Source organism: uncultured Microbulbifer sp., from assembly GCF_947489355.1.
Lineage (GTDB): Bacteria > Pseudomonadota > Gammaproteobacteria > Pseudomonadales > Cellvibrionaceae > Microbulbifer.
The window spans coordinates 1-47,646 of sequence record NZ_CANLDD010000034.1; the positions used below are offsets into that span (position 1 = coordinate 1).

Annotated in this window: 36 protein-coding genes, 2 tRNA genes and 1 pseudogene; 11 read left to right on the forward strand and 28 right to left on the reverse strand. The window is 53.1% G+C overall.

What is annotated here, in order from left to right:
- Positions 1-993 precede the first annotated feature (993 nt).
- On the forward strand, positions 994-1,821 hold the full coding sequence (locus tag Q1A48_RS13550; RefSeq protein WP_299945781.1) for a DUF5694 domain-containing protein: 828 nt from the start codon (positions 994-996) through the stop codon (positions 1,819-1,821).
- Positions 1,822-2,146: 325 nt separating this feature from the next.
- On the opposite strand, the gene Q1A48_RS13555 is transcribed toward Q1A48_RS13550, so the two are convergent.
- The 13 genes from Q1A48_RS13555 to Q1A48_RS13615 all read right to left on the reverse strand — a co-directional run bounded on the left by Q1A48_RS13555 (position 2,147) and on the right by Q1A48_RS13615 (position 19,487).
- Positions 2,147-3,781, reverse strand: coding sequence for an AMP-binding protein (locus Q1A48_RS13555; RefSeq protein WP_299945782.1), 1,635 nt, complete (start codon positions 3,779-3,781; stop codon positions 2,147-2,149).
- Positions 3,782-3,914: 133 nt separating this feature from the next.
- Positions 3,915-4,256 (reverse strand): SCP2 sterol-binding domain-containing protein, encoded by a 342-nt coding sequence (locus Q1A48_RS13560; protein ID WP_299945783.1) that lies wholly within the window; start codon positions 4,254-4,256, stop codon positions 3,915-3,917.
- Between the two features lie 84 nt (positions 4,257-4,340).
- The gene (locus tag Q1A48_RS13565; protein ID WP_299945784.1) at positions 4,341-6,134 is read right to left on the reverse strand and encodes an acyl-CoA dehydrogenase C-terminal domain-containing protein; all 1,794 of its coding nucleotides are present in this window, start codon (positions 6,132-6,134) and stop codon (positions 4,341-4,343) included.
- Positions 6,135-6,311: 177 nt separating this feature from the next.
- Positions 6,312-7,382: an AraC family transcriptional regulator gene (locus tag Q1A48_RS13570; protein WP_299945785.1), complete on the reverse strand. Its 1,071-nt coding sequence runs from the start codon at positions 7,380-7,382 to the stop codon at positions 6,312-6,314.
- 4 nt (positions 7,383-7,386) lie between these two features.
- Positions 7,387-7,587, reverse strand: a complete 201-nt coding sequence (locus tag Q1A48_RS13575) for a hypothetical protein (protein ID WP_299945786.1) — start codon at positions 7,585-7,587, stop codon at positions 7,387-7,389.
- 296 nt (positions 7,588-7,883) lie between these two features.
- Positions 7,884-9,272 carry a class II fumarate hydratase gene (locus Q1A48_RS13580; RefSeq protein ID WP_299945787.1) on the reverse strand — a complete coding sequence of 463 codons (1,389 nt, stop codon included), beginning with the start codon at positions 9,270-9,272 and terminating at the stop codon, positions 7,884-7,886.
- 60 nt (positions 9,273-9,332) lie between these two features.
- Positions 9,333-9,779, reverse strand: coding sequence for a DUF4399 domain-containing protein (locus tag Q1A48_RS13585; protein WP_299945790.1), 447 nt, complete (start codon positions 9,777-9,779; stop codon positions 9,333-9,335).
- Positions 9,780-9,979: 200 nt separating this feature from the next.
- Positions 9,980-10,414 (reverse strand): hypothetical protein, encoded by a 435-nt coding sequence (locus Q1A48_RS13590; RefSeq protein WP_299945792.1) that lies wholly within the window; start codon positions 10,412-10,414, stop codon positions 9,980-9,982.
- Between the two features lie 176 nt (positions 10,415-10,590).
- Positions 10,591-12,642, reverse strand: coding sequence for an NAD-dependent DNA ligase LigA (gene ligA, locus Q1A48_RS13595; protein ID WP_299945794.1), 2,052 nt, complete (start codon positions 12,640-12,642; stop codon positions 10,591-10,593).
- 158 nt (positions 12,643-12,800) lie between these two features.
- Positions 12,801-13,847 (reverse strand): cell division protein ZipA, encoded by a 1,047-nt coding sequence (gene zipA, locus Q1A48_RS13600; protein WP_299945797.1) that lies wholly within the window; start codon positions 13,845-13,847, stop codon positions 12,801-12,803.
- Between the two features lie 24 nt (positions 13,848-13,871).
- Positions 13,872-17,375: a chromosome segregation protein SMC gene (smc, locus tag Q1A48_RS13605; protein WP_299945799.1), complete on the reverse strand. Its 3,504-nt coding sequence runs from the start codon at positions 17,373-17,375 to the stop codon at positions 13,872-13,874.
- Positions 17,376-17,736: 361 nt separating this feature from the next.
- A complete protein-coding gene (gene ccmI, locus Q1A48_RS13610; RefSeq protein WP_299945802.1) occupies positions 17,737-18,963 on the reverse strand; it encodes a c-type cytochrome biogenesis protein CcmI in 1,227 nt (408 codons plus the stop codon).
- Positions 18,960-19,487, reverse strand: coding sequence for a cytochrome c-type biogenesis protein (locus Q1A48_RS13615; protein WP_299945805.1), 528 nt, complete (start codon positions 19,485-19,487; stop codon positions 18,960-18,962). Before Q1A48_RS13615 ends, ccmI begins: the two co-directional genes overlap by 4 nt.
- 170 nt (positions 19,488-19,657) lie before the next feature.
- On the opposite strand from Q1A48_RS13615, the gene Q1A48_RS13620 reads away from it, so the two are divergent.
- Together Q1A48_RS13620 and Q1A48_RS13625 are read left to right on the forward strand one after the other, a co-directional pair.
- Positions 19,658-19,733, forward strand: a tRNA-Val gene (locus Q1A48_RS13620).
- Between the two features lie 49 nt (positions 19,734-19,782).
- Positions 19,783-19,859, forward strand: a tRNA-Asp gene (locus tag Q1A48_RS13625).
- A 356-nt stretch (positions 19,860-20,215) separates the two neighbouring features.
- Here Q1A48_RS13625 and Q1A48_RS13630 read toward each other — a convergent pair.
- Together Q1A48_RS13630 and Q1A48_RS13635 are read right to left on the reverse strand one after the other, a co-directional pair.
- Positions 20,216-21,784, reverse strand: coding sequence for an AbgT family transporter (locus Q1A48_RS13630; RefSeq protein ID WP_299945807.1), 1,569 nt, complete (start codon positions 21,782-21,784; stop codon positions 20,216-20,218).
- Between the two features lie 93 nt (positions 21,785-21,877).
- Positions 21,878-22,885, reverse strand: coding sequence for a tryptophan--tRNA ligase (locus Q1A48_RS13635; RefSeq protein WP_299945810.1), 1,008 nt, complete (start codon positions 22,883-22,885; stop codon positions 21,878-21,880).
- A 674-nt stretch (positions 22,886-23,559) separates the two neighbouring features.
- On the opposite strand from Q1A48_RS13635, the gene Q1A48_RS13640 reads away from it, so the two are divergent.
- Positions 23,560-23,724 carry a hypothetical protein gene (locus Q1A48_RS13640; RefSeq protein WP_299945813.1) on the forward strand — a complete coding sequence of 55 codons (165 nt, stop codon included), beginning with the start codon at positions 23,560-23,562 and terminating at the stop codon, positions 23,722-23,724.
- Here the strand turns inward: Q1A48_RS13640 and Q1A48_RS13645 are convergent.
- Both Q1A48_RS13645 and Q1A48_RS13650 read right to left on the reverse strand, forming a co-directional pair.
- Positions 23,714-25,762: a ricin-type beta-trefoil lectin domain protein gene (locus tag Q1A48_RS13645; protein WP_299945816.1), complete on the reverse strand. Its 2,049-nt coding sequence runs from the start codon at positions 25,760-25,762 to the stop codon at positions 23,714-23,716. The genes Q1A48_RS13640 and Q1A48_RS13645 overlap by 11 nt on opposite strands.
- An 867-nt stretch (positions 25,763-26,629) precedes the next feature.
- Positions 26,630-26,920, reverse strand: a complete 291-nt coding sequence (locus tag Q1A48_RS13650; protein ID WP_366523417.1) for a metalloregulator ArsR/SmtB family transcription factor — start codon at positions 26,918-26,920, stop codon at positions 26,630-26,632.
- 106 nt (positions 26,921-27,026) lie between these two features.
- On the opposite strand from Q1A48_RS13650, the gene Q1A48_RS13655 reads away from it, so the two are divergent.
- Positions 27,027-27,941 carry a permease gene (locus tag Q1A48_RS13655; RefSeq protein WP_299945819.1) on the forward strand — a complete coding sequence of 305 codons (915 nt, stop codon included), beginning with the start codon at positions 27,027-27,029 and terminating at the stop codon, positions 27,939-27,941.
- A 328-nt stretch (positions 27,942-28,269) separates the two neighbouring features.
- On the opposite strand, the gene htpG is transcribed toward Q1A48_RS13655, so the two are convergent.
- The 3 genes from htpG to Q1A48_RS13670 form a co-directional block, all read right to left on the reverse strand.
- Positions 28,270-30,183: a molecular chaperone HtpG gene (gene htpG / locus Q1A48_RS13660; protein WP_299945821.1), complete on the reverse strand. Its 1,914-nt coding sequence runs from the start codon at positions 30,181-30,183 to the stop codon at positions 28,270-28,272.
- Between the two features lie 99 nt (positions 30,184-30,282).
- Positions 30,283-31,485, reverse strand: coding sequence for a serine hydrolase domain-containing protein (locus Q1A48_RS13665; protein ID WP_299945823.1), 1,203 nt, complete (start codon positions 31,483-31,485; stop codon positions 30,283-30,285).
- A 239-nt stretch (positions 31,486-31,724) separates the two neighbouring features.
- On the reverse strand, positions 31,725-32,327 hold the full coding sequence (locus tag Q1A48_RS13670) for a peroxiredoxin C (protein WP_299945826.1): 603 nt from the start codon (positions 32,325-32,327) through the stop codon (positions 31,725-31,727).
- Between the two features lie 326 nt (positions 32,328-32,653).
- Between Q1A48_RS13670 and Q1A48_RS13675 the strand changes: the two genes are divergently transcribed.
- Together Q1A48_RS13675 and bfr are read left to right on the forward strand one after the other, a co-directional pair.
- Positions 32,654-32,866: a bacterioferritin-associated ferredoxin gene (locus tag Q1A48_RS13675; RefSeq protein WP_299945863.1), complete on the forward strand. Its 213-nt coding sequence runs from the start codon at positions 32,654-32,656 to the stop codon at positions 32,864-32,866.
- A 952-nt stretch (positions 32,867-33,818) separates the two neighbouring features.
- Entirely contained in the window at positions 33,819-34,298 is a 480-nt protein-coding gene (bfr, locus tag Q1A48_RS13680) for a bacterioferritin (protein ID WP_299945829.1), read from the forward strand.
- 116 nt (positions 34,299-34,414) lie between these two features.
- Here bfr and grxD read toward each other — a convergent pair whose 3' ends face one another.
- Positions 34,415-34,747 carry a Grx4 family monothiol glutaredoxin gene (gene grxD, locus Q1A48_RS13685; protein ID WP_299945832.1) on the reverse strand — a complete coding sequence of 111 codons (333 nt, stop codon included), beginning with the start codon at positions 34,745-34,747 and terminating at the stop codon, positions 34,415-34,417.
- Between the two features lie 319 nt (positions 34,748-35,066).
- On the opposite strand from grxD, the gene Q1A48_RS13690 reads away from it, so the two are divergent.
- The 4 genes from Q1A48_RS13690 (at position 35,067) to Q1A48_RS13705 (ending at position 42,642) form a co-directional block, all read left to right on the forward strand.
- Positions 35,067-36,242 carry an aspartate aminotransferase family protein gene (locus tag Q1A48_RS13690; RefSeq protein WP_299945835.1) on the forward strand — a complete coding sequence of 392 codons (1,176 nt, stop codon included), beginning with the start codon at positions 35,067-35,069 and terminating at the stop codon, positions 36,240-36,242.
- A 33-nt stretch (positions 36,243-36,275) separates the two neighbouring features.
- Positions 36,276-37,190: an ornithine carbamoyltransferase gene (gene argF, locus Q1A48_RS13695; protein ID WP_299945837.1), complete on the forward strand. Its 915-nt coding sequence runs from the start codon at positions 36,276-36,278 to the stop codon at positions 37,188-37,190.
- Positions 37,191-37,985: 795 nt separating this feature from the next.
- Positions 37,986-40,922, forward strand: coding sequence for a ribonucleoside-diphosphate reductase subunit alpha (locus Q1A48_RS13700; protein WP_299945839.1), 2,937 nt, complete (start codon positions 37,986-37,988; stop codon positions 40,920-40,922).
- Between the two features lie 454 nt (positions 40,923-41,376).
- Positions 41,377-42,642 carry a ribonucleotide-diphosphate reductase subunit beta gene (locus tag Q1A48_RS13705; protein WP_299945841.1) on the forward strand — a complete coding sequence of 422 codons (1,266 nt, stop codon included), beginning with the start codon at positions 41,377-41,379 and terminating at the stop codon, positions 42,640-42,642.
- A gap of 248 nt (positions 42,643-42,890) precedes the next feature.
- Here Q1A48_RS13705 and Q1A48_RS13710 read toward each other — a convergent pair.
- From Q1A48_RS13710 to Q1A48_RS13740, 7 genes and pseudogenes are all read right to left on the reverse strand, one after another.
- Positions 42,891-43,103: pseudogene (locus Q1A48_RS13710) on the reverse strand (IS256 family transposase); the annotation flags it as partial.
- A gap of 172 nt (positions 43,104-43,275) precedes the next feature.
- Positions 43,276-43,899: a hypothetical protein gene (locus Q1A48_RS13715; protein ID WP_299945843.1), complete on the reverse strand. Its 624-nt coding sequence runs from the start codon at positions 43,897-43,899 to the stop codon at positions 43,276-43,278.
- On the reverse strand, positions 43,892-44,407 hold the full coding sequence (locus tag Q1A48_RS13720) for a sigma-70 family RNA polymerase sigma factor (protein WP_299945846.1): 516 nt from the start codon (positions 44,405-44,407) through the stop codon (positions 43,892-43,894). The genes Q1A48_RS13715 and Q1A48_RS13720 overlap by 8 nt, the downstream gene beginning before the upstream one ends.
- Positions 44,380-45,147, reverse strand: coding sequence for a putative DNA-binding domain-containing protein (locus tag Q1A48_RS13725; protein ID WP_299945848.1), 768 nt, complete (start codon positions 45,145-45,147; stop codon positions 44,380-44,382). Before Q1A48_RS13725 ends, Q1A48_RS13720 begins: the two co-directional genes overlap by 28 nt.
- The gene (locus tag Q1A48_RS13730) at positions 45,144-45,989 is read right to left on the reverse strand and encodes a DUF692 domain-containing protein (protein WP_299945851.1); all 846 of its coding nucleotides are present in this window, start codon (positions 45,987-45,989) and stop codon (positions 45,144-45,146) included. The genes Q1A48_RS13725 and Q1A48_RS13730 overlap by 4 nt, the downstream gene beginning before the upstream one ends.
- 9 nt (positions 45,990-45,998) lie before the next feature.
- The gene (locus Q1A48_RS13735) at positions 45,999-46,283 is read right to left on the reverse strand and encodes a DUF2282 domain-containing protein (RefSeq protein ID WP_299945854.1); all 285 of its coding nucleotides are present in this window, start codon (positions 46,281-46,283) and stop codon (positions 45,999-46,001) included.
- 604 nt (positions 46,284-46,887) lie between these two features.
- Positions 46,888-47,646 (reverse strand): IS481 family transposase (locus Q1A48_RS13740; RefSeq protein WP_299945857.1); only part of this gene is annotated, 759 nt, incomplete at its 5' end.

Consider the following 47,646-nt stretch of genomic DNA (forward strand, 5'->3'; position numbering starts at 1 on the left):
GTTTCGTCACCTTCATCAAAACCGGTAAACCCCCTCTTTTCAAGGAGATGTGTCAGATTTGGTCTGAACTAATACAATTAATTTCAGGCAACCCAAAGGAAGAAAGTGATTTCACAAAGCATGAGCTCTCTCCTTACCGCCCTTGCTGATTTTCTGAAGCGCTCTAAGGACCACCTCGCACTCCAACCAGCTTTTTTCTCCTCTTTTCACTGAACTACCCCAAAACACCATCAACCAAAATACCGATTTCACAAAGTCCGGGCAGGCTTTCGCTGCGAAAAAAAAACACATCGGAGCCAATATTCTAGACGTTTTGATACCAGCCATAGCGGGTATTAACAAGCTGTGCTGATTAATGCCGGTTACCCATTTCCAGCACACTGTGCCAATGTCAATTCTACCGTTAAACACACGACCGGGAAGCTTGTTGAAGTCTCCGTAGCCCTGGACCACTGCCTCAGGCTTAAACGGATCTCACAGGTGGCATGCTGTCTCGATTTGGCATAAAAAACAGAAAGGCGCGCATAAAAACCGATTCCTGCACTTGGATGACCCTAATCCTGTACCCACCCCAGAAACTGAGGCCAATGATAACTTTGACTAGCTGTCAATTTCTGGGTGAATATCCCCTCAGGAAACCGTTGCCCCCGTTGCCCCCCTTGCCCTGCTATCGCTGTCCAATCGGCAGGGGACTGCCAATGAGGATTTCAGTGTTCTACCAGTTGCCAAGCCGGGTGTTTTCTCGCTGATCATTGTGCATTGAACCTCTCAAATCCAGAAGATCTATGTCGGTGTTATCTGAAAATGTTTTACTGAATGTGATGACCTCTGGAGCAGATATGAATATCTAGCGATTGAGCGCGAGGCACAGGCATACATTTGCCATAACAATTTTCTCAGAAGCACTGCATCCAAACCTTTCAGGGATACGTCCTATTCAGCAGTGGCAGTTGCCCTTATAATTCACAACAGATGAAAAGTACGAGACCAACAATGAAAATAGTTACCAGAATCCTTATTGGTGCCCTCATGCTACCGGCCAGCATTACCGGCTGGAGTGCTGAAGGACAAGCATTAGAGGTAGAGGAGGCACCTGCAGCCCAGGTTATGTTGTTCGGGGTATTCCACTTTGCAAACCCCAGCCGGGATGTCGTGAAAAGCGAAATAATTGATGTATTGACACCGCAAAATCAGCAATATCTTGAACAGCTGACCGGAAAACTTGCAAAACAATCTCCCACGCATGTCATGCTCGAATGTGATCCCACACTTCAGGAGGAGTATGACCGGCTATTTCATTCCTATATCAATGGGGAACACAAACTTGATGTTAACGAAAACCAGCAACTGGGTTTTCGCATCGCAGCCCAGGCAGGGTTGACGGGTGTCATTTGCTATGACGAGCAAAAGGTGCACTGGAATGGCGCAAAATTGATAGAATATATGAAAAAATCCAATCCAGATAGAAAAAAGCTATTTGATGAGCACATTCAGCAGTTCAGTGAACTCACCGCCCATCAACACCAAACTTTTTCTCTGGAACGCCTGCTGAGAAAGAGCAATGATCCGTCAGAAGATCGCGAGAATATGAATCTCTACCTTATGGTCAATGACATTGGGGCCGGCGGAGAGTTTGTCGGAGCTGAGGCATCTACTAGCTGGTGGCATCGCAATTTCCGTATGTACGCCAATATACAGGCAGTAGCTCAACCGGGCTCCAGGGTTATTGCTATCGCAGGTAGCGGCCATACGGCTATTTTGAAAACCCTCCTTGCCACTGATCTGGCCCGTGAATCCTGGGATGTCAACGCGCACCTCTAGGAATCTCTTTTACAGTCTCTGTAGAATCAGCACCAAAAGCGTGATGCGGGTGCAGGGCAAACTGGTTGCCCGCATCAATAGCTTTTATTTGTGCGCTGCTTCAGAAGGCTGGCTTGATTCGTATCAGACCCGAGTTTTTTCACCAATCTGAGTCATTAGCGATCAGTCAATTACCGCCAGATTTCGACTTCCGTTGAGCACAATCGGCGTGGATGAGGCTAAAATCATCCCCGGAAGCTAATTTTATTGGACCAATATATTCAGCGTTGATGGGGCATTGATGAGTTTCCGTCCTATTTTAGATGCACTGGAAATGGGCAGCCCATCAGGCACTGACCGTTTCGCGTTTTTTTAATTCCTCTTCGCGCAACTCGCGGCGTAAAATCTTGCCGACATTGGTTTTCGGCAGATCCTCGCGGAACTCCACTTGCTTTGGCACTTTATAAGCGGTCAGATTTTCCCGGCAAAAATCCGTAACTTCTCTCTCGGTCAAGGGCTGACCGGCCTTGACCACAAACAGTTTGACCCGCTCGCCGCTCTTTTCGTCGGGAATACCGATTGCTGCAGCTTCGGCCACCATTGGATGTGCACTGACCACATCCTCAATCTCATTGGGATATACATTGAAACCGGATACAATAATCATATCCTTTTTACGATCCACAATTTTGATGTAACCATCATCCTGAATAACCGCCATATCCCCGGTATTCAACCAGCCCTCGCTGTCGAGCACATCGGCGGTGGCCTCAGGGCGCTGCCAATACCCCTTCATAACCTGGGGACCACGCACGCAGAGCTCGCCGGGCGAATTGTTGGGCAAGTCATTGTCATCCCCATCAACAACTTTAACTTCGGTACCCGGTACCGGAATACCCACGGTGCCAAGCTGAACGCCACCGATCGGGTTGAAGGAGACAACCGGGGAGGTTTCAGTCATACCGTAGCCTTCCATTACATTACAGCCGGTCATTTCTTCCCAGCGCTTGGCGGTATCGCGGGTCAGGGCCATACCACCGGAAGCAGTGGAACGCAGCTTGCTGAAATCCAACTCTGAGAACGCCTTGTTGCGCATCAGGCCATTGAACAGGGTGTTCAAACCCACAAACCCGGTAAATCGCTGACCTTTCAGGGCTTTCACAAAAGCTGGAATATCCCGCGGGTTTGGAATCAACAACGAGTGGTTGCCCGAGGCGAAGAGGCACATACAGTGAATGGTGAAAGCGTAAATATGATAAAGCGGCAGCGGCGCGATATAGTATTCCTCCCCCTCTTTCATACCATCGCCAAAAGCTTCGCGCACCTGTTCCATATTCGCAACCAGGTTGCGATTGGTCAGCATTGCACCCTTGGCAACACCGGTGGTCCCCCCGGTATACTGCAGCACGGCAATATCTTCCGGCGCTCTTTCCACATCCCGCTGGGATTGCCTGGCGCCGAGGGCCATGGCGTCACGGAAACGTACCTGCTGAGCAAAGAAAAAATCCGGCACCATTTTTTTGATGTACTTGGCCACACTGTTGATCAAAGTGCGCATGAACGGGCTATGCAGGTCCGCAATTTCGCTGACAATCACTTTTTCCACACTGGTTTCCGCAACCACCCCAGAGGCGGTATCGGCAATATTGGCAAGAACGATTAACGCCTTGGCACCAGAGTCATTCAATTGGTGTTTCAGCTCGCGCTGGGTATACAGCGGATTGGTGTTAACCACCACAAGACCCGCACGCAAGGCACCGAAGACAACCACAGGGTACTGCAGTACATTGGGCAGTTGAACGGCGATACGATCACCGGGCTTTAAATGCGTGTGATGTTGCAAATAGGAAGCAAATCTGGCGCTCAGGATATCAATGTCGCCAATTGTCAGAGTTCGCCCCAGACAGGAGAAAGCCGGTCGGTCACCAAATTTGGCGCATGCGCCCTTGAATACATCGAGTATGCTGCGATCAATGTCCAACTCTCTTCTCCCATTCCAGGTTGTTGTTGTCGCCGACCAAACTCTCAGAGTTCATAGGTAAAACCAACCAAGGAGCCAGCGACAATTTATTTATTGATTATCGTATCCTGCAAAATAGTGCAAAGCGGGGTATCTATGCCTTCCCTAACAAGCCTCCACTCTGTGCAGGGAATAATCCTGCCAGTGCAGCTGCCAGCTCCCGATCCCCAGAGTATTGGACATCTCCCAGCAAAAAGGCATGCCGCGCATTTAAATGACCGTCCAGTATGGCCCTCAGGGTATGATTGGTCATTTCCAATATCAGTGCCGGTGCCTCTGCCTGTCCAAACTCGGATACCACTTCAAACTTGTCCGGCGTACCCGCTATGTATACATAGAAGTCACAGGCATCCGGCAGCCGGAACTGTACCCGAGCAAGTGGGTGCAAACAAGCTAAGTGCTGCAGGTGCTCCTGCACTGAATCCGACAGGTGCATTGGAGTCTCCCTGATATTAGCCACTTTAGCATTGGTAAAAAAAACCGCCGGTGAATCATAGGCGGTTTTTTTGTTGGGGGGGTATTAGAACGCAAAATGTGCTGCGTCCAACTCCATCAGGGAAGCCGCACCATTCTGCATGGCGGTGGCATGGCTGGCTGTGCGCGGCAGAATGCGTTCGAAGTAGAAACGTGCCGTCGCCACTTTAGCGCGATAGAAATCGGCACCTTCGGCACCTTCGGCCAGTTTCAGATTGGCCACCCGGGCGGCGCGCGCCCACAGGTACGCCAGTACGGTGTACCCGGAGTACATCAGGTAATCCACAGAGGCCGCACCGACCTCATCGGCATTTTCCATCGCTTTACTCCCCACCTGCAAAGTGAGGTCGCCCCACTGCTTGTTCAGCGCCTGCAATTGGATGACAAAAGGCGCAAGGGCTTCGTTGTCAATTTCCGCCTGGCAGAACTTGTGTATCTTCTTGGTAAACCCGCGCAGCAGCTCGCCCTGGCTCAGCAGCACCTTGCGGCCCAGCAGGTCGAGTGCCTGGATACCGGTAGTGCCTTCATAGATAGTGGCGATGCGCGCATCCCGCACGTTTTGTTCCATACACCACTCAGTGATATAGCCGTGACCGCCAAAGCACTGCAAGCCCAGGTTTGCTGACTCAAAGCCCACTTCAGTAATAAACGCTTTGGCGATGGGGGTTAGCAAGGCCAGCAGATCTTCTGCCTCTTTTTTCGCTTCCTCGCTTCCCCTGTGGGTGATATCCACCAACTGGGCACAGTGAACGACCAACATGCGACTGCCTTCGGCGAAGGCCTTCTGGGTCAGTAACATGCGCCGGACATCCGGGTGCACGATAATCGGGTCAGCCGGTCCCTGTGGGTTTTTTGTGCCGGACAGGGAGCGCATCTGCAGACGCTCCCTGGCATAGGCAAGAGATTTCTGAAAACCGATTTCAGCATGTGCCAGACCTTGCAGGGCAGTCCCCAGGCGCGCGGTGTTCATAAAGGTGAACATGTAGTTCAGGCCCTTGTTTGGTTCGCCGATCAAAAAGCCCTTGGCCCCATCGAAATTCAAAACCGCAGTGGCATTGCCATGAATACCCATTTTGTGCTCGAGGGAACCGCAAACTACGCGGTTGCGCTCACCGGCGGAGCCATCTGTATTAGGCAGGAATTTGGGTACGATAAACAGCGAAATACCCTTGGTACCCGCTGGCGCATCCGGCAGACGCGCCAATACGATATGCACGATATTCTCGGTCATATCATGCTCACCGGCGGAAATAAAGATTTTGGTACCAGTGATTGCGTAGGTGCCGTCGTGATTCGGCTCAGCTTTGGTGCGCAAAATACCCAGATCGGTGCCACAGTGTGGTTCGGTCAGGCACATGGTGCCGGTCCAGCTACCTTCGACCAGCTTGGTCAGATAGGTGTTTTTCTGCGCTGCGGTACCATGCGCTTCCAGGGTATTCATGGCACCGTGGGAAAGGCCGGGGTACATGCCCCAGGACCAGTTGGCGATACCCACCATTTCGCTCAACACAGTTCCGAGCGATGGCGGCAGACCCTGGCCACCGTACTCCGGATTATGCGGCAGTGCGGGCCAACCCGCCTCCACAAATTGCCGGTAGGCTTCTTTAAAACCTGCGGGAGTGGTGACTTCACCATCATTCCAGGTACAGCCCTGTTGGTCGCCGATCTGATTCAGTGGCACCAGTACGTTTTCACAGAACTTCGCGCCCTCCTCCAGGATGGCATCTACAACATCAGGAGTAACCTCCCCATATCCAAGTGATGCATAATGCGCATCTGAGCCCAGCATCTCGCGCATAACAAAACGCAAATCGCGCAGTGGCATTTTGACATCGGTCATCCTGATACCCTCAATTCAATGATTTTCTGGGCCGAGCGAAAACTGGCCGGTCATGTTTGTGACTAATTTATGCTATTGGTTCATCATAGTAGTAAGCCGACAGCGCCCTCTATGGCGAAATCCGTCCAAAGCGGTGACAAATCAAGGCGGGAATTGGAAAAAGTGTGACCAGTGCAATCACATGTGCAGACCGGCAGCGGCGCGACCACCCCGACGATATTCTCCTGGTGTAATGCCTGTCCACTTCTTAAAAGCGCGAAAGAAGGTGCTGGACTCGTCAAATCCGAGCATTTCGGCAATCTGGCTATTGGAGAGATCCGGGCAGCTCAGATAGTGGAAGGCGGCCTCCATACGGCACTCGTCCTTCAGCTTCTGGTAGGAGGTGCCCTCCTGTTGCAGGCGACGGCGCAAGGTGGTTACCGACATATTAAGCCGCTCTGCCACAGCCTCTGCCGCAGGCATAGATTCGCTCACATCCCGGTTCAGGATGGTCTTCACCTTGGTCTTGATGCTGTTGGCACTACCGTCACTGATCACCAGATGATACGGGGCCGTGCGGATAAAATCCTCCACCGTCTGAGGGCTCTGCACCACCGGGTATTCAAGATAACGGTCATCGTACTCAAGGGCATTGAACGGCTGGTCGAAAAGCAGTTCGTCCGCCTCACTCTGGGCCAGGCTGCGAAACGCTTCGGGGCAGGGAAAGGAAAAGTGCAAACGCGCCAAGGGGATCTCTCGCCCGGCCAACCAGCAGTAGAAACGGTGCCAAACAGCCAGGGTGGTGCGAACCACGCTGGGGCTGGTGGATGCGAGCAACTGCTCGAACTCACCCGCTCCCAGTGAGCTGATACCGCATATCTCAACACGCTCGCGCCCGAAATCACCAGATTCCAATACCGGTTTCACCTTAAAGCCGCGGCAAATTTCCATAAATTCGGCACAGAGCGTGATCGCCTGGCGTAGGGTGACACAGTTCACCACAGCCAGGCACAGCAAGCGAAAAGAGCCGGAGCGTACCCGCCCCCCGCTGAGCATGCCAAACCACTCGTTCTGCACCAGCCACATGACACGCTGGTACAAGCGCCCGTATTTGATTGCCGAGAAGGCTGCGACACCATGTAACTCCGACTCGTCAATGCCAACTAAAGCCAGCAGTTCACCGCGGTCACAGCCATGGCGTATCGCTTCTTCTAGCAAACGCTCCAGATAGGCGATGGGTATACGGAGTTCCTCTTTTGTTGATGCCATCTGTTTACTTTCGCCTGCGCAACCAGCTGAGCAAGGCCCCGAAGCCCATCGCAACTAAAATAATGACAAAGAGTACTATCAGTATAAAGACCAGATAGTAAACAACATGCTTTACGGGCAGATCCCAGCTAAAAATCGCTGCGGCGACAAATGCGACACAGGCGAGAACGCTGGTGATAAAAGAGCGGCGACTTTTATTGGCCATGGTGATTTGGAAACATTGATTTTAAAAAAGGAGAGATTACCACTTTCTGTGGCACTACCATTGTATTGTCGGTGTCAGGTACCGGCGCGGCGTCGAATCGTGAAGGATTGGCAGGTTTCTGTCAACGCCGCAGGAGGAGCGAATGCCCAGAAGAATGCTGGAACCCGAGGATCAGGACACCCTGAAACGCCTGTTCCACTGGCTGATGTGCCTGACGGCGATTATCTCCCTAGTGATGTTGGGCATCGCTTATTTCGCTTGAATCGCAAGGGGATACTCCCGTGCGCGGGGCCAAGCTATTCCCCCACCAATCCACCTTTGGCCAGGTGGTCGGGATCCAACAGGTCCTGTAGGGTCTCCCGGTTGAGCGTGGTCATCTCCAGGGCAACATCCAACACCGGTCTGCCGCTACCGTAAGCCGCCTTGGCAATCTCGGCGGCTTTCGAGTAGCCGATTACTGGGTTCAGCGCCGTTACCAAAATCGGGTTGCGCCCTACTGTGTCCTCGATATGTACCCGGTTCACGGTAAAGCTTGCGATGGCGCGATCCGCCAGCAGCAGGACGGCATTGGCCAGGAGGTTGATGCTTTCGAGCAGGGTGCTGGCCACTAACGGCAGCATTACATTCAATTGAAAATTACCGCTCTGCCCAGCCACAGTGATGGTGCTGTCGTTACCCATCACTCGCGCCGCCACCATGGCTGCGGATTCGGCAACTACCGGATTCACCTTGCCCGGCATTATGCTGCTGCCAGGCTGCAAAGCCATCAATTCAATTTCTGCAATACCCGCCAGTGGACCACTGTTCATCCAGCGCAAATCGTTGGCGATTTTCATCATGGCCACCGCCAGTACCTTGAGCTGTCCAGACAGTTCCACCGCCGTATCCTGGCACGAGATTGCGGCAAAAAGGTTGTCCGCCGGACGGAACTGCTGGGAGGTGTACGCACTCAGTTTTTGCGCAAACAGTTCGGAGAAATCCGGTGGAGCATTGAGCCCGGTACCGATCGCCGTGCCGCCCTGGGCCAGTTGCGCAAGGCGCGGCATGGTAGCGCGTATGCGCTCGCGGCAGGCTTCTATCTGCGCCGCCCAGGCATCCACTTCCTGGGCCATGGTCATAGGCACCGCATCCATCAGGTGGGTGCGACCGGTTTTTACCACACTCTGCACCTCGACAGCCTTGTCGCGCAGGCGGGTATGCAAATGTCGCAGAGCGGGCAATAACTTATCCCGCACGGCGAGCAGTGACGACACGTGGATCGCCGTGGGAATGACGTCATTACTGCTCTGGCTCATATTGACGTGATCGTTGGGACTGATGGGCAGGCCGTTGCCGTCTCCGGCGAGGTGCGCGATCACTTCGTTGACATTCATATTCGAGCTGGTCCCGGAGCCAGTCTGGTAAATATCAACCGGAAAGTGGGCGAGATATCCGGGGTCGCCGAGACGGTTGCAGGCGTCGATAATGGCCGCCGCCTGGGCCTGGTTCAGCAGACCCAGGTCTCTGTTGGCCTCTGCCGCCGACTTCTTGATCAACACCAGGGCATGAATAAACTCGGCCGGCAGGCGATTGCCACTGACGGGAAAATTTTCTACCGCACGCTGGGTCTGGGCCCCGTATAATGCCTCCCTCGGTACCTGCACCTCACCGAGGCTGTCTCTTTCGGTTCGAAATTTTCCGCCCATTTCCCTCTCACAGGGTGCGTCATACGCACCGGTCAAGAATTGCTATTTGTACCGCAGAGACTATTCCACTTCGACCGTTATCTTCTTGGACATTAGCGGGTTTTGGTGGGGAATATGCAGATAGTTGCCCAGTACCAGTTGCAGCGTATGTTTGCCAGGGGGCAAGGTGATTTCGGTTTCGGTCTGGCCACCTCCGTAGTGGATAATATTTTTGTTCGCCGGCAGCGGCTTGCTCAAATCCGGCAGGTTATCCACATCAATCAGCAGATGGTGGTGCCCGGTGTTTTCAAGATTCACGCCCGCAGGTGCCACACCCATACCGGACAAACCAAACCGCACGGTAAAGGTCTGGGAAACCTTCTCACCATCCTTGGGTGAAATGATATAGAGCCTGGCGCCCTCCGGCGCCTTGCTGGCCATATCGATTTTGGTGCCATGTTCTTCTGCGTACAATAGTGCAGACAGCATCAAGACACTGACAAAGAGTAGGGAATTCGCTTTGGTCATGTTCAATCCTTCCTGGTAGGTTGCGAGCTGACGCCATTTTTTAATTTCACCTGGCAAGCCATGATCGCCGTAGCGACATGGGCACTGTAGCAGAACAGCGCTTCTCTGAAAGGGGTTCCCCGGGAATATAGCTGCCGCACAGGCTAAGGCAATTGAATCCGCAGCGCCCATCCTCCAATCACCCCGGCGCAGCGGTCACCTCAGATACTGACCCGCCCTTCCTGGGTCCATTCACAGCGCACCTGCATATCTCCGCTGCCGGGCTCATGGTAGAGGTCGGCGGACTCCCAACTGAAGGAGTGCACACCGGAAAGCTCGGTTTCCAGGTGCACAGTGGCCGATACCCAATACATACTGTTGAGCAGCTCTTCGAATTTCTGGATCCACAGGTTCCACTCGTATTCCACTGCGCGGTAAGAAGCGCCAAAATGAATGACATCGGTCTGGTATTGAGACTGTTTCACTTTGATGGTGGGAATCGCAAACATATCGCGGCAGAGAAAGGGCCATTCATCCGCGCCGGGCAAAGCGAGGACTGCCTCTCGATTGACTCGCCGGCGGTCACTGCCACCGGTAAGGCTGTTACTGTCCTTGATACAACCGTAGACTATGGATTCCTGATCGCCCCGAAGCATTCGTTCCATTCCTTACCGCAGTGCCACCGGACACCAAGTATCCTGGGCAATATAGGTTGAGAAACCCAACTTTAACGGCGCAGCGGCCAGAAAGCCATAACGCCAGCAACGAACACTGTCGCTACATAGATATTCGCTGTAATACAAAGCTGCTTCAGCCTGTCAGCGGAATTCCGTTAAAGATCAAACCCGCGCTGGCGCAACATTTCCAGCAACCCCTCTTCATTCATCACCGGAATATCCAGATCACGCGCCCTGTTCAATTTCGATCCAGCGCCGGGGCCCGCCACTACGCTATCGGTTTTGGCGGAGACGCTACCGGCCACCTTCGCACCAAGCTGTTGTAAATAATCCTTGGCTTCACTGCGCGACAGAGTCTGCAGCTTGCCGGTCAGCACCCAGGTCTGGCCGGATAAAGGCTGTTCTTCCCCTCCACGCTCCTCGGCCAGCCAACGCACACCGGCCTGGCGCATAGCCTCTATTTCCTCCAGTGCGTGGGGCTGTTGAAAAAATTCCGCAACGAAGTGGGCAACGACCGGACCCACATCCTCCACTTCCTGTAAGGCCTCCTCGTCCGCACGCATCAATGCTTCCAGATCACCAAAGTGCCGAGCCAGGTTGCGCGCTGTCGCCTCTCCCACCTCGCGGATGCCGAGTGCGTAAAGGAATTTCGCGAGGGCGGTCTCTTTGCTGTGCTCCAGCGCATTGAGGAGATTCTGTGCGGACTTTTGCCCCATGCGCTCAAGACCCGCCACCTGTTCGAGACTCAGGTGATACAGACCGGAAACCGAGTGCAGTAGCCCTTCATCCACCAATTGCTCCACCAGTTTGTCACCCAGACCATCGATATCCATCGCTTTGCGCGAGGCGAAATGCTTAATCGCCTGCTTGCGCTGGGCACTGCAGATCAGACCGCCACTGCAACGGGCCACCGCCTCTCCCGGTGCCGACTCCACTGGCGAGCCGCACACCGGGCAGTGGGTGGGAAATGTAATGGTGTGGGTACTTTTCGGTCGCTTGCTCTCCACCACCGAGACCACTTGGGGGATCACATCGCCGGCGCGGCGAATCACCACAGTGTCACCGATCCTTACCCCAAGGCGCTGGATTTCATCGCGGTTGTGCAAGGTTGCATTGGACACCGTCACGCCGCCAACAAACACCGGCCTGAGCCTGGCCACCGGGGTTACTGCACCGGTGCGGCCCACCTGGAACTCCACATCCAAAAGCTCTGTCATTTCTTCTTCGGCTGGGAATTTGTAGGCCACGGCCCAGCGCGGCGCCCGCGCGACAAAACCCAGGCGCTTTTGCAGGGGAATGCTGTTGACTTTAAAAACAATACCATCGATATCGTAGGGCAGCGAATCGCGCTTTTCGCCGAGCGCTTTGTAATAGTCGATACAGGCCTGGATACCACTGACCACACGCATTTCCCGGTTGAGACGAAAACCCCACTGCCCGAGCAGCTGCAGGGTTTCCATGTGCGCTCCCGGAAGGGGCGCACCTTCCACGAGGCCGGTGCCGTAGGCACAGAGCTCCAGGGGTCTCTGCGCAGTGATACGGGAATCCAACTGGCGCAAACTACCGGCGGCCGCGTTGCGGGGATTGACGAACAATTTTTCACCGGTAGTCTCGGCCTTGCGGTTCAGCTCGGCAAACCCCGCTTTCGGCATATAAATTTCACCGCGCACCTCCAGCACGCCGGGGTATTCCGCTATGGTTTTATGCCGCCGCAGACGCAGGGGCACCGAGCCCACAGTGCGTACATTCTGGGTAATATCTTCACCGATAGTGCCATCGCCACGGGTAGCCGCACGCTTGAGTACCCCATCGCGATACAGTAGGCTGATCGCAATACCATCCAGTTTAGGCTCGCATGCATATTCCATTGGCCCTGTGCTGTTCAAGCGTTCACTCACGCGACGGTCGAACTCCAGTAGCTCTTCATCGTTAAAGGCATTCTCCAGCGACAGCATCTGCACCTCGTGGTGCACCTGGGCAAAAGAGGCCAACGGCTCGGCACCGACGCGCTGAGTGGGCGAGTCGGGGGTTCGCAGTTCGGAGTATTCCCGTTCGATATCCTGCAATTCACGCAAACGGCGGTCATACTCCACATCCGGCAGTTCCGGATCATCCAGCACATAGTACTGATAGTTGGCTCGCTGGAGAATTTCTCGCAGTGCCTGAACCCGCGCGCGCGTTGCGTGGGGAATAGTTTGATTACTCATCAATTCTGTCGAGTGAAAAGAGTTTATTATTGAGAAAACTGGATTCTACGCGTCACAGTGGCCCCGGCCCGTGACCGAAATCCTGACAGGGTTGGATCGGGCATGGCCTGGCACCGCTGTTACCTAACAAAAATGGCGTAGATCCCGCATCCGCACAATCAGCTTTGTGCCATCGCCAGAGCCCGGCAACGCTGGTATTCCACCACACGCTGGCGATAGTGCCCGGCAGTTTGGGCGGTAAAAACACTGCGGTTTTCATCCTTGAGTTCACCGCCGAGCAACTCGGCAATTTTGTAAGCGGTGAACAGCAACTGGTCAAACGCCTTAATCGCCTCCCCCTCAACCGGCAGCGCCAGGAAAAGGCTGACGCCGGGCGTGGTAAATTCTTCCATCTGTGTAAGGTCAAAGACCCCTGGCACCACAATATTGGCAAGGCTGAAAATCACCGAGCCATCGGCACCACCATCCTCATGATAATGGAATATATTCATCTCGCCGAAACGCATTCCCGAGGCCAACATCACGCGCAACAGATCATTGCCTTCGAAACAATCCCCCTCTGACGCCATCACATTAATCACCAGCACTTCATCGCGCACCGGGGATTTTTCCTGGGGCTGTCCTGCGTCGCGGGAAAGCGTCTGGGAATATTGCTCGCAAAGCACCTCCTGGTGGGGATTGTCCTGTGGGGGTCGGCCCGACGGATTCGATTCTGCACTGAGTACCCCCAGGCTCTCGAGTTCGTTCAGCTCAGGCTCAAAGCGCTGCCCGTCCACTATGGATTCCATCAATGTGGGCACCCGCTCCTCAAAATCCAGCATGCCCTGCTCCTCAATATTCCGCGGTGGTGTGCTGCCCGCCAGGGGCCTGCGCGAGGAGATAAAACTTTCCTGTACCTGACGGTTTACATGCAACGCATCCCCCAGTGCCCGGCGCTGGACCACGCGGACCTGTCCGGGCAACTCACTGGTTGCCTGCCTCGGTTTCACTTTGTCATGGGCGCCCACTGAAGGGTCTCTGCCCTCCGCGTTCGGCTGGGCCCTGGACACAGGGTCGGCATCACCGTCCACCTCAGATTGCATTGCCCTGGACAACTTTCGGGAAACCTTCACAGCGGCACGCTGCCGCACAATCGCGCGGCGCACACCATCCAGTACTGCCACAAGCACCACTACAATCAGGATTGTAACCAGCCAGTTGTTCATTTAAGTGCCTCTCCTTTCTGCGCCTTATGCGGAAGCCAGCTCGGCTGCCTCTTCCACATCCACCGATACAAGGCGCGACACTCCCGGTTCATGCATAGTCACACCCAGCAGCTGATTCGCCATCTCCATAGCGATCTTGTTGTGGGTAATATAGATGAACTGAACGTGCTCTGACATTTCTTTAACCATTCGTGCGTATCGACTTACATTAGCGTCATCGAGTGGAGCATCCACCTCATCCAGCATACAGAAAGGTGCGGGATTCAAACGAAAGATGGAAAAGACCATTGCGATTGCCGTCAGTGCCTTTTCTCCACCGGAGAGGAGGTGAATCGTGCTGTTGCGCTTACCCGGCGGGCGCGCCATGATCGCAATTCCGGTATCCAACAAATCATCCCCGGTTAGTTCCAGATAGGCATTGCCGCCGCCAAACACCTTGGGGAAAAGTTCCTGCAGGCCCGCATTGACCTGATCAAAGGTTTCCTTAAAGCGGGTTCTCGTCTCTTTGTCGATTTTCCTGATTGCATTTTCCAGGGTCTCCAGCGCTTCTGTCAGGTCTCCATACTGGCGATCCAGATAGTGCTTGCGCTCCGATTCCTGTTTATATTCATCAATGGCTGCCAGGTTAATGGGTCCCAGGCGCGAGATGCGCGCAACCACCAGTTCCAAATCTTCCTGTACCTGGGCGATGGTCAAATCCCCGGGCAGTTGTTCGATCAGCTGATCCACATCGTGATCGTTCTCGCGCAGCTGCTCTGCCAGCCCACTGCGCTGCACCTCCAGGGCCTGGGCGGAGAGGCGCGCCTGTTCCAGCTGGGCACGCACCCCCTGCAGGGCCGCTTCCACCTTGTGGCGCTCCTGTTCCTGCTCACGCAGGCCGGTCTCCACTGCCTCGAGCTCCGCGCGCGCCTCGGCCAACTCGGTTTCCGCCGTGAGGCGCGCACCCAATTTCTCTTCCAGCTTTCCCTGAACGTCCTGGGACGGATCGTGAGTCTCGGCCATCTGTTCCTGCAATTGGGCGCGGCGGCTGCGCAGCCGTGCCAACTGCGCATTCATGACCTGCAGAGTGCGCTCCAGGGACACCACTTGTGTGCGCACAGACTGCTCGCGCATGGCCAACTCGTGGGCGCGGTCCTTGCCTTCGCGCGCACGTTGGCGAGCAGTATCCAAAGCTCCGCGCAATGCTTCACGGTGTTCCATGAGTTTTTCACGACGATCTGTATCGTCACTCATGGCCTCGACCGCTTCTTGCAGCAACAGGCGCGCCTCGGATAGGGACTCCGCTTCCGCGTTCTGCTGCTCGCGCACCTCGATCATTTCCTGCTCAATGCGACTGCGGCGTTCACTCACCTGCTCGGCACGGGCGCGACGGGCGGACAGTTGGCTGCGCAGTTCTGCTTCGCGACGGCCGAATTGTTCGGAATCGCTGCGCGCCTGCTCAATCTGCCGATCGAGATCAGCGACTTGCTCACGCAGGGATTCGCGATGCTCGTTGAGTGTGCCTATCTGTTCCTCGCACTGTGCAAGTTCCTGAGCCAACACCTCCAGTTCCTGCTTGCGTGCCAGCACGCCGGACTCAGCATCGCTGGCGCGGCGCACACGCAGCCAGTTGGGGCCCAGCCAGAGGCCATCGCGGGTCACAATGGACTCCTGGATCTGCAGACCCGAGCGCAGTGTCAATGCCTCGGTCAAATTGTCGGCAGTATAGATACCCGCAAGCAGACCTGCCAGAGGGGCCGGGCCCCGGACCACATCCGAAAGGGGTGGCAAGTGACCCCGAACCGGGGCAGCCAGGGCACTGTGATCAATAAATACCGCCTGGCCATTTTGCAACTGCGCAAGCCCTTCGGTGAGGCTTTCCAACCGCTCGACACACACCGCCTGCAGCTGTTCCCCCAACACCGTTTCAACCGCAGTTTCCCAGCCTGTGTCTGCCTGTATTTGTTCGGCCAGGCGCGGTCTGTCAGCCAGGGCCTGCCGCTGAAGCCAACGCTGTACCGCTTTTCCCTGCCCGAGCGCCGCCTGTTGCAGGGCCTCTAAAGAAGCCTGACGGCCCCGACCGGTTTGCAATTGCAACTGCAACCGGTCCAACTCTGTGGCCAGCTCGCCCTCGCGAGCGCGTAATTCCTGCAGACACTCGCGCCGCTCCACTATTTGTTCGCGGCGCTCTTCAACCTGTATTTCCAACTCGGCCAACTGCTCACCCAACTGCAGGATTTCCTCCCCATCACCGGGAACCTGAAGACCGGACTGCTCGGTGGCCAGTTTGTTGATTCGCGCCAGCAATCTCTGCCCGGAAGTCTCCAGGTGCTGGATGCGCGACTGCTGCACTTCGGCTTTCTGGCGCGAACCCGAGGCGGTCTGGTTGAACTGGTCCCACTCGCTCTGCCAGTTGCGCATGTGCTCCTCTGTCTCAAGCAGCGCACTGGCGGACTCCTCCTCCGTGGCCAGCGCTATCTCCAGGTCCGGCACTATCACCGTCAGCTCCTCTTCGAACTGCGCAGCCTTCTCCCGATCCACCGCCAGAGTGGTCTCCGCCTCAAGGTATTCCTGCCCGGTTTGTGCCAAATCAGACTGCAGGCGCGTGGAGCGCTCGCGGGCGTGGGCGAGACTCTGCTCCAGGCGTGCAATATCCGCACCCACTGCATAGAAGCGCTCCTGAACCTCATTGAAGCTGTCGGACAGTTCATGATAGCCCACGCGCTTTTGCTCGATCGCTGTGTCGCAATGGACCTGCCGGGTCACCAGCGCCTCAACTGTGAGCTCCAACTCGCCGATCTGCTGCTGCTTGTCAGTGGCCTGTTCGTTTAAGGCACAATATTTCAACGCCTGCAAATTCGCCTTGTGACTGCGCTCTTCGCCTTTAAAGCGACTATATTTCTCCGCCGCGGCAGACTGGCGCTCAAGGCGCGACAGCTGGCGGCCCAGTTCGTCGCGGATATCCGCGAGGCGTTCCAGGTTTTCCGAGGTGCGTCGCATGCGGTTTTCGGTATCTCGACGGCGCTCCTTGTATTTGGAGATACCGGCGGCCTCTTCGATATAAATCCTCAATTCCTCGGGCTTGGCATCGATCAGTTTCGAAATCATGCCCTGCTCAATAATGGCGTAGCTGCGCGGGCCGAGGCCGGTTCCCAGAAACAAATCGGTCACGTCTCTGCGGCGGCATTTTTCACCGTTGAGGAAGTAGTTGTTCTGCGCTTCGCGGGTGACTTTGCGCTTGACAGAAACTTCGGAAAAGGCAGCGTAGGCACCGGGAAGTTTGCCTTGGGAATTATCGAAAACCAGCTCGATAGAGGCCTGGCCAACCGGTTTACGCCCGCTGGAGCCATTGAAAATAACATCGGTCATGGAGTCGCCGCGCAGGTTCTTCGCGGACGATTCACCCATGACCCAGCGCACCGCATCAATGATATTGGATTTGCCACAGCCGTTGGGACCAACCACCGCGCTGAGGTTTGTAGGAAAAAAAACAGTGGTGGGGTCAACAAAGGACTTGAAGCCCGCGAGCTTGATGCACTTCAGACGCATGTAATCTTTAACTCGGTATCTCTTATCTTTGCCGGCCAAATCCTCAAACCACCGATTGTACATGGCGCTGTCGGGGCTTTCAGCGCTATTTTTTAACAGTGGCTATTCAGAAGGATTTTCGACCGATCCAGCCAGCGCTCAAGTCAAGGTGTTGCAACTGGGACTCATCAATAGTATTCCCGGCAGGTTTGCAATCAATCAGCCGCCGCCAAAAGCACAACTCGGAAACACAGGTGCGCCCGCGCCCTATAGAGTGCAACCCTGTTCTCAGTTCGCGATTGAAAATAGAAAAACCGTAACGGCTTTAGCCAGTACCATTTAATTACCCGCGAAAGCACAACAACCGCCAGACCACACCACCCTAGAGTTCCCGATCAATCGTGATGGACTGAGCCTTTCCCCAGTTTTCCCTGGAGAGAGATTCAATGGTGCCCTGCCAGTCTCCCGCTACGGGGCGCGCATCGCCGTGCAGGGCCAGGCGCGCCACCAGTTGCACAGAATCCACCGAAGCAATGGAGCGCCCCGGCATCATCGCGCGAGACTCATCCAGCACCACTTCCACCGGCAACTGGCCCGCGCTCAAGCGTACTATTGCCAAGGGCAGTGGGCTATCGGTGCTACGGGCATAAATATAGACCGGCGTAGCGGAGTCTGCAGCGATCTCTCCGCTCAAACTGACCTGTACCCGAATCGCAGCTCCGCCAAGTGCCTCCGAACTGGCGGGCTCTAGCGCCGTTTTGGAATTATCGGCAAGGGCCTGTTCCGCCCGCGCAACCCCGGCAGCCAAGGCCTCTGCTGCAGCCGAGCCGTGCTCGAGCTGCTGTAAGGCACTCTGCCAGTGATCGCGCGCCTGGCGGTAGTCCTTGTCCTCATAAGCGGCTATTCCCGCCAAACCCAAGGCAGTGCCATCGGTGGGCTGACTTTCCAAAACCTGTTTGACCAGCAGGCGAATCTCTTCGGTGATTTTGGAGCCCCCGGCAAAAAACAGCGCCTGTGCCAGCTCGGCTTTTACCGATGCCGCCTGGGGCTCACGCTCAACCACAAAGCGATAAGCCGACACCGCACCGGCGATATCCCCGGCGACCAGTAACCGCTGCGCCAAAACATAACGACTGCGCAGGTCCTCGGGATGCTTCTGCACCCAATCTTTTAACTGACGGGTAATGCGCGCCACAGTAGCCGCATCCACCCCACCCTGGTGGCTGGCCACAACCTCCCGGTAGAAGGCCACCTCGCCGGGGCGCTCGGACCAGATATAAGCCCCAGCTGCCATTAACGGCACCAGCAGCGCCAGGCCAATCAACAAGCCGGCACCGCGCCGGCTGGGCCCAGCGGCTGGTGCCCCACTCCGCGCGGCCAGCAGCTCCCGGGCCATTTCGGCTTCGAGTTGGGCGACCTGTTTCTCGCCCATGGCCTCCCTGTCCAGGGCATCATGTAGCTCGCTGGTACGCGCCCGGTACAGCTCAATTATCGCAGTACGCTTGCTGTCATCCGAGCCCCCAGCACGAGCAGTCCGCATGGCCGGCAACAAAAAGACAAGGGCCAGCAATAACAGCAGAATGGTCAGCCCAAACCAGATATCAATCATTTGCTCTTTTTCCCGCTGCCGGTCCAATCGCCCGGATCATTACCCAGCAGCTTTTTCAATCGGCGCCGCTCATCGTCACTCAATTCACCGCTATCGTCACCCTGGTCTGCGCCGGTACCACTGCGGGCACGTAACACAATCACAATCAGCGCCAGCAAACCTATCAGCGCAAATATGCCAGGGGCCAGCCACAGCGCCAGGGTGTTGCGTTGAACCGGAGGGCGGTAGAGAATAAAATCCCCATAGCGCGCCACCATATAGTCAACTATTTCTTTATCGGAGAAGCCTTCCTCCAAAAGCCGGCGTATTTCCCGGCGCAGATCGACGGAAATCGATGCATCCGAATCAGCCAGGTTCTGGTTCTGGCACTTTGGACAACGCATTTCCTCAATCAACACCCGATATCGCGCCTCCAGATCAGGGGAGGACAACTTTTCAGCCTCCACCACCGCCTGCACTGCCACGGACAGGCACAGCACACCCAGTGCCAACACAATTCGGCCCAGCCAGCGCTCCTGTCTCACAGTTTCTCCCACATCCAATCCGCCGGAAATTCCTCGATTATAACAGCGTCACCAAGCCGCGGACACGCCCGCAACTCCCCACCCGTAAGCCTTAACGCACAGAAAGGCAAAAAATAAAAAAGGCGTTGACGCCGCAAAGAATATCATTAAGATACGCAGCTCCTGACACGGGGTGGTTAGCTCAGTTGGGAGAGCGACGGCCTTACAAGCCGTAGGTCACAGGTTCGACCCCTGTACCACCCACCACTTCCCCAGCGCTTGCAAGGCAGTGCTTTGACAGGGAAGAAAAGAATGCGGACCGGTAGTTCAGTTGGTTAGAATGCCGGCCTGTCACGCCGGAGGTCGCGGGTTCGAGTCCCGTCCGGTCCGCCATATATAAAAAAGTCCCGCCCGAAAGAGTGGGACTTTTTTATTTATGCAAACAGCAGATTACGGCTCTTTTATTGGATGCTCTGCCATTTACCACACAACCAGGGCTATGTGTCCAACAGGGGGGCCCACAGACCCCGGCAGGCACAGCCCGTCAATCGATGCGCCGCACCTGGTGATCAATGCCAAGGGTTTTAGCCTGCCCACCTCGGCCGGCTCCGGATACCCCCCCGCACCAGCCAAACCCTCCTCTACTCCCCAGCCATGCCTTCCCCCTCTTTGTAAACCACGCAAAGGGCCTGAATTGCCGGGATCATACTGCCGCGATTGGCTGTAACCGCGGCTCTGCATCTCAGAGATTATGGGTAGCTATAACTGGCCTGCAAACCCAGAGGCATACCCAGGTTCCAGTAAATCACCAAAAACAGGGACCAGCACAATAGGAATACCACGGAATAAGGCAGCATAATGGATACCAGGGTACCAATCCCCGTGCCCTTCACATAGCGTTGACAGTAGACAACCACCAGAGGAAAGTAAGGCATCAACGGTGTGATGATATTTGTGGACGAATCGCCCACCCGATAGGCCGCCTGGGTCAGGTCCGGAGAGAAGCCAACCTGCATCAACATAGGCACAAAAATTGGCGAGAGCAGCGCCCACTTGGCGGAAGCGGAGCCCACAAACAGGTTGATAAACGCCACCAGCACAATGATTCCTATCAGCGTTACCGGGCCTGGCAGGTTCATGGCCGCAAGCAGGCTGCCACCCTCTACCGACAGCAGGGTGCCGAGGCCAGAGCGGGCGAACTCGGCGATAAAGAGCGCGCAGAAGAAAGCCATTACGACATAGTAAGCCATGGAGCCCATGGTTTTGGACATTGCATCGATCACATCCTTGCTCTGGCGAAAGGTACCGGCCACATAACCAAATACAACACCGGGGATGATAAACAGGAGGAAAATCAGCGGCACGATAGATTGCATCACCGGCGCACTGAAGGAAGCCAGCTGTCCCTGGCCATCGCGCAGTGCCGAAGTTTCCGGCAGCATCCAGGCCACAAGCCCAACCATACCTGCCAGCATTACCGTCACCGCCAAATACATGGCCTTTTTCTCGCGGGCACCCAGCGATTGCATCACGGGCATCTCCGCTTTATCACCATCAATCGCAACACCCTTTAAGCGAGGCTCAATGACCTTATCGGTGAGCCACCAACCCAGCAAGGTCACCACCAGGCAGGACGCCGAGGTGAAAAACCAGTTGTTCAACGGGTTAACCTGCATATCCGGGTCGACAATCTGCGCCGCAGTTTGGGTAAAACCCTGCAGCAGAGGATCAATGGCAGAGGGGACAAAGTTTGCCGAAAAGCCCCCGGAAACCCCGGCAAAGGCCGCGGCGATACCTGCCAGGGGATGTCGACCGGCCGCATAGAAGATCACGCCACCCAAAGGAATAACCAGCACATAACCGGCATCCACAGCTGTGTGGCTGACAATGGCCACCAGTATCAACATCGGTGTCAGCAACATCTGCGGGGTCACAGCCAGAAGCTTCTTCAGTACCGCATTGATAAAGCCACTCTGTTCTGCCACGCCAACCCCAAGCATGGCCACAAGGACGACACCCAATGGTGCAAAACTGGTAAAGGTGGTCACCATGCCGGAGAGAAAGCGCGCCACCTCACTACTGGAAAGCAGATTGATTACCTGAATGGCCTCACCGGTAGCAGGGTGCAGTGTGTCAAAACGCACATCGGATAGCGCCCAGGACAGCACCCAGACTACCACCATCAAAATCAGAAAAAGCACTGCCGGATCGGGCAGCTTGTTGCCCACCACCTCAATGCCGTTAAGTGCTCGGTTGATCCAGCCATTCTTGCCGGTGGCATCGGCACCTGCAGAAGGGTTTGCCTGAATATTTTCCATAATAAAGCCCTGTACTTTCGTTATTTTTTATTACTTTATAAAACTCATGGGGAAACCTCCAAAGCCATGCCCCCACTGCATTTTAAACCCTGACTACCCAATCTTGCGGATGCCGACAGCGTGGCGCAACTTTTCGATAAAGGGTGCCGAATAAGCCCGCGCTTTGACTGCGCCTTTCTCCAGTACCTCTTCGATTAACGCCGGGTTGGCAAGCAGGGCTTTGTAACGTTCGCGAGCCTCACTGATCTGACCATCAATCAGCGCAAACAGCTGCTGCTTGGCCTCACCCCAGGCAATACCCTCTTCAAAGTCCTTGCGCATTTTCTCTGTTTGCTCCTCTGTGGCAAAGGCTTGCCAAATCTGGAAGACCGTAGAGGTATCCGGGTCTTTGGGCTCACCCGGCTCCAACAGATTGGTTTTGATTTTGTTAATGTGCTTTTTCAGCTGTTTTTCCGCCAGAAACAGGGGGATGGTATTGCCGTAGCTCTTGCTCATCTTGCGCCCATCCAACCCCTGCAACACAGCCACATGATCGTCCACTACCGCTTGCGGCAAAGCGAAGTGTTCTCCATAGTGATGATTGAATCGCTGGGCGATATCTCGGGCCATTTCGATATGTTGTACCTGGTCCTTACCCACAGGCACCCTGTTGGCATTGAACATCAGAATATCTGCCGCCATCAGGATCGGGTAGCTGTAAAGCCCCATGGTGACACCAAAATCAGAATCCTCGCCGTCGGCACGATTAGCATCTACCGCTGCCTTATAGGCGTGTGCGCGATTCATCAACCCCTTGCCGGTCATACAGGTCAACAACCAAGTCAACTCGGGAATTTCATGAATATCGGACTGGCGGTAGAAGACCACATTGTCGGTATTGAGGCCGAGGGCCAGCCAGGTTGCGGCGATTTCCAGGGTAGACTGATGCACCTGCTCGGGGTCCTGGCACTTGATCAGCGCGTGGTAATCTGCCAGAAAGTAAAAAGACTGGTTATTCTCATCCTGACTGGCTGCAATTGCCGGCCGGATTGCACCCACATAATTACCCAGATGAGGGGTGCCGGTGGTAGTAATACCGGTTAATACGCGCTGCTTGGTCATAAATCCTTCGTATTCCATACTAAATTCAGGCAATAAAGGGCGAATAATACCCTGTTAATGGCTGCGATTGTATCAACCGAAGGCATCAACCTATGACCCACCCCGTTACAGCTACTCAGGAATGCCAGGCATTGCCATTCCTTCCCCTCACCTGGGGTCCAAGCCACTCTGGCAACCCATCTAAATCCAGCCGGGAAAAAGCCTGCATCCCTGCGCAGGGCATAGCCGCTACTGCACCCACCATTTTTGATGCTGACTCTATTGAATGGCAGAACTTCCGCTCGCAACCGGACAACCTGGTCAAATCTAGGATCATGACAAGATCCTGCAAGTCTTACGTGCCAAATCCTGAGCCTTGACGCACCATCCAACCTCTCAGCATTTTCAAACCCTGGTTTTCTTTGGCAGCGACTACCGGGTGAGTGTCAAACCACCATCAACAGGCGTGGTGATTTTTTCTGCTGGACTCACGTGGCAAGAAGGCCCACCGAAAAGGGCATCCTATTCAAAAGACTGAGCCCCAGCCCTACAGGTTAAGTGAGAACATTTAACTATTAACCCGATCGGTCGCATTGAACAAAAGCGCCCTGTAGCAGCACATGATTCTGCCACCAAGATAGCTTGTGGGTAATTACATAGTGGAACACTTGAAGGAGGGGGTTAGGAATGCAGCTATGACACAGAGTGACCACTCACCAGATGCAAAAGATGAGATACAGGCACTGAAAGCTCTTTTTTCAAATCAGAAAGGTGTTGAAAGTACCGGCCTGACAGAGCACTGTATTACCGTGAAAGCTGTCAGACCGGGTCGGATTTCCGGACTACAAATTACCACATAATAAATTCTGTCTCAGAGAGGGAATAAGCATCGATTACCAGCGGCCAGTACACCGAATTGTTCAAGCGCAGATCGTTATCGATATACCACCTTTGTGCATCCGAACCATTACATACACGCCATTCAACCTGATGCGCCTGGCTACTGTTTACATCCAGGCATTTACCGTCATTGTAGATGCTTCCATCAATATTGATTTGCAAAAACTGGTTTCCAGCCTCCTGGTCGTTATAAGGTTTACAATCACCATCCAGCAGCTGGCCACCCTCATCATCAAGGCAGTCAAGAACACTGCTGTCAGCAAGCATTAAGCGACCTTGCACCTCTGGATAAAGCCATTGCTGATTGCGGTTCGATGCATTACAGCCCCAAAGCCAGACATCATTTCCATTTGACGTGCTGCCTTGGCTGAGGTCGAAACACTTGTTGGTATAGGGATTTTTTAGCTGATTTTTGGCAATCAGCCACTGCTGGTGACTATTATTGCTATTGTCACTGCAATCCCAAAGCTGAATCCTGTTGCCGTTTTCACTGCCACCGCCGGAATTATCCAGGCACTTGCCCAGCGAACGGACAGTGCCATCAGTTGAAAAGGTCCAACGCTGTTCCGGCACCTGCGCAGGAAGATCCATGCATTCCCAAATAGTGATCTGGGTGCCGTTATCGGTTTGAGCGCCGCTGACTTCAACACACTTGTTATAGTCCTTTACAGGCACCAGATTGCCTTCTCTGGCGGGGATTACCCAGGAATAATCTGCCTTGAAGGCCAGCCTATCGCAATCAAACAGATCAATATTTTCTCCATTTGCATTGGCACCGCCGGTGTGCCTGTTGACGTCCAGGCACAGTCCTCCATGTGAATTTTCAATAAAACCATTCCGATGATCCACAGCCCACCGCTGGCTTGTGCTTCCCGGAACACATACCTGCAATTGCACGTTAAACTGATCATTTGCATCAATGCCCATGCACAACCCCATAGCGCGGATGGTTCCATCCGGTGAGAATGACCAGCGCTGTCCCGGCCGGTTCTCACAGTCCCACAACTGAAGATTGGCCCCGTTGGTTGACTGCCCGCCAGTAACCTCTATACATTTGGTTTTATCCCTTAAACGGAGCGCCAAATGGCCTTCTCCAGCAGCGCCGCCCAACTGGAATCCTACGGCTGCATGATCTGAGTAAATCGGCAGGTTCCTCCCGCCAAAACCCGCAATGAAATCACTGGAAACGGCAAAATCAAGCTCCCCGGGTCTTTCATCGTTGGTTGGAAAGACATGTGTTGGCTGAAAGCTCCTGTAGAGATGACTCCCGTTTGGTAAGGTCGGTGTCAGGTTCGGCAGTGTGTTGCCGTTAGCATCCGGGTATTCATGATTTTCCAGATCCCGGTTAAAGTCCCCCAACGCCAACCAGGAAGTACCGGCATGGGTCAGCGCGATCTCCTCCAGTATGGTATCTGCATTATTAAGCCTGGTACGGCCATATGAACCGGCGTGGATGGTGTAGACAGTGGTAGGGGTGCTGCCTTGAGCGCCTGAATTGATGGTAATTCCGAAACTTTCACGACTTGTTCCCTCGGTTGCCGCATGAATATAAACATCACTGGCCCGATACCGTGAAACAATGGCAATATTGGTACGCCGGCCATCGGAAGGGGTGTCATGATCCCCGAAGACAGGCAGGTGATAAATATAGTAGGTCTGTCTGTTTACGGTCCAGCTGTACTCTGAGACTATCGCTCCGGGCGCTTCGGGATCTTCCCAACTATTGAGGGGCGCACCGGCCGAGGCTGGCACCGCCCCGACCTCTTGTAGTGCCACCAAATCCCGCGAAGCCCCCAGATATTCTCTCTCACCGGTTAAAATACCTTTAACGTCCACCTCCCAGGTGCTGTCGGCATCACTGTTTGCACCTTGCATATTAAAGGTGGCAAAACTGAAGTCGCCGATATGTGCCTGGGTACTGCTTGAAAATAAAAAAAATAGTAGAACTGCAAATGCGCTTTTTATAATCAAAGGTAGTCGTCCATTTATTGCAGTCATATGACAAATCCCTGTATCTTTTTTAAAATAATTCGAACGAAATCAAGCGAATTGCCCTTTATTTCTTCCTTGATCCGAGTGATCGTTATAACATTCCTCTAACAGCAGTTACAACCACCAATGGTTATTTCTCGGGCAGATTAAATCAGCATTTATCAACCCTACAGTTCAGCCAACTTCCATGCGCTTATTTGGTGTCGACCTTGAAATACCGATTCAAATTTCAAATAATATCGCAAACATTTTGACTATCGATCTTTTCTGTAAACAGACTGCTTCAAGTCATATGCGCTTACCCACCATCTCCACAGATTCTATCTTTCAAGCGCAAGAGTAATGCACCGGGTAACCTTCAACTGCCCAGATCCCGGCGAAAAACAATTTGTGAATTAAAGAGAGGATACTTAAGGACACAGATAAAGAGACGAGCACAGATTGATATCGAAATCGCTCTTAATACTGCGACATCTTGAAAGCAGCCTTTCTACCTATTCAAGCATAGAATACCTATTAAGCAAACCCAGGAGATATACTAGTAAAGTAGGAGGAAAGAATACCCTTCTCCCAGAACCCTATGAGGCATGGATGCCGATTACGAGCGTACAGGGATGTATTCACAGCACATCCTGGGAGAGGGCATTTTTTTCCTACCGATCCGATAGTATGTGCCCGGAAGATACGCTTTGACACTCAGGGCCAGGATTGTGCGGTATGTTTTACCGGGCGCAACCACAGGGATGCCAGATAGCGCGAAGTGGCATTTTAAAAAGTCGTGAACGACTCATGGCTGGGAGGAATTATTGAAACGTAAGCTGCATGGCTTCAAGCCATTGATCGGACATGGTGACCACCTTGGAAAATATAACTTCACTTTTGATCCGAACAGCACTCTTCCTGCAAGAAGTCTACCACTGCCTGAAGGTGCCCATAGTCAGGCTGGCAATATAGCGTTCGCCCCTCTCGATCTTGTGACAGTAAGTTCGCTGAAACAAGGCTTGATAGGTGGTGTGACAAGGTTGAATTAGGAATGCCCAATTCTTCCTGAAGGACACCAACCGCCAGACCCCGGTGCCCCGACTTCACCAAGCGTTTAAAAATCGCCAGGCGGGTTGGATGCCCCAGTTCTTTCAGCGCCTTTGCAGCAACCTCTAAGTCCACGGCGATACCCTCTGCAATTCAGATATTTCCATATTACCAGAAATAGTTTGACATAAGACAATTATATTTCTATATTTCTAGAAATATAGCTTTTTAAGGAAACGAAATGACTGTCAGCGCTGAAATGTTCATTGAGTCAGCCAGCCTGTTTGTGCTTCTAACGGCTGAACTTACCGGTCTATTTCTGGTAATCAGTTACGCCGTTGGCTACCTGCAAACCAAGTTACCACCGGAAAGAATCCAGAGGATACTGAGCGACAAGCATGGTCATGGCTATGTTGCTGCCGGTTTCCTCGGGGCAATCACACCCTTCTGTTCCTGTTCAACCATACCCTTTCTAAAGGGCTTGCTGAGGGCAAAGGCTGGATTCGGAACCATGATGGTTTTCTTGTTCGCAAGCCCTTTGCTGAACCCCATTATCATCGGGCTCTTTATAGTGACCTTCGGGCCACAAGTTACCCTATTTTATTTTGTTGTCGCCATGAGTGTGTCGGTACTTGGCGGCATTATCCTTGAAAAATTGGGATTCGAAAAATATGTGAAACCGCAATCCTATCAGGAACCGAAGCCAAGCGAATGTAGTATCGGCTGTGGAGAAAAAACGGAACCGGTTGCTACCTGGAAAAAAGTATGGATTTCCACCTGGTCTGACTTTAGAAGGGTTCTGCCCTTCCTCCTTGGCGGCATTGCCATTGGCTCTTTGATCTACGGTTTTATGCCGACAGAATTCGTGGCACATGTAGCCAGTGAGAACAACCCTTTTGCCATTCCGGTAGCCGCGATTATCGGGATACCTCTTTACATCCGAGCAGAGGCCGTTATCCCATTAAGTGCGGCACTGACGGCAAAAGGCATGGGCCTGGGTGCAGTGATGGCGTTAATCATCGGCAGCGCAGGGGCAAGTTTGACCGAGGTGATATTATTGAAATCAATTTTCAGGAATCAGATGATTGTAGCTTTCTTGGTGGTCATCCTGGGCATGGCTACTGGTGCAGGGTTTCTTTACCATTTCCTTTTTTAAAATTACCGACACTGCCACCTGCGGTTTTCACACAGCCACAGACTGAGCGGTGCGATCACCTCAGTCGGGCACACAGTCTCCAGCGCTTATGAACCACAGAGCTCAAAGGTTTACACTGCACCCGATACCAATACAGGTTATACAAGCCTCGGACATGCCGGCAAGGGATTGGCTCCTCTACTGCGCATGGAGGCCATACCTAGCTGGGGCAATCGGGTAAATAGGCTGGTGGAGTAGAGGCCGAGGGCAAAAAACGCGGCAGAACCCCAACGGGTTTCGCCGCGCCCTTCTTCCATCCGATACATTGAATCGATATCGGAAGAAGGTTTTAAGCGTGCATTTCCAGCAACAGCGTATTCAGGCGCCGCACATAATCCGCTGGGTCTGCCAGCTGATTACCCGCCGCCAGGTTGGCCTGGTCCATCAGTATACTGGTGAGATCCGCAAAGCGGTCTTCGTCCTGCTCCTGATCCAGGCGCTGCACCAGTGGGTGAGACGGGTTCAGCTCGAAAACAGGCTTCGCCTCTGGCAACGCCTGTCCGGCCTGCTCCAGAATGCGGCGCATTTGCGGCCCCATATCCTGCTCAGTAACCACCAGGCACGCCGGGGAATCCACCAAACGGGTGGTGGCGCGCACAGATTCAACACGGCCGTCCAGAACCGCCTGAACCCGTTCAACCAGGGCACCGGACTCCTGCTCGACCTTCTCGCGCTCAGCCTTATCCTCTTCGCTTTCAGCCTCACCCAGATCCAGGGCGCCCTTGGCCACATCCTGAAACTGCTTGCCGTCGAACTCATTCATGTGACCCACAAACCACTCATCCACCTGATCGGTGAGCAGCAGCACCTCAATGCCTTTCTTGCGGAACACCTCCAGATAGGGGCTGGATTTGGCAGTGGCGAAGTTATCTGCGCACACATAGTAAATAGCCTTTTGGCCTTCCTTCATGCGGCCAACGTACTCTTCCAGGGACTGGTCCTGCTTCTCCGTATCGGTATGGGTGGTGGCGAAACGCAGCAGCCTGGCAATTTTTTCCTTGTTGGAGAAGTCCTCGGCCGGGCCTTCTTTCAACACATTGCCGAACAGGTCCCAGAATTTCTGGTACTGATCCGCATCCTTTTTCGCCAGCTTGTCCAGCATATCCAGGACGCGCTTGGTGAGGGCACTCTTGATCGCATCGGTGTTGCGGTCCTTCTGCAGAATTTCGCGGGATACATTCAGGGGCAGATCATTGGAGTCCAGCACGCCCTTCACAAAGCGCAGGTACAATGGCAAAAACTGCTCGGCGTCATCCATGATAAAGGTACGCTGAACGTAAAGCTTCAGGCCGCGAGCGGCATCGCGCTGGTAGAGGTCAAAGGGTGTACGCGCTGGGATATACATCAGGCTGGTATAATCCAGCTTGCCCTCTACCCGATTGTGACTCCAGGTCATGGGGTCGTCGAAATCGCTGGAGATATGTTTGTAGAACTCCTTATACTCCTCGGATTTCAACTCGGATCTGGGACGGGTCCAGAGTGCCTGGGCGGCATTGACTGCTTCAAACTCAGGCGCTTTTTCTTCCTGCTCTTCACCTTCCGCCACCGGTGCCTGCTCTTTCAGCATTTCCACAGGAATCGCAATATGATCGGAGTACTTCTTGATAATAGAGCGCAGGCGCCAACCGTCGGCAAACTCCTTAGCATCCTCTTTCAGGTGCAACACCACGCGGGTACCCCGCTGGGGCAACTCGACAGTTTCCACCGAGTATTCCGCCTCACCATGGCATTCCCAATGCACTCCCTGATCCACGCTGTGGCCTGCGCGACGGGTAAAGACGTCCAGCTTGTCGGCAACAATAAACGCAGAGTAGAAACCCACACCAAATTTTCCGATCAGGTGCGCGTCCTTTTTCTGGTCGCCGGTCAGCTGCTGCATAAATGCAGAGGTACCGGAGCGGGCGATGGTACCGAGGTTTTCGATAACCTCATCGCGACTCATACCAATACCATTATCGGTAATCGTCAGAGTCCCTTCTTCCTTGTCAAACTCAACGCGGATACGCAGGTCAGTATCATCACCTAGCAGCCCGGACTTGGACAGCGCTTCAAAGCGCAGCTTGTCTGCGGCATCGGAAGCATTGGAAACCAATTCGCGCAGGAAAATCTCCTTGTTGGAGTACAGCGAGTGGATCATCAGGTGCAGTAGTTGCTTGGCTTCCGTTTGGAATCCATGGCTCTCTTTTTGGGCCTCAACGGTCATTTATCAGGTCTCCCCAGTCACGGCTATTGGAACAGGTAACAGATATTGGGACCCACAGGCGGGTTTCAAGGGGAGGAAACCAAAGCAGTACTCGGGTAACTACCGGTCTCCACCGCTCTTGGCGGTGACCAGACTGCCTTTGCCGGTAATGTCGATCACGAAATTTGCGGTTAAGTCAGAAATCACGCGGGATTCCGCGTTCATTAAAATTGCGATGCCAATCTTCTCCTTTTCGGAGTAAGCCACCGCTGCGCGAAAGCCCGCCACCCAGCCACCATGGTAGATGATGCGGTCATCACCAATCGTGTAGAGGCGCCAACCCAGGCCATAGCCGGCATGGGATAGGTAATCCCGCCAGATACGGTGACGCATATGGCGCTGAGTGGGCACGCGCTCGGTAGTCATATCTTCAATCACTTCGGGAGACAACACTTTGGGGTAGTAGCCCATCTGTGCCTTCAACCACTGGGCCATATCGGAGATACTCGCATTTACCCCGGCGGCGGGCGCAGCAAAATAATACTCTTTTTCCACTTTCACCGGTCGCCAGCCCTTGCCGGTCTGCACATGGGGCGCGGCGCGGTTGCCAGAGGCCATAAAGCTCTCCCAGCCCACCGAGGCATTTTGCATATTCAGGGGAATAAAAATACGCTGCTTGAGTTGCCTGGCAAAAGAGACTCCCGTAGCCTCGTAGATAACATCCTCTATCAGGCTGAACAGCACATTCTGGTAGCCATAACATTTTCCGGGTGTGCAGCGGGGATCGATATTGGCAAACTTTGGCAGTATCTTGCTGAGCGGCTTGTTGCTCTCAAGATAATCGTCGTAGGCATTCGGGGTCAGACCCGAGGAGTGGCTCAACAGGTGCTCTACCTGCAGCTTGCGCGATAAAGCCGGGGTTTTGAAACTCAGGTCAGGAATATAATTGACCACCTTGTCGCTCCATTTGAAGCGCTTTTCATGCTCCAGCATGGTGGCCATGCTCGCGGCGAATGTTTTCGATACTGAAGCCAGGCGAAATACCGTATCCCGGTTCACCTTGCCGGCCTTGCCCCTGACCCGTACGCCGTAGGTGCCCATAGCAACCACCCGATTGCCATCAACAATCACGTAGGCGCCACCGGGGATGGACTTGCCCACCATCAACTGGTGAAAGTAGCGGTCAAACGCCTTGGCCCTGGCATCAATATCAACCGCACCTGCAGGCAGCACAAGTCCGCTCACAAGCAACATGAAAAGAAGGATCCACGCTTTCCCGATGCGCAGTTGGTAGACGATATCTGACAGAATTGCAGGTCTCATACGTAAATCGAGCCGCCAAAGCAATCCAATACTTGCAGATAAGATTAGCAGTCTGTGGGCAAAAACTCTATTTAGGCGCCACACAAGACTGACTGCAGGATTCTAGTCGCGAATAGCCATCTCCCACAGGAACTCCTGCCCCGCAACTGCCAGACGGTATATTGGCGCATATTGAAACAAAAAACCGCCTTTCGGCGGTTTTTTAGACTTGGAGATTCCCCTCCAGCAAACAGCCGAATTTATAATTCCTCGGCGTGCTCACTCAGGTAAGCCGCTACACCCTGCGGTGAAGCATTCATCCCCTTATCGCCCTCCTGCCAGCCTGCCGGGCAAACTTCTCCGTGTTCCTGGTGGAATGCCAGGGCATCAACCATACGCAACATTTCGTCAACATTGCGTCCCAGCGGCAGGTCATTGACAACCTGATGGCGAACCACACCTTCCTCATCGATCAGGAAGGAACCGCGGAAAGCAACACCAGCGTCAGCCTCCACATCGTAAGCTTGGCAGATTTCGTGTTTAACATCAGCAACCAACGTGTATCTCACCGCGCCAATGCCACCTTCGCTCACGGGGGTGTTACGCCATGTATTGTGTGAAAACTGGGAATCGATGGAAACGCCGATGACCTCTACACCGCGCTTTTCGAACTCGGCAAAGCGGTGATCAAAAGCAATCAGTTCAGAGGGACATACAAAGGTAAAATCCAGTGGATAGAAAAAAACTACTGCCTTCTTCCCCTCAATAGTTTCTTTCAGGTTGAAGGCATCGACGATCTCGCCGTTACCCAATACCGCCGCCGCCGTGAAGTCCGGGGCTGGCTTGCCTACCAAAACTGCCATAAAAAACCTCCTCAATCCAATGATGATTTGTTGATGATGTATATGATGCTCAATTTATATGCAACGGCTATAAATGAATGAAGATGTGATAGTGGGGGGCTATAATACACACCCTCTGATTCCAGGCCCATAAATTTTTTAAATGAGGTTGATAGCGAAACTGCATCACCTGATCCGATCCAACAACGGGCACCTGGCCCGGCGGTTGACTGACTGAAAAGGGAAACCCAAAGGGATAATACTGGGCTATTTCGAAATATTATTGACACTCATTCTCAACTGCAATACAATTTGCACAATTGAAATTGACCGAAGCTAACGCAACGATGTACGTGTGTATCTGCAAAGGCATAACTGACCGCCAAATCAAAGAAGCTGTCTATGGCGGCTCCACCTCAGTCAAGGCACTGAGGTATCACCTCGGCGTATCCTCACAATGTGGCCGGTGTGCTGAGCTGACCAAGGAAATCATTGAAGAAACCATGAGCGCAGGCATCATCACCTCTGCCAACACCGGTCTGTTTTATTCCGCCGGCTAATCCCGGCTTTCCCGTCACCTGCTCTACAACCACAGCCCACCGTGGCTTTACACACTAAGTGAAGACTGCCACTCAAAGTACAATTTTACCGACTTAAGCAGTTCTTCGCCTGGCGCTTTCCAGGCACCCCCCCCTAATTCCAGAACGCTCTCTGCTCAGCCTTGGCACGGCAAGCCTGGATCATTTACCGCCCCAAGCGCCCTGTAAAAGCAAGGATACACCTACCGCTTTGGATAACCGATGATGCCCAGTGCCATATTCCCTCGACCTTTTTGCGCCAAGTTTCAATAACCATTATGCGCTTTAAATGTAAAAAGCGGCTGAAGAATCACGTAATCCCCATTGCAGATCACAGTGGAGGGAGAGCATATCCTCTTTCAAGAACTTTTGAGAGGTCGCTGTATGCCGACTAAGGCCTCACAAGGAGATATTCTCAGCATGTTTCAGAGAAGACGGTTTTTCCATTCCTGACAACTGGAGAATAAAAATCGTTCTCAATCATACTTTCGATTTAATCCGATAATTTTCGAGAATATTCATTGCTTCACCCCTACTCAGGCAGACGGAAACGCAATCATTTTCGTTGGGGTTTTTGGCCGAATTTGCGTTAAAACCCTTACTTTTTCTGTTTTCTGCGGTAAATAACTTTTTCTTGACTTGATGTATTTCGCAACGCACACTCGCCCCGAATTACCGTTGTCGCTCTACACTAATTTATGAAAATCGGCCAACCAAAAACTTTAACGACCAGCAACCCTCACTGACTATGATTAACCCAGTATCCAATTGACTTGGCGGGTTATCCCAGAGCAGAAAATCGCGATCACCGACTGGCGCGAGCTCTGGGGGTAGCGGCAGTATTACACGGGAATACCGATATTTTGAGAGCGACTATCACATAGGCATTCTCTGCCACCCTAATCGGGCTAACAAGGCTACAGGAGCAATAGCGATGAAAGGCGATCCCAAGGTGATCGAATATTTAAACACTGTGCTGGGCAATGAACTGGTCGCAATCAACCAGTATTTTCTGCACGCCCGCATGTACGACAACTGGGGATTAAAGGCACTGAGCAAGCAGGAATATCACGAATCCATCGATGAAATGAAACATGCCGATTGGCTAATCGAACGGATTCTTTTCCTGGAAGGCATTCCGAACCTACAGCATCTGGGTAAATTGTTGATTGGTGAAAACACCGAGGAAATGCTCAAATGCGATCTGAAGATAGAATCTAAAGCGATTCCCGATCTGCGCGAAGCTATCGCCTACTGCGAGTCTGTACGCGACTACGTCAGCCGCGAGCTTCTGGAAAAAATTCTGGAGTCCGAAGAGGAGCACGTGGATTGGCTGGAAACCCAACTGGAACTGATTGACAAGGTGGGCATCCAGAATTACCTGCAATCCCAAATGGAAAAAGCATCCGACTGATCTTTTGCAATGCCACTATGCTACCCGTCATCACCAATACCGCGGCCAAAGCCGCGGTTAGTTTACGCTTTACCGGACAAGATCTGCCTGCGGATTAATTTCCAGCAGAAGCGACTTTACTGATCACCTTCACTCTCGGCAGCCGCCTCATCAATCAGGTTTTTCAATTCGCCATTCTCGTACATTTCCATAATGATATCGCAGCCACCAATTAATTCCCCTTTTATCCACAACTGTGGGAAAGTTGGCCAGTTGGCGTACTTCGGCAATTCAGCGCGAATCTCCGGATTGGACAAAATGTCCACATAAGCAAAGCGCTTACCACAGGCCATCATTGCCTGGGAGGCCCGCATGGAAAAACCGCACTGTGGGGCATTGGGGTTGCCTTTCATGTAAAGCAGAATGGCGTTGTCAGCAATCTGCTGTTGGATGTTCTCCAATGTATCCATAAGTATGAAAAACCTCATGTGGTGGAAGCAAAACAATCATTCAGTGCTTACCGCACCGGCACCCAGCCATAGCGCACTGGCTGAGCATTGTACCCTAGTGCGGGGTAAAAGAAGTACCTGCCCCTATGCATATCAAGTCCCAGCCCACCGAATACCTTATCAGGCTGTTAAGGTATAAAAAGTCGAATGAATAGCATACGCGCAACCTAGCTTGTGCTAGCATGACCTGCTCAGAATATTTCTCGGAATTAAAGCCATAATCCCGAACTTTCTGCGGAAACCTGAATAGACTTATTCACAACCAAAAGGAGGCACCACAGTGGCTACCCCCACGCTGATGGACACTTATGGCGAGAGAACCCTGACTCTGACCCGGGGAGAGGGTAACTATGTGTGGGACCAACAGGGCCGAAGATACCTGGATGCCATTTCCGGCATCGGTGTGTGCGGTCTCGGTCACTGCCATCCCAAGATCACCGAGGCCCTGCAGGATCAATCCAAAATCCTCCTACACGTTTCCAACCTGTACAACATTCCGGCACAGCAACAGCTAGCCGACCGACTGGCGTTCGTGTCTGGTATGGACAATGTGTTTTTTTCCAACTCCGGAGCCGAAGCCAATGAGGCCGCAATCAAGCTGGCCCGCAAGCTCGGCAGTGAGAGGGGCCTGGCATCACCACAGATTGTGGTGATGGAAGGTGCCTTCCATGGCCGCACCCTCGCCACCCTTACGGCGACAGGCAATGAAAAAGTGCAGCGGGGCTTTGCCCCCCTGCCCGAGGGCTTTTTGCGGGTGCCATTTAACAATGTCGCGGCCATTGAGCAGCTTGCAGCAGAGTGCAACAGCATCGTCGCCATATTTGTCGAACCCGTACAGGGCGAAGGCGGTATCCGCGTACCCGATGCGGACTACCTGCCGAAACTGCGCACCCTTTGCAACAGGCAAAACTGGCTGCTGATACTGGATGAAATACAAACCGGCAATGGTCGCAGCGGTAGAATGTTTGCCTACCAGCATACAGGGATAGTGCCGGACGTACTCACTACCGCCAAGGGACTGGGTAACGGTGTCCCTATCGGCGCCTGTCTGGCTCGGGGCAAGGCGGCCCAGCTGTTTACCGCCGGTAGCCACGGCTCAACCTTTGGCGGCAACCCCCTCGCCTGCCGCGCCGGCCTCGCTGTTCTGGAGACACTGGAGAGTGAATGGCTGATCGAGCGCGCAGAAAAACTGGGCGAACACTTAATACAAGCACTGCGGCTGCGGCTCACTGAGTGCCCAGCCGTTATGGAAATCCGCGGCCTGGGCCTGATGATCGGCATAGAAATAAACCGCCCCTGTGGCGAACTGGTGGGAAGAGCCCGTGCGCAAGGGTTGCTGATTAATGTAACAGCCGGCAATGTGCTCCGCCTTTTGCCGCCACTCACACTGACAGATAGCGAGTGTCATCAATTGGTCGACACAGTCAGCACCCTGATTCAACAATTTGCACAGTAAACCGTCCAGGGAACCACTGAAGGAGAGCAACGAATGCCGATCAGACACTTTCTCACCTTGATGGATTTATCCGCAGAGGAACTCAAACAGATTATTGAGCGCGCAATCGAACTGAAAAAGCTGCGCAACCAGGGCATCATGACCGAACTTTTCCGCGGCAAGGTGCTGGGAATGATTTTCGAAAAATCCTCCACCCGCACCCGTGTTTCCTTCGAAGCCGGCATGGCGCAAATGGGTGGTAGCGCCCTCTTTCTGTCACCGCGCGACACACAGCTGGGACGTGGTGAGCCGGTTGAGGATAGCGCGCGGGTGATCTCGCGAATGGTGGATATGGTCATGATCCGCACCTTCGACCATCAAATACTGAAACGCTTCGCCACTTACTCGCGGGTTCCGGTGATCAATGCCCTGTCCGACAGCTACCATCCCTGCCAGCTGCTCGCCGACATCCAGACCTACGTGGAACACCGCGGCAGCCCTGACGGCAAAGTGGTGGCCTGGGTCGGCGATGGCAACAACATGTGCCACTCCTATATCAATGCTGCACGTCTGTGCGGTTTCGAACTGCGCATTGCCTGCCCACAGGGTTACGAGCCGGATGGCAATCTGGTCGCGGCGGGGGGGGGGCAGGTGAAGGTTGTGCATAATCCTGTGGACGCTGTGCGCGGTGCCGACTGGGTTGCTACGGATGTCTGGGCCTCCATGGGACAGGAGAGAGAGCAGCAGGTGCGCACCAGGGCGTTTGAACCCTTCATGGTCGATCACCAGCTGATGCGCCACGCCAACAGCAATGCCCTGTTTATGCACTGTTTACCGGCCCATCGCGGTGAAGAAGTCAGTGCCGACCTCCTGGAAGACGGGGAGGTTTCGGTAGTCTGGGATGAAGCGGAAAACCGCCTGCATGCACAAAAAGCGCTAATGGAGTTTTTACAGGAACACAGCGCTTAACAAGCAGCTCCGGCGGGCGTGCAATACTCCTCGCCAGTACCCGGCACTGGTGCTTACATCGATTCTCAGTGATTTTTCTCGGCCGACTCTTCCGCCTAGCAAAGTTTCTTCGGCAGGGGAAGAGGTCTGATGCAAAAAACAACTACCCATTCGCTTTTTGGACAACCAGAGATTTCATACAACGAGATTAAAGCATTAATTTCACGCCAAATGATGGACTATTTGAGTACCATATTGCTCAGATTACGGCCACTTTCAACTGATTATTGCTTTTGTTAATTTAGGTGGCCTCCTCTATTTAAAAAAATTGTAAGGATCTGTAACGGCTTTTTCCCCAGGTACCAATTTCATTGCAGCTCAATGGTGGCGGGGCCTGGAATAGAAGTGACTACTGACTTATTGCGCCTACCCACAATTTATCCACAAACAACCACAAGGTTATTCGCCTTGAATTAGTGCCCCTACCGCATTATCTTGTAGCCTAATCAAGGACAAACCCCTATATATTGGGGTAATGAGTCAGGAGCACCCCCAATTGACGGGGCCGATTCCGGCGGTGAGGCAAACTTTTGGCAATGGGCGTCAGACGTTTCTTGCTTCAAAGTAGGATCGTGGGCAATCGGGCCAGATACATTTTCAGCCAAAAGTACCAGCCGGTATACCCTGCTGAGAGCGGGGCGCTGAGTCGCTTGTTTTAGAGCGGACGGGATTCACTGGCAAGGTAATGAACCCGCTGCACACAAGCTACTCCGCATACAGGCGAACAGGCAACAGTACAGATTTTCGGAGATTTTCATGCACACAGAGACAGGGCGCTCTCAAACCGTGCCCGGGGAAAAATCGGGCACCACCAGCGGCCAGACTAGTGGCGGCACCACCCTGATTGCCACCGCACCGGGCCAGATCCGCGTCATTAAGCGCAACAGCACCGTTGTACCTTATGACGACGGCAAAATTTCTGTCGCAGTAACCAAGGCTTTTCTCGCTGTTGAAGGTGGCACTGCCGCTGCTTCCAGCCGTGTCCACGAGCTGGTCGAGGAACTGGTACGGCAGATCAGCGCCACCTTCAATCGCCGCATGCCCTCTGGTGGAACCATCCACATTGAGGAGATTCAGGACCAGGTGGAACTCGCCCTGATGCGCGCCGGGGAACACAAAGTTGCCCGCGACTATGTGCTCTACCGTGAAGAGCGCGCCCGTCTGCGTGCAGAGAGGGACAAACCAGGCCGAAAGGCCGGGCAAATAGCCGACGCCCACCCGAGTATTCGCGTAAAGCTCAGCGATAACAGCCTGGTACCGCTGGATATGGAGCGCCTGCGCACCGTTGTCCGCGAAGCCTGTGAAGGTCTCAAGCACGTCAACAGCGAGACAATCCTGAATGAAGCCCTGAAGAACCTGTACGATGGTGTTTCCGAAAACGACATCAACACCGCACTGGTCATTACCGCCCGCACCCTGGTTGAGCAGGAACCCAACTACACCTATGCCACCGCCAGCCTGCTGCTGGATAAGCTGCGTGCCGAAACCCTACGCTTTCTGGGCATTGCAGAGCGCGCCACGCAACACGAGATGGAAAGGCTGTACTCCTCCACACTGCCCGCCTACGTGCAAAGAGGCATTGAGCTGGAGCTGCTCGACCCGGCCCTGGCCACCTTTGACCTGGAAACACTCGGCCAGGCCCTGAAAGGCGAGCGCGATCACCAGTTCACCTACCTTGGCCTGCAAACCCTCTATGACCGCTACTTTTTGCACAGCGACGATATTCGCTTCGAGCTGCCGCAGATCTTTTTTATGCGTGTCGCCATGGGCCTGAGCATTCACGAGGCAAACCGGAATGAGCGCGCGGTGGAGTTCTACAACCTGTTGAGCTCCTTCGACTATATGAGTTCCACCCCAACCCTGTTTAACGCCGGTACCCTACGCCCACAATTATCCTCCTGCTACCTGACCACGGTACCGGATGATCTGCACGGAATCTACGGCGCTATCCGCGATAATGCCATGTTGTCCAAGTGGGCCGGCGGCCTCGGCAATGACTGGACCCCGGTGCGCTCGCTGGGCTCCTACATCAAAGGCACCAACGGCAAATCCCAGGGTGTGGTTCCCTTCCTGAAAGTCGCCAACGACACCGCGGTAGCGGTGAATCAGGGTGGAAAACGCAAAGGCGCTGTATGTGCCTACCTGGAAACCTGGCACCTGGATATCGAGGAATTTCTCGAGCTGCGCAAGAACACCGGTGATGACCGCCGCCGCACCCACGATATGAACACCGCCAACTGGGTGCCCGACCTATTTATGAAACGTGTGTTCGAAGACAGTGAGTGGACTCTTTTCTCCCCGGCCGACTGCCCGGACCTGCACGACCTGTTCGGTAGCGCATTTGAACAGCGGTACACACACTATGAGAGCATGGTCGCAAAAGGCGCCCTCACGCTGTACAAGAAGATCCGTGCACAAGACCTGTGGCGCAAGATGCTGGGGATGCTATTCGAAACCGGCCACCCCTGGATCACCTTCAAAGACAGCTGTAACCTGCGCAGTCCGCAGCAACACGCCGGGGTGGTACACAGCTCCAATCTGTGTACCGAGATTACCCTCAACACCAAAGCCGGTGACGAGATTGCCGTCTGTAACCTGGGCTCGGTCAACCTGGCCCAGCACATCGCTGACAACGGTGAACTCGATCGCGCCAAGCTGGCAAGCACTGTAAAGATCGCTGTGCGCATGCTGGACAATGTGATCGATATCAATTACTACGCCGTTGAAAGCGCGCGCCAGTCCAACGTGCGCCACCGCCCCGTGGGTCTGGGAATGATGGGCTTTCAGGACGCCCTGTACAAAGCCGGGATCGCCTATGCCAGCGACGAAGCAGTTGCCTTTGCCGATCTCACCATGGAAGCCATCAGCTTTGAGGCAATCTCCACCTCCAGCGATCTGGCGGTCGAGCGCGGCAAGTACCAGACCTATGCAGGCTCCCTGTGGAGCAAGGGAATCCTGCCACTGGATTCTATCCAGATCCTGAGCGAGCAGCGAGGACCGCAGTTTATCGAGCAGGACGCCAGCTCCACTCTGGATTGGGATGGCTTGCGCGAAAAAGTGAAAACCCAGGGTATACGCAACTCCAACGTGATGGCCATCGCCCCTACGGCGACGATTGCCAATATCACCGGGGTTTCCCAGTCAATCGAACCGACTTACCAGAACCTGTATGTGAAGTCGAACCTGTCCGGCGAGTTCACCGTGGTAAACCCCTATTTGGTCCACGACCTGAAAGATCGCGGCCTTTGGGATCAGGTGATGGTCAATGACCTGAAATACTATGAGGGCTCCGTACAAAAAATTGATCGTGTACCGGAAGACCTGAAAGCGATATACCGCACCGCATTTGAAGTGGAGCCACGCTGGATCGTGGACGCCGCCAGCCGTCGCCAGAAATGGATCGACCAGGCCCAGTCCCTTAACCTGTATATCGCCGGCGCCGATGGCAAGAAACTGGACCTGACTTATCGAATGGCCTGGTTCCGCGGCCTGAAAACCACCTATTACCTGCGCGCTCTGGCCGCCACCACCACGGAAAAATCCACCGTGAGCCATGGCACCCTGAATGCCGTCAGCGCGAATGGAGACAACGGTATGGCCGCAGCGGCCTCTCTTGCAGAGCAGGCGCCGGTAGCAGCCACAGTGCCCCAGGCCTGCTCCCTGGATGATCCAGACTGTGAGGCCTGCCAGTAAATTCGGCCCCTTGGGGGCCTGTACCCACTCTCGGGGGAGAGCGTCGTAACCGCAGGTGCGGGCATGACCATGCGCAGCGACCCCGGCCCATCTGGCAATAAAACATGCCGGTATACATGCACGGGCCGGGGATCGTTTGCGACCTGCTCGCCACGCACATTTCCCGGAAGCAGCCGGGATATAAACTGCCGTACCCCGATCACACACAACCCAAAAGCCTTCACCAACAACGGCTCATGCCAACGGGAAGGTGCAGGTTAAAAAGCCAGGCGATACTTGATCTGGCACAGAGTTTTTATACTCGGGCAGGTTAAAAATACCGGCAGCAATAGACAACTGCCGGTGAAAACTGGTGCATTACCCCTGACCCCCCTTACCCTGTGAGTATCAAGTCAGGAAAACCAAAGGCAATTTATCGAATGTTCGATAACAAAACAGATCAAAAGGGCCAACTATGCTGAGCTGGGACGACTTCGACACAAAGCCCCAACAATCCGACAAGGCAAGCAAACCGCGGCCGGCGCCGGAGGCCCGGGCGAAATCCGTGCAAGAGCCCAGCGCTTCTTACGCGGCGGAAGCCACAGCTCCGATAGCTACTCCGGTGTCGCCAGCGGCCCAAAGTGGCTCCACTGCCGTTGAAGCCGCACGTGCGGCGGTTGCCTCCATCGACCCGGCGCCCGGCCTGGAAGAACTGGAAATGGGTGCGGCCCGTATCCAGGTGGACGAAAAGCGCATTATCAACTGCCGCGCTGACCTCAACCAGTTGGTGCCCTTCAAATACGACTGGGCCTGGCAAAAATACCTGGACGGTTGCGCCAACCACTGGATGCCACAGGAAATCAATATGAATAAAGACGTGTCCATGTGGAAAGACCCCAACGGTCTGACCGGGGACGAACGTCGCATCGTAATGTATTCCCTGGGCTACTTTTCAACTGCAGACTCCCTGGTAGCGAATAATTTGGTACTGGCCATCTATCGCCATATCACCAATCCCGAGTGCCGCCAGTACCTGCTGCGCCAGTCTTTTGAAGAAGCCATCCACACCCATGCCTACCAGTACTGTGTGGAATCTTTGGGGATGGATGAAGGCGAAGTGTTCAATATGTATCGCGAGGTGCCCAGCGTCGCCAAGAAGGCTGCCTGGAGCCTGTCTCACACCCAGGCCATCGGCGACCCAAACTTCAAAACCGGCACTGTGGAGACCGACCAGGAACTGCTGCGCAACCTGATCGCTTTCTACGCCGTTACAGAAGGTATTTTCTTTTACTGTGGCTTCAGCCAGATTCTGTCCATGGGCCGCCGTAACAAAATGACCGGCGTTGCTGAGCAATTTCAGTACATCCTGCGCGATGAATCCATGCACCTGAACTTCGGTATCGACGTGATTAACCAGATCAAACTGGAAAACCCGCACTTATGGACCGCGGCATTCCAACAGGAAGTGGCCCAGATGATCCTCGAGGGCATGGAGCTGGAAGTGGCCTACGCCCGTGACACCATGCCCTGCGGCGTACTCGGTATGAACGCAAACATGATGGAGGAGTACCTGCACTTTATCGCCAATCGCCGCCTCAGCCAGTTGGGCCTGAAAGAGCAATTCTCCGGCGCCCAGAACCCTTTCCCCTGGATGTCTGAAATTATGGACCTGCGCAAGGAGAAAAACTTCTTCGAGACACGGGTTATCGAATACCAGACCGGCGGCGCACTGCAGTGGTAAATACCTGTGAGTCACAGCATTAAGTGACTCAAATAACACCATCAGGTGACTTTGAGAATATTTCCTATTTTTATATTGACTGAACGCCACATAGAGTGAAGTTTATGGATACTAGAGGTGAGGTTTTGCTTTGCAGAATCACTGACAGCAGATTGTAGAAACGAATTTACTACAAGAAAGAGTCGCTCACAGGAAGAGAGGTATTGAGAGTAGGCGTATAGTTCTATACGCCCTTTTTTTTAATCCACTAAGCAAGCCACCGTGCTGGCTGACAGGCCTCTCGCTTCCGAGCCAACAAGTATCGACAGGGCCTCTTCCGTCTCGCCGGTTGAAACACCCTTCGGGTATATCCACGGCAGAGCCACGTATAGTGAGCGGGCCTTGCGTACATACGGCGGCACCAAGGCTGTGCGGAAGGTTACTGGCTTTCCGCCCTTAGTACGGACCTTCGGCACCTTGACTTGCTGCCGCATAACTGAGTGAATAATGACAAGGTGTGATGGGCGGACGCTTACAAAACACGACGATATATGATTGTATTTTGATCAATCTAGATTCAGGATCTATCGGTACGGAAATTTCTCAGGAAAGAAATGCAGAGATTCTGGGAAGGGTGGGCTTTTCATCAGCCTGCTAACTCCTAACGCTGGCCATTAACAAGCCTTTTTCAATCCATATTTGAACTTCTAATCCATTAACATAGTAAATAGCGGGTCCTTCTTCTTTTTCGATATTTGGTAGTGGGCCGAAGATATCTTTATTGTAACCCACTTCATAAAGCGTGACGGGTTTACCGTCAGCGCCTTTATACCGAAGTTGAGCTGCGGTAACGCTTTGAATTGAGCAATACCTTCCACCCAACATATCGACGTTGAAGTGGTTAAAATGCCCAGAGGGCACAGGAGAGAAATCCAGCTCAGTAAAATAATCACTGACCACATCAAAACGTGAACTGGATATTTCCAAGGGTTTTAACTTTATGTGGTTTTTCGCAACCTCTTTGGCGATAACATAAGAAAGTTCTTTTTCTGACGGAGGAAAAACAAGTGTTGCCAATGCTACTAGCATGACTAAGGCAGCGGTGGATAGTGAGAACATGCCTAATCGTCGACGGGATGGCTCTTCCGGAGTGCTTTCATGTTTAGGTTCAGATACATCAAGACCCCGTACAAGTTCTTCAATGTTCTCAAACTGTGCGTCGGATATGGACTGATTGTCGAAATAACTCTTAGACGCTTCCTTCAAAGGTTTATTCACTATGCACCTCCGATAGCGTGTTTTTCTCTAACAAGTTTTGTGCTTTTTTCTTCACGCGATAAAGCCGGGACAGAATTGTGCCCCGTGATTCTCCCGTTTCATTTGCAATCTCGGCAGCGGTGTATCCTAGTACCGCCCATAGGAACAGGCATTCTCTCTCTCTCGGCTCCAAGTCCTCCATCAGTAGATGAACGGTGACTTCATTAATTATTATCTGTTCGAGTGGTTCAGTAGAAAGCATAGCTAATTTTTCTTCTTCGAGTGGCTCGAAGACAATGATTTGTTGCCGTCTACATTGGTCAATAAACAGATGGCGAATACTCGTGCGTACATAAGCCAGGTTAACGGATTGTGTTCGCTTTACAGAAATTATTTTTTCCAGACCGGATTGCAATAAGTCATAAGCGTCGTCTGGATTTCCTGATAGCGACAGGGCATAACGGTAGAGACTATTCAGTTGTTCCCGAGAGAAAGTCATGTTTAACGTACCATATAGTCCGATATCCAACCTATTTCAATCCATTTGGCTGGTAGATGGGCGATGTCCTCGCTTAGGGAACGTAAGCGGATCCTGTCTATAACCGCTTGCAGAAAGCTTCGTTCAAGAGAGTCAATCTTCACGAGTATCGGTCGGAATACCTGTCTCACAATCACGAAATGTAATTTTTCCTCGGACTTGGTAACCTGTTCAATGGGTTTTACTTCTCGATGAAATTCCCACAAATCCAGGAGTGGCCAGTGAGAATCAATCAGAAAAAAATCTTTCGCTAACGATAGTGTTGCGCTGGACTGTTGTTCGGGCGACAACTTTGAAAATGCCTGAATATTGAAGGGAGCACGGTTTTTTGCGTAATAGCTTTGATGCAATAACCAATCGGCTTTTGCTAAGTCACTGATAAATGGAATCTCTTTCAATGCATTACGGTTTACCAATATGCGTGACAGATGGTTAGAAAATAATGCGCCGTAGTGCTTAAAATTCTGATCGTTAAGTACATGGCTGTTCAGGTAATCGTTTGCCAGCTGTATGAAATATTTCTCACCAACCAGCTTGTATACCATTGGATGTGCGTATGACAACCAGTTTATCAGCGTTTGTTGGTAGTTATTTTTGTAAGCTGAAATCCGTTCATCTAATCCAGAAGATGCCTGACATAGATCTTCGAGAATGGGTTTATGTCCTTTAGCTTGTGCACTGGCAATCATATTATTTTGCCAGTTGGCAAGATGGGGTGTGCTCCCTTTCATGCGATGTCCTTAATTCCGGCAGTGGTGTTTGCCCGATTCAGGATGTGTTGTGCTGTGCGACACTCCATCATCAGTGTTTCCCATGATGGGATATCATGGTCCCATTCGATCAGGGTTGGAATATCACCGGTTTTGGATATGAGATATTCGTACAGCTCCCACACAGCTGGGATGATTTCTGAGCCATGACTATCCAGTAAGAATAGGCCTTTGTCATTGTGTCCTGAAAGGTGCAATTGTTTAACACTGGAGAGAGGTAACTCATTTAAGTAATCAATAGGATCAAAGCGGTGATTCACACTATTGACGTATAGATTATTGATATCCAGGAGAATTTCACAGCCCGCTTGGCGAGCAACCTCACCTATGAATGTTGCCTCCGACATTTGATTGTCGGCACACTCCACATAACAGGAAATATTCTCGATCAGGAGCTTTTCCCCCAGAAAAGTCTGAACCTGATCAATGCGATCACAAATATGACGAAGGGCTTCATGGGTGTATGGGAGTGGTAACAAATCGGGCGTTCTTTTACCTTCAAAAGAGGAAAAACTGCAATGTTCCGAATACCAGGCGGTATGAGTTCTTTGCGTAAGTTTTTTAATTTTCTCCAGGTAATCGAAATCCAGAGGATCTAAGGTTCCCAAAGATAGGTTGACTCCATGTAGGGTTACCGGATAGAGCTCGGTAATGACTTCCAATAGTTCCAGATCCGTACCACCTTCTGCAAACCAATTGTCGGCCAGTAATTCTAACCAGGGTACATCAGGTCTTTCGTTTAAAAGGTGGGAAAGGTGGGGCGTTCTTAGCCCCACACCTGCACCTTGAATTAAGGTACTCATTGAACTGCCTTAACCTTTCTTGGCAGGTTTTGTGGCTTTGACAACGCCACCGGTAATCTTTTTACAGGTGCCTTGTGGTACGTATACCCACTCGGTATCCATGTTGTCTCTTTTAGCCTGACTGGCGCAGTCGTGACTGCCGTCTAATGCGCCACAGTCGTTTTGACCTGCTTTAGCAATACCTGCACATTTTTCCCATTTACTGGGTTGATCGGGCACACCTGCTAGTGTTTGAGTTGCACCGCTAAGGGCGAGAATTCCAGCGATAGCAGTAGAGGCCGTTGCCTTTTTCATTGGAGGCTCCTATGGAGTGTCTTACTAGTAGAGCAAGAGGGAAAAATACCCCCCTCTCCCAGGACCGTATGAGGCATGGAGGCCGATTACGAGTGTACAGGGATGTATTCACAGCGCGTCCTGGGGGAGGGGTACTCTTTCCTTCCGACCCGGTAGTAGGTTAGTTAATTGTCAATAGACATACCTATAAACGAACCCGGCCGCCAAATGATTGCATCCTGGATTCAACGAGTTATAACCGAATCTGGTGTTTGAGGGTTTGCGCCCTTTCCGACGCGACCAGGCGAATACAGGTCATTCTGGTACGCGGTACCACCCAGCTGCTGCTAACAAGTGTGGTCACCACCCATCAAGCAGGCCTTACCCGAGATCAGGTTGAGAAAATTGGCACCAATGACGAATACTAACAGTTCATGCGCGCAGTGGGATTGAAGGACAGCTTCGAAAAGGAAGTGGAGAAAATATTGATCCTGCGCAAACTTGTTTACTGAAACCACAGAGACCGAGTAAATATCCACCGGCAAAGCCGGTGGCTTTAATTGTAGTAGTTCAGACTTGATCTGACAGTTACCGGTTTTTCTGACGGTAGTCTGTCAGGTCAGGTTCAGTTCACGAACTTTTCCATCCAGATCTTTTTGCCATCTTCAAGCGTTTGTACAGGCGTACGGCCACAGCACTTCTTGCCTTGGTGGGTTCGTTCATTATTGTAATAATTGAGCCATTCGTCTAGATCCATCTGTAGCTCCTCCACCGAGCCATAAATCTTGCGTCGTAGTGACGGCTGATAAAACTCCTGCAGAATAGTCTTGTGAAATCGCTCACAGATACCATTCGTTTGTGGGTGTCGGGCTTTTGTCCTCGTATGCTCAATCTCATTCACGCTCAAATACAGCTGATAATCATGCTGCTCCAGTTTGCCACAGTACTCGGTGCCGCGATCAGTCAGAATACGCAGTACTGGTAGTTCATGCGAAGCGTAGAATGGCAGCACACGGTCATTCAGAAGGTCTGCTGCAGTGATTGGCGTCTTTGTTGTATACAGCTTGCAGTGTGCCACTTTTGCGTAGGTGTCAACGTAGGTCTGCTGGTATACACGTCCAACACCTTTGAATGTCCCAACGTAGAAGGTGTCCTGTGAGCCCAGATAACCAGGATGTTGGGTCTCAATTTCGCCGCAGGCTTCGTCATCATGACGTTTGCGTTCCAGAGCCTGAACCTGTGATTCAGTGAGAATCAGACCTTCCTTTGCCACTTTGGCTTCCAGGGCTTTCAGGCGGAGTCTGAAGTTAGCCAGGTCATGCCGTAACCAGATACTGCGAACCCCGCTAGACGACACAAAGAGACCGCGCTTACGTAGCTCATT

Bases quoted from the DNA above. Each gene is read 5' to 3' on its own strand.
- Q1A48_RS13675 (WP_299945863.1), top strand. From the start codon at position 32,654: ATGTACGTGTGTATCTGCAAAGGCATAACTGACCGCCAAATCAAAGAA.
- Q1A48_RS13570 (WP_299945785.1), bottom strand. From the start codon at position 7,382: ATGGCATCAACAAAAGAGGAACTCCGTATACCCATCGCCTATCTGGAG.
- Q1A48_RS13630 (WP_299945807.1), bottom strand. From the start codon at position 21,784: ATGGAAAATATTCAGGCAAACCCTTCTGCAGGTGCCGATGCCACCGGC.
- Q1A48_RS13640 (WP_299945813.1), top strand. From the start codon at position 23,560: ATGACACAGAGTGACCACTCACCAGATGCAAAAGATGAGATACAGGCA.
- smc (WP_299945799.1), bottom strand. From the start codon at position 17,375: ATGCGTCTGAAGTGCATCAAGCTCGCGGGCTTCAAGTCCTTTGTTGAC.
- Q1A48_RS13705 (WP_299945841.1), top strand. From the start codon at position 41,377: ATGCTGAGCTGGGACGACTTCGACACAAAGCCCCAACAATCCGACAAG.
- grxD (WP_299945832.1), bottom strand. From the start codon at position 34,747: ATGGATACATTGGAGAACATCCAACAGCAGATTGCTGACAACGCCATT.
- Q1A48_RS13670 (WP_299945826.1), bottom strand. From the start codon at position 32,327: ATGGCAGTTTTGGTAGGCAAGCCAGCCCCGGACTTCACGGCGGCGGCG.
- argF (WP_299945837.1), top strand. From the start codon at position 36,276: ATGCCGATCAGACACTTTCTCACCTTGATGGATTTATCCGCAGAGGAA.
- Q1A48_RS13585 (WP_299945790.1), bottom strand. From the start codon at position 9,779: ATGACCAAAGCGAATTCCCTACTCTTTGTCAGTGTCTTGATGCTGTCT.
- zipA (WP_299945797.1), bottom strand. From the start codon at position 13,847: ATGAACAACTGGCTGGTTACAATCCTGATTGTAGTGGTGCTTGTGGCA.
- ligA (WP_299945794.1), bottom strand. From the start codon at position 12,642: ATGAGTAATCAAACTATTCCCCACGCAACGCGCGCGCGGGTTCAGGCA.
- Q1A48_RS13645 (WP_299945816.1), bottom strand. From the start codon at position 25,762: ATGACTGCAATAAATGGACGACTACCTTTGATTATAAAAAGCGCATTT.
- Q1A48_RS13560 (WP_299945783.1), bottom strand. From the start codon at position 4,256: ATGCACCTGTCGGATTCAGTGCAGGAGCACCTGCAGCACTTAGCTTGT.
- Q1A48_RS13590 (WP_299945792.1), bottom strand. From the start codon at position 10,414: ATGCTTCGGGGCGATCAGGAATCCATAGTCTACGGTTGTATCAAGGAC.
- Q1A48_RS13655 (WP_299945819.1), top strand. From the start codon at position 27,027: ATGACTGTCAGCGCTGAAATGTTCATTGAGTCAGCCAGCCTGTTTGTG.
- Q1A48_RS13735 (WP_299945854.1), bottom strand. From the start codon at position 46,283: ATGAAAAAGGCAACGGCCTCTACTGCTATCGCTGGAATTCTCGCCCTT.
- Q1A48_RS13665 (WP_299945823.1), bottom strand. From the start codon at position 31,485: ATGAGACCTGCAATTCTGTCAGATATCGTCTACCAACTGCGCATCGGG.
- bfr (WP_299945829.1), top strand. From the start codon at position 33,819: ATGAAAGGCGATCCCAAGGTGATCGAATATTTAAACACTGTGCTGGGC.
- Q1A48_RS13565 (WP_299945784.1), bottom strand. From the start codon at position 6,134: ATGACCGATGTCAAAATGCCACTGCGCGATTTGCGTTTTGTTATGCGC.
- Q1A48_RS13730 (WP_299945851.1), bottom strand. From the start codon at position 45,989: ATGAGTACCTTAATTCAAGGTGCAGGTGTGGGGCTAAGAACGCCCCAC.
- Q1A48_RS13580 (WP_299945787.1), bottom strand. From the start codon at position 9,272: ATGGGCGGAAAATTTCGAACCGAAAGAGACAGCCTCGGTGAGGTGCAG.
- Q1A48_RS13635 (WP_299945810.1), bottom strand. From the start codon at position 22,885: ATGACCAAGCAGCGCGTATTAACCGGTATTACTACCACCGGCACCCCT.
- Q1A48_RS13725 (WP_299945848.1), bottom strand. From the start codon at position 45,147: ATGAAAGGGAGCACACCCCATCTTGCCAACTGGCAAAATAATATGATT.
- Q1A48_RS13575 (WP_299945786.1), bottom strand. From the start codon at position 7,587: ATGGCCAATAAAAGTCGCCGCTCTTTTATCACCAGCGTTCTCGCCTGT.
- Q1A48_RS13700 (WP_299945839.1), top strand. From the start codon at position 37,986: ATGCACACAGAGACAGGGCGCTCTCAAACCGTGCCCGGGGAAAAATCG.
- ccmI (WP_299945802.1), bottom strand. From the start codon at position 18,963: ATGATTGATATCTGGTTTGGGCTGACCATTCTGCTGTTATTGCTGGCC.
- Q1A48_RS13550 (WP_299945781.1), top strand. From the start codon at position 994: ATGAAAATAGTTACCAGAATCCTTATTGGTGCCCTCATGCTACCGGCC.
- htpG (WP_299945821.1), bottom strand. From the start codon at position 30,183: ATGACCGTTGAGGCCCAAAAAGAGAGCCATGGATTCCAAACGGAAGCC.